Source organism: Bradyrhizobium liaoningense, assembly GCF_018130785.1.
In the GTDB taxonomy this organism is placed as follows: Bacteria; Pseudomonadota; Alphaproteobacteria; order Rhizobiales; family Xanthobacteraceae; genus Bradyrhizobium; species Bradyrhizobium liaoningense_A.
On record NZ_JAFCJT010000013.1, the window covers coordinates 112,412 to 170,082 of the forward strand.

General features: G+C 61.8%; 47 protein-coding genes and 1 tRNA gene (1 of these 48 cut by a window edge). 29 read left to right on the forward strand and 19 right to left on the reverse strand.

The window, feature by feature from the left end; all coding sequences use genetic code 11:
* Positions 1 to 1,117, forward strand: partial view of a ribosome-associated ATPase/putative transporter RbbA gene (rbbA, locus tag JQ627_RS24395; RefSeq protein ID WP_212486690.1) — the final stretch only. It extends 1,670 nt beyond the left edge of the window; only the last 1,117 of its 2,787 coding nucleotides appear in the window; the start codon falls outside the window, past its left edge; the stop codon is at positions 1,115 to 1,117.
* A 2-nt stretch (positions 1,118 to 1,119) separates the two neighbouring features.
* Complete coding sequence (locus JQ627_RS24400; protein WP_212486641.1) at positions 1,120 to 2,232, forward strand: ABC transporter permease; 1,113 nt, start codon at positions 1,120 to 1,122, stop codon at positions 2,230 to 2,232.
* Positions 2,233 to 2,291: 59 nt separating this feature from the next.
* On the opposite strand, the gene JQ627_RS24405 is transcribed toward JQ627_RS24400, so the two are convergent.
* The 3 genes from JQ627_RS24405 to rplU all read right to left on the reverse strand — a co-directional run bounded on the left by JQ627_RS24405 (position 2,292) and on the right by rplU (position 3,785).
* A complete protein-coding gene (locus tag JQ627_RS24405; RefSeq protein ID WP_212486642.1) occupies positions 2,292 to 2,885 on the reverse strand; it encodes a GNAT family N-acetyltransferase in 594 nt (197 codons plus the stop codon).
* Between the two features lie 143 nt (positions 2,886 to 3,028).
* The gene (gene rpmA / locus JQ627_RS24410; protein ID WP_011083253.1) at positions 3,029 to 3,298 is read right to left on the reverse strand and encodes a 50S ribosomal protein L27; all 270 of its coding nucleotides are present in this window, start codon (positions 3,296 to 3,298) and stop codon (positions 3,029 to 3,031) included.
* A gap of 97 nt (positions 3,299 to 3,395) precedes the next feature.
* Positions 3,396 to 3,785, reverse strand: a complete 390-nt coding sequence (gene rplU, locus JQ627_RS24415; protein WP_212486643.1) for a 50S ribosomal protein L21 — start codon at positions 3,783 to 3,785, stop codon at positions 3,396 to 3,398.
* Positions 3,786 to 4,115: 330 nt separating this feature from the next.
* On the opposite strand from rplU, the gene JQ627_RS24420 reads away from it, so the two are divergent.
* Positions 4,116 to 5,246 carry an ROK family protein gene (locus JQ627_RS24420; protein WP_212486644.1) on the forward strand — a complete coding sequence of 377 codons (1,131 nt, stop codon included), beginning with the start codon at positions 4,116 to 4,118 and terminating at the stop codon, positions 5,244 to 5,246.
* 169 nt (positions 5,247 to 5,415) lie between these two features.
* Here JQ627_RS24420 and JQ627_RS24425 read toward each other — a convergent pair whose 3' ends face one another.
* Positions 5,416 to 6,279: an alpha/beta fold hydrolase gene (locus JQ627_RS24425; RefSeq protein ID WP_212486645.1), complete on the reverse strand. Its 864-nt coding sequence runs from the start codon at positions 6,277 to 6,279 to the stop codon at positions 5,416 to 5,418.
* A 135-nt stretch (positions 6,280 to 6,414) separates the two neighbouring features.
* Here JQ627_RS24425 and JQ627_RS24430 point away from each other — a divergent pair.
* Positions 6,415 to 6,504 (forward strand) — tRNA-Ser (locus JQ627_RS24430).
* 230 nt (positions 6,505 to 6,734) lie between these two features.
* Here JQ627_RS24430 and JQ627_RS24435 read toward each other — a convergent pair.
* The 3 genes from JQ627_RS24435 to JQ627_RS39140 form a co-directional block, all read right to left on the reverse strand.
* Entirely contained in the window at positions 6,735 to 7,136 is a 402-nt protein-coding gene (locus tag JQ627_RS24435; protein ID WP_212486646.1) for a host attachment protein, read from the reverse strand.
* A 657-nt stretch (positions 7,137 to 7,793) separates the two neighbouring features.
* A complete protein-coding gene (locus JQ627_RS24440; RefSeq protein ID WP_212304947.1) occupies positions 7,794 to 8,207 on the reverse strand; it encodes a cupin domain-containing protein in 414 nt (137 codons plus the stop codon).
* A gap of 236 nt (positions 8,208 to 8,443) precedes the next feature.
* Positions 8,444 to 8,536, reverse strand: coding sequence for a hypothetical protein (locus tag JQ627_RS39140; protein ID WP_312015806.1), 93 nt, complete (start codon positions 8,534 to 8,536; stop codon positions 8,444 to 8,446).
* Between the two features lie 162 nt (positions 8,537 to 8,698).
* On the opposite strand from JQ627_RS39140, the gene JQ627_RS24450 reads away from it, so the two are divergent.
* From JQ627_RS24450 to JQ627_RS24480, 7 genes are all read left to right on the forward strand, one after another.
* A complete protein-coding gene (locus JQ627_RS24450; protein ID WP_249143324.1) occupies positions 8,699 to 9,733 on the forward strand; it encodes an ATP-binding protein in 1,035 nt (344 codons plus the stop codon).
* A 125-nt stretch (positions 9,734 to 9,858) separates the two neighbouring features.
* Positions 9,859 to 10,545 carry an antibiotic biosynthesis monooxygenase gene (locus JQ627_RS24455; protein WP_212486647.1) on the forward strand — a complete coding sequence of 229 codons (687 nt, stop codon included), beginning with the start codon at positions 9,859 to 9,861 and terminating at the stop codon, positions 10,543 to 10,545.
* Positions 10,546 to 10,959: 414 nt separating this feature from the next.
* Entirely contained in the window at positions 10,960 to 11,895 is a 936-nt protein-coding gene (locus JQ627_RS24460) for a LysR family transcriptional regulator (protein WP_212486648.1), read from the forward strand.
* A 5-nt stretch (positions 11,896 to 11,900) separates the two neighbouring features.
* Positions 11,901 to 12,629: a peroxiredoxin-like family protein gene (locus tag JQ627_RS24465; RefSeq protein WP_249143335.1), complete on the forward strand. Its 729-nt coding sequence runs from the start codon at positions 11,901 to 11,903 to the stop codon at positions 12,627 to 12,629.
* Positions 12,630 to 12,860: 231 nt separating this feature from the next.
* Positions 12,861 to 13,433, forward strand: a complete 573-nt coding sequence (locus tag JQ627_RS24470; protein WP_212486650.1) for a cytochrome P460 family protein — start codon at positions 12,861 to 12,863, stop codon at positions 13,431 to 13,433.
* A 100-nt stretch (positions 13,434 to 13,533) separates the two neighbouring features.
* Positions 13,534 to 14,136: a DUF1993 family protein gene (locus tag JQ627_RS24475; protein WP_212486651.1), complete on the forward strand. Its 603-nt coding sequence runs from the start codon at positions 13,534 to 13,536 to the stop codon at positions 14,134 to 14,136.
* A 248-nt stretch (positions 14,137 to 14,384) separates the two neighbouring features.
* The gene (locus JQ627_RS24480) at positions 14,385 to 15,722 is read left to right on the forward strand and encodes an MFS transporter (protein ID WP_212486652.1); all 1,338 of its coding nucleotides are present in this window, start codon (positions 14,385 to 14,387) and stop codon (positions 15,720 to 15,722) included.
* Positions 15,723 to 15,806: 84 nt separating this feature from the next.
* On the opposite strand, the gene JQ627_RS24485 is transcribed toward JQ627_RS24480, so the two are convergent.
* Entirely contained in the window at positions 15,807 to 17,171 is a 1,365-nt protein-coding gene (locus JQ627_RS24485; RefSeq protein WP_212486653.1) for an MFS transporter, read from the reverse strand.
* A 564-nt stretch (positions 17,172 to 17,735) separates the two neighbouring features.
* Here JQ627_RS24485 and JQ627_RS24490 point away from each other — a divergent pair.
* The 5 genes from JQ627_RS24490 to JQ627_RS24510 all read left to right on the forward strand — a co-directional run bounded on the left by JQ627_RS24490 (position 17,736) and on the right by JQ627_RS24510 (position 22,338).
* Complete coding sequence (locus JQ627_RS24490; RefSeq protein ID WP_212486654.1) at positions 17,736 to 18,653, forward strand: NADP-dependent oxidoreductase; 918 nt, start codon at positions 17,736 to 17,738, stop codon at positions 18,651 to 18,653.
* Between the two features lie 188 nt (positions 18,654 to 18,841).
* Positions 18,842 to 20,278 carry an MFS transporter gene (locus JQ627_RS24495; RefSeq protein ID WP_212486655.1) on the forward strand — a complete coding sequence of 479 codons (1,437 nt, stop codon included), beginning with the start codon at positions 18,842 to 18,844 and terminating at the stop codon, positions 20,276 to 20,278.
* 76 nt (positions 20,279 to 20,354) lie between these two features.
* Positions 20,355 to 20,768, forward strand: coding sequence for a cupin domain-containing protein (locus tag JQ627_RS24500; protein WP_212486656.1), 414 nt, complete (start codon positions 20,355 to 20,357; stop codon positions 20,766 to 20,768).
* A 93-nt stretch (positions 20,769 to 20,861) separates the two neighbouring features.
* The gene (egtD, locus tag JQ627_RS24505; protein ID WP_212486657.1) at positions 20,862 to 21,812 is read left to right on the forward strand and encodes an L-histidine N(alpha)-methyltransferase; all 951 of its coding nucleotides are present in this window, start codon (positions 20,862 to 20,864) and stop codon (positions 21,810 to 21,812) included.
* Between the two features lie 67 nt (positions 21,813 to 21,879).
* Entirely contained in the window at positions 21,880 to 22,338 is a 459-nt protein-coding gene (locus JQ627_RS24510; protein ID WP_212486658.1) for a DUF3788 domain-containing protein, read from the forward strand.
* A gap of 265 nt (positions 22,339 to 22,603) precedes the next feature.
* Here JQ627_RS24510 and JQ627_RS24515 read toward each other — a convergent pair whose 3' ends face one another.
* From JQ627_RS24515 to JQ627_RS24530, 4 genes are all read right to left on the reverse strand, one after another.
* The gene (locus tag JQ627_RS24515; RefSeq protein ID WP_212486659.1) at positions 22,604 to 23,149 is read right to left on the reverse strand and encodes a carboxymuconolactone decarboxylase family protein; all 546 of its coding nucleotides are present in this window, start codon (positions 23,147 to 23,149) and stop codon (positions 22,604 to 22,606) included.
* Between the two features lie 35 nt (positions 23,150 to 23,184).
* Positions 23,185 to 23,820, reverse strand: coding sequence for a nitroreductase family protein (locus JQ627_RS24520; protein ID WP_249143326.1), 636 nt, complete (start codon positions 23,818 to 23,820; stop codon positions 23,185 to 23,187).
* An 81-nt stretch (positions 23,821 to 23,901) separates the two neighbouring features.
* Positions 23,902 to 24,819, reverse strand: coding sequence for an NADP-dependent oxidoreductase (locus JQ627_RS24525; protein ID WP_212486660.1), 918 nt, complete (start codon positions 24,817 to 24,819; stop codon positions 23,902 to 23,904).
* A 263-nt stretch (positions 24,820 to 25,082) separates the two neighbouring features.
* Complete coding sequence (locus JQ627_RS24530; protein ID WP_212486661.1) at positions 25,083 to 25,574, reverse strand: OsmC family protein; 492 nt, start codon at positions 25,572 to 25,574, stop codon at positions 25,083 to 25,085.
* Between the two features lie 466 nt (positions 25,575 to 26,040).
* Here JQ627_RS24530 and JQ627_RS24535 point away from each other — a divergent pair, with 466 nt between their 5' ends.
* The 4 genes from JQ627_RS24535 to JQ627_RS24550 all read left to right on the forward strand — a co-directional run bounded on the left by JQ627_RS24535 (position 26,041) and on the right by JQ627_RS24550 (position 38,256).
* Positions 26,041 to 26,574 carry a peroxiredoxin-like family protein gene (locus tag JQ627_RS24535; RefSeq protein ID WP_212486662.1) on the forward strand — a complete coding sequence of 178 codons (534 nt, stop codon included), beginning with the start codon at positions 26,041 to 26,043 and terminating at the stop codon, positions 26,572 to 26,574.
* Positions 26,575 to 27,022: 448 nt separating this feature from the next.
* On the forward strand, positions 27,023 to 28,246 hold the full coding sequence (locus tag JQ627_RS24540) for an efflux RND transporter periplasmic adaptor subunit (protein WP_409363814.1): 1,224 nt from the start codon (positions 27,023 to 27,025) through the stop codon (positions 28,244 to 28,246).
* On the forward strand, positions 28,243 to 31,422 hold the full coding sequence (locus JQ627_RS24545) for an efflux RND transporter permease subunit (RefSeq protein WP_212486664.1): 3,180 nt from the start codon (positions 28,243 to 28,245) through the stop codon (positions 31,420 to 31,422). The genes JQ627_RS24540 and JQ627_RS24545 overlap by 4 nt, the downstream gene beginning before the upstream one ends.
* 945 nt (positions 31,423 to 32,367) lie before the next feature.
* The gene (locus JQ627_RS24550; protein ID WP_212486665.1) at positions 32,368 to 38,256 is read left to right on the forward strand and encodes an AAA family ATPase; all 5,889 of its coding nucleotides are present in this window, start codon (positions 32,368 to 32,370) and stop codon (positions 38,254 to 38,256) included.
* Here the strand turns inward: JQ627_RS24550 and JQ627_RS24555 are convergent.
* Positions 38,251 to 38,658 carry a response regulator gene (locus JQ627_RS24555; protein ID WP_312015807.1) on the reverse strand — a complete coding sequence of 136 codons (408 nt, stop codon included), beginning with the start codon at positions 38,656 to 38,658 and terminating at the stop codon, positions 38,251 to 38,253. The two genes, JQ627_RS24550 and JQ627_RS24555, sit on opposite strands and share 6 nt — an antisense overlap.
* Before the next feature lie 204 nt (positions 38,659 to 38,862).
* Between JQ627_RS24555 and JQ627_RS24560 the strand changes: the two genes are divergently transcribed.
* From JQ627_RS24560 to JQ627_RS24570, 3 genes are all read left to right on the forward strand, one after another.
* The gene (locus JQ627_RS24560) at positions 38,863 to 39,498 is read left to right on the forward strand and encodes a response regulator transcription factor (protein WP_212486667.1); all 636 of its coding nucleotides are present in this window, start codon (positions 38,863 to 38,865) and stop codon (positions 39,496 to 39,498) included.
* Between the two features lie 311 nt (positions 39,499 to 39,809).
* Positions 39,810 to 40,838: a LysR family transcriptional regulator gene (locus JQ627_RS24565; RefSeq protein ID WP_249143328.1), complete on the forward strand. Its 1,029-nt coding sequence runs from the start codon at positions 39,810 to 39,812 to the stop codon at positions 40,836 to 40,838.
* A 231-nt stretch (positions 40,839 to 41,069) separates the two neighbouring features.
* The gene (locus JQ627_RS24570) at positions 41,070 to 42,656 is read left to right on the forward strand and encodes a GMC family oxidoreductase (protein ID WP_212486668.1); all 1,587 of its coding nucleotides are present in this window, start codon (positions 41,070 to 41,072) and stop codon (positions 42,654 to 42,656) included.
* 237 nt (positions 42,657 to 42,893) lie between these two features.
* Here the strand turns inward: JQ627_RS24570 and JQ627_RS24575 are convergent, their stop codons facing one another.
* The 3 genes from JQ627_RS24575 to JQ627_RS24585 form a co-directional block, all read right to left on the reverse strand.
* A complete protein-coding gene (locus tag JQ627_RS24575) occupies positions 42,894 to 43,904 on the reverse strand; it encodes a helix-turn-helix domain-containing protein (RefSeq protein ID WP_212486669.1) in 1,011 nt (336 codons plus the stop codon).
* A 215-nt stretch (positions 43,905 to 44,119) separates the two neighbouring features.
* Entirely contained in the window at positions 44,120 to 46,327 is a 2,208-nt protein-coding gene (locus tag JQ627_RS24580) for a xanthine dehydrogenase family protein molybdopterin-binding subunit (RefSeq protein WP_212486670.1), read from the reverse strand.
* 4 nt (positions 46,328 to 46,331) lie between these two features.
* A complete protein-coding gene (locus JQ627_RS24585; protein WP_212486671.1) occupies positions 46,332 to 46,787 on the reverse strand; it encodes a (2Fe-2S)-binding protein in 456 nt (151 codons plus the stop codon).
* 400 nt (positions 46,788 to 47,187) lie between these two features.
* Between JQ627_RS24585 and trpC the strand changes: the two genes are divergently transcribed.
* Positions 47,188 to 48,036: an indole-3-glycerol phosphate synthase TrpC gene (trpC, locus tag JQ627_RS24590; RefSeq protein WP_212486672.1), complete on the forward strand. Its 849-nt coding sequence runs from the start codon at positions 47,188 to 47,190 to the stop codon at positions 48,034 to 48,036.
* Between the two features lie 89 nt (positions 48,037 to 48,125).
* Here trpC and JQ627_RS24595 read toward each other — a convergent pair whose 3' ends face one another.
* A complete protein-coding gene (locus JQ627_RS24595) occupies positions 48,126 to 49,034 on the reverse strand; it encodes a LysR family transcriptional regulator (protein WP_212486673.1) in 909 nt (302 codons plus the stop codon).
* Between the two features lie 116 nt (positions 49,035 to 49,150).
* Here JQ627_RS24595 and JQ627_RS24600 point away from each other — a divergent pair, with 116 nt between their 5' ends.
* The 4 genes from JQ627_RS24600 (at position 49,151) to JQ627_RS24615 (ending at position 53,898) form a co-directional block, all read left to right on the forward strand.
* Entirely contained in the window at positions 49,151 to 50,791 is a 1,641-nt protein-coding gene (locus JQ627_RS24600) for an FAD-dependent oxidoreductase (protein WP_249143329.1), read from the forward strand.
* 77 nt (positions 50,792 to 50,868) lie between these two features.
* On the forward strand, positions 50,869 to 51,849 hold the full coding sequence (locus JQ627_RS24605) for a tripartite tricarboxylate transporter substrate binding protein (protein WP_212486675.1): 981 nt from the start codon (positions 50,869 to 50,871) through the stop codon (positions 51,847 to 51,849).
* 166 nt (positions 51,850 to 52,015) lie between these two features.
* Positions 52,016 to 53,287 (forward strand): DUF2157 domain-containing protein, encoded by a 1,272-nt coding sequence (locus JQ627_RS24610; protein ID WP_212486676.1) that lies wholly within the window; start codon positions 52,016 to 52,018, stop codon positions 53,285 to 53,287.
* A complete protein-coding gene (locus JQ627_RS24615) occupies positions 53,284 to 53,898 on the forward strand; it encodes a GDYXXLXY domain-containing protein (RefSeq protein WP_212486677.1) in 615 nt (204 codons plus the stop codon). Before JQ627_RS24610 ends, JQ627_RS24615 begins: the two co-directional genes overlap by 4 nt.
* Here the strand turns inward: JQ627_RS24615 and JQ627_RS24620 are convergent.
* Positions 53,895 to 55,271 (reverse strand): PLP-dependent aminotransferase family protein, encoded by a 1,377-nt coding sequence (locus JQ627_RS24620; protein ID WP_409363815.1) that lies wholly within the window; start codon positions 55,269 to 55,271, stop codon positions 53,895 to 53,897. The two genes, JQ627_RS24615 and JQ627_RS24620, sit on opposite strands and share 4 nt — an antisense overlap.
* A 161-nt stretch (positions 55,272 to 55,432) precedes the next feature.
* Between JQ627_RS24620 and JQ627_RS24625 the strand changes: the two genes are divergently transcribed.
* Positions 55,433 to 56,293, forward strand: coding sequence for a DMT family transporter (locus JQ627_RS24625; protein ID WP_212486679.1), 861 nt, complete (start codon positions 55,433 to 55,435; stop codon positions 56,291 to 56,293).
* A gap of 9 nt (positions 56,294 to 56,302) precedes the next feature.
* On the opposite strand, the gene JQ627_RS24630 is transcribed toward JQ627_RS24625, so the two are convergent.
* The gene (locus JQ627_RS24630) at positions 56,303 to 57,517 is read right to left on the reverse strand and encodes an EAL domain-containing protein (RefSeq protein ID WP_212486680.1); all 1,215 of its coding nucleotides are present in this window, start codon (positions 57,515 to 57,517) and stop codon (positions 56,303 to 56,305) included.
* Between the last annotated feature and the right edge of the window lie 154 nt (positions 57,518 to 57,671).

Below are 57,671 nucleotides of genomic sequence, written 5' to 3' on the forward strand. Positions count from 1 at the left end.
GCGGCGGATGTTCGCCTATACGCAGCGCGAGGCGCTGGAACTCCAACGCGATCCGATCCGCGCGACGCTTGCCATCGTCGGCAGCCTGATCCTGATGTTCGTGATGGGCTATGGCATCAATACCGACGTCGAGAATTTGGCCTTTGCAGTCCTCGATCACGACGAAACTACGATCAGCCGGGACTACGCGCTGCAGATTTCCGGTTCGCGCTACTTCACCGAACACGCCCCCATCACGAGCTATGATGACCTCGACCGTCGTATGCGCAGCGGTGAGCTCAGCCTCGCGATCGAGCTTCCGCCGGGCTTCGGTCGCGATGTCGCGCGCGGTTCCAATGTTCAGATCGGCGCATGGATCGACGGGTCTAATCCTTCTCGCGCCGAGACCGTCCGCGGCTACGTCCAGGCCATGCACACGACCTGGCTGGTGCAGCGGGCGCGCGAACTCTCCGGTGCCGGCGAGGCAACCGGGGCGTTTCAGATCGAGGTCCGGTTTCTCTACAATCCCGACGTCAAGAGCATCGTTGCGATGGCTCCGGCCGTGATCCCGATCCTGCTTCTGATGATTCCGGCGATCCTGGCAGCCTTGAGTGTCGTGCGCGAAAAGGAACTCGGATCGATCATCAATTTCTATGTCACCCCGGTCACGCGGCTCGAATTTCTGCTCGGCAAGCAGATCCCGTACGTTGCGCTCGCCATGCTGAATTTCTTCCTGCTGACGGCCTTCGCCGTGTTCGTCTTCCGTGTTCCATTCACCGGGAGTTTCCCCGCCTTCACGGCCGGCGCCTGCCTTTACGTGATCATCTCGACGGCGATGGGCCTATTGATCTCTTCGTTCCTGAACAGCCAGATCGCCGCGATCTTCGCGACCGCGTTGCTCACGATGATTCCTGCGACGCAATATTCCGGGCTGGTGGATTCCGTATCGTCGTTGCAAGGTGCAGGAGCCGTTGTCGGCCGTATCTATCCGACCGCCCACTTCATCACCATTACGCGCGGGACGTTCTCGAAGGGGCTTGGGTTCGACGATCTTTCGGCGCCGTTCCTCGCCTTGATCGTGACGGTTCCCGTACTGCTGGGCCTTGGAACACTTTTGTTGCGCAAACAGGCAAACTAGCCATGCGTGTCTCCAACATCGTCCAACTCGGCGTGAAGGAATTGCGAGGCCTGTCGCGCGATCCCGCGATGCTGATACTGATCATCTATGCCTTCACGGTTTCGATCTATACGTCGTCCCGGGCACAACCAGAGACGCTGAATCGGGCCGCGCTTGCAATCGTCGATGAGGACAACTCGCCGGTCTCCACGCGGATCATCACGGCGTTCAATCCGCCCTATTTCTCGATCCCCAAGATGGTTTCCCAGGCAGATGTGATGGCGCGGCTGGATGCCGGCCTCGACATCTTCGCGCTAAACATTCCGCCTAACTTCCAGCGTGATCTGCTCGCTGGAAGGTCGCCGACAATCCAGCTCAACGTGGATGCGACGCGCATGTCCCAGGCCTTCACCGGGAGTGGCTACGTTCAATCCATCACCACCGGCGAGGTGAGCGAATTTCTGTCTCGTTACCGATCGGGCGCGGCGGCGCCGATCGATCTTGCCCTGCGGGCGCGGTTCAATCCGGAGCTCAACAAGAGCTGGTTCAGCTCCATCAACAACATCATCTCCTCAGTCACGATGCTATCGATCATCCTGACCGGAGCGGCGCTCATCCGCGAACGCGAACACGGCACGATCGAGCATCTGCTGGTCATGCCGGTCACGCCGGTTGAGATCATGGCGAGCAAGATCTGGTCGATGGGACTGGTCGTTCTGGTCGCCTCGGCTGTTGCCCTCATCCTCGTCGTGCAGGGCCTGCTGGCGGTCAAGATCGCGGGCTCGATTCCGCTGTTTCTGTTTGGAGCGGCGCTCTATCTGTTTGCGATGACGAGCCTTGGTGTTTTTCTCGCCACGGTCGGCGGCTCGATGCCCCAGTTCGGTCTGCTGATGATGCTTATATTGTTGCCGCTTCAAATGCTGTCGGGGGCATCAACCCCTCGCGAGAGCATGCCGGAAATCATCCAGAACATCATGCTGGCCGCACCGAATACCCACTTCGTCATTCTTGCGCAGGCGATATTGTTTCGCGGCGCAGGCCTCGGAGTGATCTGGCCTCAGCTGGCGGCGTTGATTGCGATAGGAATGATCCTGTTCGGCTTCTCGCTTTGGCGGTTCAGAAAATTTGTCCGATAGCCGTGTCGTCCCGACAGGCGGGCCGGGACGACGTTGGAGACTGTGGCAGACACTCCTGCCTACCTCATCCTTCTCGCACTGCTCCAGCTCTTCAGCGACGACCACACGCCGCGTGACAGGCGGAAGCAGTCCACCGGCGTGGACGAGCCCAGCGCGAGGAAGCGATGCAGCTGGACGCCGCTCCACTGGAAGCCGCACTTCTCCAGCACGTTGCGCGAGGCCGGATTGGTGACGCGCGCGCCCGCATAGAGATGATCGTCCTCGAACTCCTCGAAGAAGAAGTCGATCGCGCCGCGCGCGGCCTCGGTGGCAAAGCCCTGGCCCCAATGCTCGACGCCGAGCCAGTAGCCGAGCTCGGCATTGTCGGGCGTGGAGCAGTCGATGCCGACCATGCCGACCGGCCCGGCGTCGTGCTCGATCAGGAACACGGTCTCGCTGCCGAGCGCGGCGGTGGCGCGGACGAATTCGACGGCGTCGTCCTGCGAATAGGGATGTGGAAGGCGGCGGGTGTTCTCCGCGACACGGCGGTCGTTGGCGAGCCGGGCGATGGTCCTGACGTCGGCGAGTGTGGGCCGCCGCAAGGTCAGACGCTCGGTGGCGACGACGCTCGGTCTCGCCTCCCGCAAGGTCGCGCTCGAGAAATCCTGCAACATGTCCGGCTCCGTCAAAGTCACTAAGTGAAAAGTGAGCAAGTCAAACGAAAGGGGAGGCCGGTTTCCCCGCCTCCCCTGGAGCCGTCTTGTGGACTCCGCCGGTTCGGTCAGGGACCCGGCGGACTCCAAATTTGGTCCACCGTCTATTCAGCCGCCTCAGCGATCGGGAGTACCGATACAAATGTGCGGCCGTTGGCTTTGGCTTGGAACGTGACGCGACCCTCGATCTTGGCGAACAGAGTGTGGTCGGTGCCCATGCCGACATTAAGGCCGGGATGCCAGGTGGTGCCGCGCTGACGCGCAATGATGTTGCCGGGAATCACGACTTCGCCGCCGAACGCCTTGATGCCGAGGCGCTTGCCCTTCGAATCGCGACCGTTGCGCGATGAACCGCCTGCTTTTTTATGAGCCATGGCTCGTCTCCAAAATCCTGCGTATTTCTAGATCAATTCCTTGACGGAATCATTTCACAATTTCTCACGCATCAATTCGTGATTGCGCGTGATCAAATTATGCGGCGGCTTCCTCGGTGGTCTTTTCCTTGGCGACCTTTTCCTTCTTCGGACGCGGGCCCTTGGTGGGCTTGGCGCCGTCCGTCAGGATTTCCGAGATGCGCAGAACCGTGATCTCGTCGCGATAGCCGCGCTTGCGGCGCGAATTCTTGCGGCGGCGCTTCTTGAACGCGATGACCTTCGGCCCTCGCTTGTGGTCGAGCACCTCGACCGCAACGGAGGCACCGGCCACCGTCGGAACGCCCAGGACCGGCGTGTCGCCGCCGACCACCAGGACTTCATTCAGCTGTATGATCGAGCCGACTTCGCCTTCGATCTTGCCTACTTCGAGAACATCATCCGGCACGACGCGGTATTGCTTGCCGCCGGTTTTGATGACTGCGAACATCGTTTTTTCTCCGTGTTCAAATCCCGGCCTCGCGACGAGAATCGTCCGGGCCGGCTTTTTGTCAGTCGCTATGGGTTTATGCGAGTTTTGTGCGGGCGGGAGTTATCCCTTTGAAAACCCACACAAAAACAAGCGGCGCGAGAAACGCCCCGCGCCGGTTGCGGGACTTATAGCCGCCGGACGCCGCAAGTCAAGGAAAACCACCGAAAATGGCCCGGATTTGAAGGATTTCGCCTCCTTCCCGGCCCTTCGCCAAATCTGCCTTCGGCTTGCAACTTACGGGTTCCCGCGCCGTTGTCCCGCGAACTGGCACACGGGCAAGGGCTTTCCATGGCAACGGACGAGTTGGTCAAGACGACGGGCATCGCGCACCACGGCGCGGAACGGCTGCCCTCGGTGGACGTCGACAGTTTCAACATCGAGATGAAGGACGAGGACGGCTTCCTCGGCGACCGCGCCAGCAAGGGTGCGTTTCGCGAGATTCTCGAGCGCTGGCGCAAGCCCTTGCGCAAGACCGGGGAGGATCCGTTCGGCAAGGAGCCCTCGGAAAACATCAGCAAGAAGACGCTGGACACCATCCTGGTCGGGGACGACACCGAGGCCTCCGCGGTTGTGCACAGCGCGATCGAGGAGTTCGCCCAGGAGCTCGCCTATGTCACGCGACGTTTCCTGAAGTCCAAGGCCTGGGCCAAGACCGAGCGTATCGTGGTCGGCGGCGGCTTCCGCGATTCCCGGCTTGGCGAGCTCGCGATCGCGCGCACCGAGATCATCCTCAAGGCCGAGGACTTCAAGATCGACCTGGTGCCGATCCGCCATCATCCTGATGAAGCCGGCCTGCTCGGCACGCTGCATCTGGCGCCGTCATGGATCTTCGAGGCCCATGACAGCATCCTCGCCGTCGACATCGGCGGCACCAACATCCGTTGCGGCCTGGTGGAGACCGGCTGGAAGAAGGCCAAGGATCTCTCGAAGGCCAAGGTCGTGAAATCCGAGCTGTGGCGTCATGCCGATGACGAGCCGACCCGCGAGGGTGCGGTGAAGCGGCTCATCAAGATGCTGAAGGGGCTGATCACCGAGGCCGGGAACGAGGGCTTCAAGCTCGCGCCGTTCATCGGCATCGCCTGTCCCGGCGTGATCAAGGAGGACGGCTCGATCGAGAAGGGCGCACAGAATCTGCCGGGCAATTGGGAGAGCAGCAAGTTCAACCTGCCGGCGAGCCTGATCGAGGGCATCCCCGTCATCGGCGAGCACGACACCGCGATCCTGATGCACAATGACGGCGTGGTTCAGGGCCTCTCCGAGGTGCCGTTCATGCAGGACGTCCATCGCTGGGGCGTGCTCACCATCGGCACCGGGCTCGGCAATGCTCGCTTCACCAACCGCCGCAAGGAGAACGGCAACGGAAAAGACCGGGATTCCACGGAGAACGGCAAGAAGAAGGGCAAGGCGGACAAGGAGTAACCTTGACTGGTTAGGTTAAGGGACGGATTGCGTTGCGGCGCACGGGACACTCGCTACGGTCGAATCGTCGCCTCACCCTGGCCGGCGAAGCCGCCCTTCCCAGCCAGTATTTCAATGAGCGGCACGGGACCGCCAGTGTTTACCGCGTCTGGCGGTCCCACCCCTGTCTTCAGCTCCAGCCAATCCGCTGAAAGAACGCCGCGATCTCCGCGGCCGCGCGATCCGGATCTTCCCGATGCGGGAAGTGTCCGACATCAGGAAACATCGCGAGATCGAGATCGCCAAACGTCTCGCCCAGCCGGTCGGTCCAGGCATAGGGAAACAGCGGGTCGTGCTCGGCCCAGCGCACGCAGGTCGGCACATGGATCGGCGGAAGCGACGGCGCCTCGCCCTTCATCATCGCGACACGCCCGGCATGCGAGGCGCGATAATGCGCAAAGCCGCCGGCGAGGTTACCCTCTCTGAAGAAATTGTCGGCGAAGACGTCGAGGACGTCGTCGAAGGCGTTCTTCCGATGTGCCCAGCCCTTCAGGAAGTGGCTGATATAGAGGCGGCAGCTTTCCCGGCTTGCCCCGACGAGCCGCTCGGCCATCTCCATCTGGTGGAAGGACTGATACCAGATGTGGTTGAGCCTATCGGGCGCCGCCATGCGCGGCCCGATGCCGGGATAGACGAAGTCGAAGAAGAACAGCCCGGCCACCCGCTCGGGCGCCTTCCGGGCCAGCGGCTGCATCACTGCGCCGCCAACATCATGGCCGACCACCGCGAATCGCTTGATGCCGAGCCCGTCCATCAGCGCCAGCATGTCCGCCGCATGGCCGTCCGGCCCAAAGGGCCCAATCGGCTTGTCGCTGTCGCCGAAGCCGCGCAGATCGGGCGCGATCAGCATGAAACGGTCCGAAAGCCTTGATATCACCGGCTCCCAGGTCAGCCAGAATTCCGGCCAACCATGCAGCAAAAGCAGCGGTTTTCCCGCTCCGGTGCGGACCAGGTGGAAATCGGCGCCATTGGCCTTGATCGTCAGGTGCTCCACGGCAGTTCCTCCCGGCGTCGGGGTAGGGGCTGAAAGAGGCAGCGGATTTTCCCCTTTCGCGCCTTGTCTGGCCCGCCATCCTCGCCTATTAACGCCCCCAACCACAGGGGCGCTGCTCCTACCATGGCGCCTTCAGGAGAGGTGGCAGAGTGGTTGAATGCACCGCACTCGAAATGCGGCATAGGTGCAAGCCTATCGGGGGTTCGAATCCCTCCCTCTCCGCCATAATAAAACGACGTCGAGAAAGCCCCGTAAAATCAGGTCTTACTGCACGCCAGAAGCCTCTGGTGTAGCCCTTGGATGTAGCCCCCTAGGACGGTCCCAACCTGCCACGGCGGCGTCATAGTTTCATTGCCGCCGGACGACAGTCTTCTTACCCGGGACCACCCGCATCGGCATGGAGGTCGGGTAACCGTCACGAAGGCCAAGTCCGCTCTACATTCGGCGGAGGCACCTCAGGCATCGGCGATCAGTGAGGCGATGTCCTCAAGCGAACGCCGGCTGAAGTCCTTCGCAAACTCGCCTACGATCTTGCCTCTCAAGTCGTGGTTAAAGTGCTTGCGCAATTCCCCCAAGGTCCTGGGGTCGGAGACGACAACCAAGTGTTCTATCGTCCCGTCCAGGCTGAGCTTGTTCAGGAACGCGGCTGTTGCTGCCGCAAAGTCGTTTTCGAGCCGCTTCCCGTCGGGACTGGCGGAGCCGGTACGATGCCGCGTACGAGAGTTCGCGTGGGCCGGCACGGGCGGAGTCGCCGTAATCTCAACCAAGTGCACCCCGGGTTTCACCCCGGTATTGTGGAACAGGCGGATCGTCTCAGCGTCAGCGACAGCGACTGTCGCACCGGTAGGTAGAATCATCGAAAGACCTCCCGTTCACGATCCCGCATTGACACAACGGGCCATGACACTTGTATCCCGGCGTTCTGCTGCGCCTCTCAAGCTCCCGGCACGAAACTCCCCGGAGCACGGCAGTCCGACGACCGCCGAAAGGAAACGACGCGGCGAACACGGCGCTCATAGCGGTCGAGAAGTCGATGCGCTCGGAAGTGCTTGCCCTGCCGAGCGGCGAATGGCCGAAGATTGAGTCTTAGGCGGTCGAAATAAAAATCACCTCTAGCTATGGAGTTGATAGCCGATCGTTATTGGGCTGACTAAAGGACGCTTCGCGGGGCGGCGGAAGTGCGGCGCTTCCCTCCGCAAGCACTCGAGGCGGTCGCGGGGAGCCTCGTCTTCGCCGGAGTTCTTTCGAGGGCAGGTGGACGCTTCGGCCCGGATGTCTGGGCAACCGCCACGGCGTTGGAAGCGTGTGCACCCTTTGCGATGTCAGGACGATCGGCGCAATTTTCCGCGGCACGTGCCCGGCGTCGTCTCAACGCGACCCGCGGGACGTCAAAAACCCCCACCGCAACCGCGCCACGCACGCGGTAGCGATGGAGATCATGTGCGGCCTGACCAAGAGGAACTCTACGACCAGCAGCCTTCTCTCAGGTCCGGCGCGCGCCGCGGTCGCCGCTTCTAGGGGAACGTCAGTCCGAAGGCCGCCGGGTCGGGCTTCTCGCCTTTCCGCGGGACAAAGAAGCGCTCCAGACCACCCGGAACGAAGCTGAGTAGCAGGGTCGCCTGATCGCCGACCACCTCGATCGTATGCGGCACTCCGCGGGGAAGAGCTGCATAGGCGCCTGGCCCTACCTCGACACGGGAATCGCCAACTCGCGCGATCAAATTGCCCTGCACGACATAGAGCAACTCGTCTTCTCGTGTGTGGGTGTGTAGGGGCGGTTCCTCCCCGGCACGCACCGTCCAAAGCACAGTGCCATATTCGCCGCCGGACTGGCTGCTCTCCACCTTCATCTCAACGCTCGAGCCTCCGCTCGACGTCACCGTCTCGCCGCCGCGCGGCGCCGTGAGAACCGGCTTTTGCACTGACATTTGTAGCCTCCTGATTATACGCCGGGTGAGCCCGGTACCAGGTGAACATCGAATTTCGAGCGGCGAATGGGAAATGACGTCACGCCATGAAGTTAATAGCTGCGTGTTATGGTGGCCGTTTGCTTTCCTTATCGGACCTGCGTGCACTCGACGTCGACTGCGCCAGCAACTTGGTCAGTATTCTGACGGCCTCCGTCGGCTTCAGGTTCTCGCTCCCACGCAGTTGTTCGAACTTCTCATGCAGCAAATTGGGCTTCGCCTACGTTGGTCCGGTAATCGCTCTTCGCGGCCTCGCGATCGATATCTTGCTGCTTGTTCTGGCTCATCATGATGATCGGCGCTGCGTAGGCCGAATAAAGTCCGCCGCGTGCCGATAACGGTCAGCTATCGACTCCATGGCAAGAGGTGATTTTCCATCTTGCGGTGCCGGACCCAATCTTCAAGCCATCGTCGACCGTACGTTGGACGATTGCGGGCCAGGAGTTCACCCGATGCAGAACAAGTCTTCATCCGACATTTCCTTTCCCGGTGAGGTCGAGAGCCTTCTGCCAGAAGATGTGGTCGTGCTCGCGGATCGGGCCGGAGTCGCGTTCGGGCTACAGCGCCCACTCGGCGTGAGCGCGCGAGATGTCGGGGATCACGGAAGCGGTGTCATCACGTCCAGGTGCGTGGAGATTCCGCTTGTCGGGAGCGACGGCAAGATCTCCGGGGTCCTGTTTCGGGCCACTCCTTGCTCCAGCACGCGCGGCGTGGCCTTCGACCGCGGTCCAGAAGTAGCGAGATCGACCGGCGACGTGGCGCAGTTCGTCGTCCACGACATAATCAACCTTCTCGCAGTGATCGGCGGCGGCTTGCGGCTGCTCGAGTGCAAGAGCGACGCCTCGTATCGAAGGGCGATCGTTGGCAAAATGCAGGAGGCGATTACGCGAGGCGTGTCGCTCAGTCGCCAGCTTCTCGATACTGCGCGCCCATGCCGCAACCCGATCGACGGCTTTGTCGCGGGCGATCGCCTCGCAGCGATCACGGGCACCCTTCACTGGGCGCTGCGTCCGGACATCACCATCCGCATAGAGATTGCCCCTGATTTATGGACGTTTAATGCCGACCCGGAAGGGCTGTACTTTGCGCTATTGAACCTCTGCCGAAACGCCGACGATGCCATGCCGGCCGGCGGCACGATCACTGTCTCGGCGCGGAATGTCGAGCTGTCCGCCGACGCGGACCGGCGATTCGTCGAGATTGTCGTCGCCGACGAGGGGGAGGGCATGCCCGAGGAAATCATGTCGCAGGCGTTCCTTCCGTACTTCACAACGAAGGTGGCCGGAGGCGGCAACGGCATCGGACTCTCTCAGGTTCGACGCTTCGCTGAAGAACGAGGTGGCGCGATCGATATCGAGAGCGAGCGAGGTGTCGGCACGCTGGTGCGTCTCTTTCTCCCGCGTGTCGACGATGCGGCGGTCCCGAGCAGCCTTATCGGTGCTCGGATCACGTGCACGTTTTCATCCAAACCTCCCCGCGATCAGTGACTGCCGCGGTGTGACAAAGGAGCCGGATACGCGCAAAAGCAGGAACGCGCCAGCTGGGGCTTTCCATCCGGCGAACCAAGTGGCTTCCGTGAATACGGCGCGCTACTTCAGAAGTGGATACGAGCATGTTTTCTGTGATTTTCGAAGCTCTCCTCAATAAGAATAGTCGGGACGACTACCTCGACGCCGCCAACATGTTGCGCCCCGAGCTGGAGCTGGTCGAAGGCTTCGTCGATAACATCCGCTACCAGAGTCTGACCCGCGAGGGCTGGATTCTTTCGTTGTCGAACTGGCGGGACGAGAAATCGCTCGTTCGTTGGCGCACCCACATGCGCCACCACGAGGTCCAGCAGAAGGGCCGCGACGAAATATTCGCAGACTACCACCTCCGTGTCGGTCAGATCGCTACCGACAACCAGGTGCCCGCGGGTTACGTCCTGACGGAACAGAGGCTCGACGAGACCGAAGTCGGGGAAGGGACGACGGTCACGCTGATCAACGCGACGCGTCCTGCCGACTGGAAGCAGACCAACAACCCGTACGACTGCGCTGAGTGGCTCGGCCTGAACCCCTGGGCCGCCGACTTCACGTCCTGGGACATCTTCGAAGCGATGCTCACGCCTGGCGATTTGATTCTGCTCATGTCCTGGAGGGACGCCGCCGCAGCGCAGGCCTACGAGGACGCTTCGGCGCCGAATGAAAAGGCAAGGATACGGAGAGTTCGGATCGTGCGCGACTACGGGAAATACGACCGTCGCGAGGCGCCTCAATACTTCGCAGATGCCAGGGGTGGGGAGACCCTCCATACCTGATGCCGCTCCGTCAGGAAGGGCCGTGCTGCCACGAACTCTGGGTCTGCACTACGACCCAGTCGAGCGCTTGGCCGGGCTTCGTGCGAGGCTGGCGTATTGGCGGTCGACGTACCGTCGCTGAGACGTCCTCCACTTCCTATGCATAATTGATCTTGGCGCTGACGGTCATGTCTTGCGGCGGCTGCGTGAGGCGCCGGAGTCCGTCCGGCGCTTTGCATGCCTCGCATGCGCTGCGCCGGCTCTCAGAAATTCCTGAAAGCGTGTCCGTGCGTCCAAATCAATGGGCCGAGCCGTTCCAACGGATGCACACAAGTTGCATCTACCTCCCATGATCGGCGGCGTGCCTGTCACGCCGCCGATTGCAAAGGTTCGTCAGCATCGACGGCCGCACCTTGACGGAGAACATAACAACCCATGGAGCTTCATCAGGTTCGCTACTTCCTCGCCGTCGCCTCCACGCTTAACTTCACCCGTGCGGCCGAACAGTGCAATGTCACGCAGCCGGCCTTGACCAAGGGGGTACAGAAACTCGAGCAGGAACTCGGCGGCCAGTTGATCTACCGCGAACGCCAGCTCACCCAGCTCACCGATCTTGGAAAGGAGGTCCTTCCAATGCTGGAGCGCACGCTGGCTTCGGCGGAGGCGGTGCGCCGTCGCGCCCAAGAGTTCCAGCGCAAGGACGTCGCGCCGCTGAAGATCGGCCTTGCCCCATCGATCTCGGCGTCGCTCGTCCTTGATCCGATTGCAGAGATCGCGAAGTTCGTCCCTGGACTTCACGTCGAGCTACGCGAAGGCGCAGCGAAAAAGCTCGTCGACCTCTTGCTTGAGGGTGAGATCAATGTCGCAATGGTCGGCGACGTACAGGACGTGCCCGCCCGCATCGACGATTGGTCGCTGTTCGAGGAGCGTTATGTCGCAGTTCTCGCGCCGACACACAAACTCGCAAATCGTCCCTCGATCGGCATCGACGACCTTCGTGAAACCATCTTGTTGGAACGAGCCGACTGCGACGTCGCCCCTAAGATCCAGCAATCGTATTTTCCTGAGAAGCCGCCCCAACTCGGTCACTGCAGCGGTCACGACCTGCACCTGCAACACATGGCTGCTGCCGGCTTTGGCGTGATTCTCGCGCCTGAACACATGCCGCGCCTTCCGACGCTCAAGACCATCCCGCTCGAAGGCGACCGGGTCTCACGGGAGGTGCGCCTTCTGGCCGTGCAAGGGCGCCGCTACTCGCCGGCGCTCGACGCATTCGTCAAGGTAGCACGGCTTCGCGACTGGTCGATCGAAGCCCCTGACCGTGGCGTACCGCGCGAAGAGGTTCCGGTGGTGTCGAGGGGACCGGCATGACCGTGATGCGCACGCCGACAGCCGACCGCTTCCAGCCAATCGATCTTCAGCCTGAAGACTCTCCGCTGATGCCAGATCAGACCGACAAGACACTTGCCCGGATTCGCACCGAGCTCTTGACGACGTTCAGCGCCGCAGATTGGGAGTCATACAATCACCTCGTGCGCTGGCTCCGAGACACCGACGTGGCATCGCACGCGTTGAAGGTCGGAGACGACGCGCCGAACTTCCTCTTGCCGGATGCTGACGGTCGTCTCCACGCCTTCGAGCAATTGCGCCGGAAAGGACCCCTCGTTCTGAGCTTCTTCCGAGGAGGCTGGTGTCCGTTCTGCACCGCTGAGCTCCGCGCCCTCCAGGCCGCAAAGGATGAGTTCGAGAACGTCGGCGCGACCCTCGCAGTCGTGACACCCGAGACAAAGGATTTTCCGCGGCAGCTCAAGCAGAACCTGGGCTTGGACCTGAAGGTACTCTCCGACGTCGACTACGGCGTTGCCATGTCGTATGGCGTGCTGTTCCGGGTGCCCGACGAGACCAAGGCGCACTATTCCAGGCTCGGGTTCGATTTCGGCGCCCGGCATGGGTCACCGGAGTGGATGTTGCCAATTCCCGCGACCTACGTGATCGATGCGGAAGGACGTATCCGCAGTGCATTCGTCGAGCCGGATTTCACGATACGCGAGGAGCCGACGCAAATCCTGGCCTCGCTGCGTCAAGTCGCATCAACGTCTCGGTGAGAGCGGTAGAAGGTGGAGACCGACATCCGATATCCGTCAATGGGTGGGTTGAAGCGCTCTTGCACGACGATATCTGCCGCCTATCGAATACATGTCCAAAGGGAATTTCCAATTTCGGCGGCCGTGTCCGATCGTTGGGATCGGCTAGACCGGTCGTGCACGCGCAGTCGGCTCCACAGCAATTGAAACACTGATTGCAGCCGTTGCGCCGGAGCAGCAAAGGAGATCCCCATGAAATTATCGAGGACCGTCGGCATGGCGGTCGCCGTCTCACTGGTCACCGGTGCCGTGGCCGCGCTCGCGCAGAGCGGAGCGACTCCGGCCGGTCCGACCGCAAACGTGGTCGACGGTAGCGGGCACCTGCGCGTCCCCGCAGACTATCGAACCCTCTACCAGGCGCTCGGCACCTGGGCGATTGCCGCTGACAGCGGCCAGGGATCGAAAGAAATCCACGCCGTCTACGCATCCCCAGGGGCCATCGACGCCTACCGGAAGACAGGGCGCTTCCCGGACGGCGCGGTTCTGGTGAAGGAGGTCTTCGCAACCTCGACGAACGAGATGACTACCGGCACGGTAAGCCATGCCGATATGCTCAAGGGCTGGTTCGTCATGGTGAAAGACGCCAAAGGAACACACCCCGGCAACCCGTTGTGGGGCGACGGATGGGGGTGGTCGTGGTTCGACGCGGACAAGCCGCTCAAGACCACTTCGACGGACTATCGTTCCGATTGCCAGGGGTGCCACGTGCCGGCCCAGGACACGGACTGGATCTATGTAAATGGATACCCCGTCCTGCGTCACTAGCCGACCGTAACCGTCGTGGTCTGCTCTCGCCGCAATTTAGCGGAAGTAGTGCCAAAGCCAGCGGACCGGAGCCGCAAGTCGCAGGATTGAAGAGCCTATTGTGACCATTCGCTTCGACCTCTCGGGGCCGGTCGACGTTCACAGTGCGAACGAGCCTATGGAGTTCGGTGTGTCCTTCTCGATCTACGAGATCACGGTCCCTGTCATGGTGCACGGACTGAATGTGATGGACGACTATCTCGACCACGCTCAAGCGCTCGAGAGGACCAAAGGGGTCGAGCCTGGCAGGATCCTCCGCGAGCGACTCGTGCCCGACATGCTGACTTTTGGAGAACAGTTCTCCGTTAACTGCAACAAGGTCGACGCGCATATGGCGAAGCTGATGCAGCGCGATGTACCGGCTCCTCGCAATACCTCCATGATGTATCCGGCATTGAAGCGACGGATTCTCGAGACACGCAGCTTCCTGCAAAACGTGCAGCCGGACGAGATTTCCGGAGCGCGGTCCCATACATACGAGTTGACGCCGCCTATCGTGCGTGGGTGGTTCGGCGGCGACGACTACATCCGGCACCTGGTGCTCCCGGACTTCTTCTTCCACATCTCGATTGCGCACGCGATCCTTCGGCACCTTGGCGCGAAGATCGGGAAGCGCGACTACCTCGGCAACCTCAGTCAGCAGAGCGGCGGCGACTACTCATAAGTTGCGGGCGCGGTGTGCGGCGTGAGCCGAGCTTTTCAAGCTCTTTGTTGTCAGGGCCGAAATCTCTGGTGCGTTGCACCTGAGCTCACGAGAGAACTAATGCCGAAGATAATAGCAGTCACTGCTGTCCAGTCATGGTCAACACAACCCAACTGTTCGCTCAAGATCAGGTGTCGATCTACGGAATCTGTTACTGAACATACGCGCAAAGTCGGCTGCCCGGAGCTCGCGCGGGAAATTTCATCCTGATGGGTACAGTCGAATGTTTGACGGCAGCTCAGCGCCGCTGGGTCATGATCTGTATCTTGATTGGGCTTGGTCTAAGTTCCCTCGGAAGCGCGATCGTGAACATCGCCTTGCCAAACATCTCGCGTTCATTCGCAAGTAGCGACGCCGCGGCCGTTTGGGTCGTGAACGCATATCAGCTTTCGGCGACGGTGTGCTTGCTGCCCATTGCAAGTCTGGTCGGTTCACTCGGTCTAAAACGCGTTTATGCCACAGGCTTGGTCATTTTTGTCCTCGCGTCGTTCGGTTGCGCTTTCGCGCCAACATTGCCGATGCTGGTGAGCGCGCGCTTGATCCAGGGTGCCGGAGCGGCCGGAGTCTCCGTGGCCGGTATGGCATTTGTACGCGTGGTTTATCCCCATCACTTGGTCAGCAAGGGCTTTGCGTTGGTCGCACTGGCGGTGGCGATACCCGGAGCATTGGGCCCCACCATCGCGGCGGCCATACTATCCGTAGCAAAATGGCCCTGGCTATTTCTGGTGAATGTGCCGTTCGGGCTTGCCGTACCTCTGTTTATCGCCGCTGCACCACCAGATGTTCGGTCTGCGAGTTCTTTCGATCTAACCGGGATCGCTCTCAACGCGCTGGCGTTCGGGCTCTTCGTCGTTGGCGTCGGAACGCTTGGTACTGGCGATGGGCCCATTGCGACGGGAGAGATCGTGGCGGGTCTTTTCTTCCTTGGCCTCTTTGTTCGACAGCAGCTTCAGCACCCTGTGCCGATGTTGCCATTCGATCTTTTTCGTATACCTCTGTTCACTCTGTCGGTGTGGACATCTATCTGCTCCTATGCGGCACAGATCCTGGCTTACGTCTCGTTGCCGTTTTTACTTGAGACGGGCATGCATCTTTCGGCCGTGCAAACAGGCTTTCTTGTTACGCCCTGGCCGTTAATGACCGCCGTCACGGCTCCAATCGCCGGCCGCTTGGCGATCCGCCACCCAGCCTCGGGGATCTGCAGTGTTGGTTTGGCGTTGTTGGCGATCGGTTTGCTCCTGATGATCTTCTTGCCGACCGCTCCGGAAAAGTGGGATGTCGCTTGGCGACTGGCTCTTTGCGGTATTGGCTTTGGTCTTTTCCAGACCCCGAACAATACGGCGATGATGACGGCTGGACCCTTAGGGCGCAGCGGGGCCGCAAGTGGGATGAATGCCGCAGCCCGCTACATCGGATGGTCACTGGGTTCCGCGTTGGTGTCGCTGATCTTTGGCTTGGGCGGAGACCATGGCGCGGTCTCTTGTTTGGTCGCTGGAACGGCCTTCGCTCTGATGGGGGTCGCTACCAGCAGCGCTCGCCGATTCTGATAGCGTTCGCGCGCGGCTGATCCCGTGAAGTCTTGTGTGACTGCCGAGCTTAGGAAACAGCGGATCGGTTGAATTCCATACCTTCTAGGTGTCTACCGAGCCGCCCGCTTTCTCCGCGGCCCGTGTCAAGGTCATCGCGGCTGTAAGGGCGCCCCCGGTCGAGGTTGCAGCTGCTACGGCGAGACCGATTTCGTATCCGGACGCGAAAGACGCAATGCCGGCCGCCAATGCCACCCCGGCAAGCTGTGCAATCCGGCTCGCCGCATTGTTGATGCCGGAGGCGAGCCCTTCGTCGGCCTGGTCCACACTCGACATGACCGACGCAGTGAGCGGTGCCACAAGCACAGCGAAGGACAGGCCCAGCAGGCCCATGGGTCCGATCACACCGAGCATTAGGGCCTCTTCCCGGCCGAGCGCCATCCAGACATAGGCGAGCGCCGCGCCCATCGGTCCCACGATGAGCATAGCTTGCGCGCCGATCCTGTCCGCCAATCTGCCGAAGACATTCGACAACAGTCCCACGCCGAGCGTGAAGGGCAGGAATGCCAGCCCGGCATCTGTCGGCGACAGAGCGCGGCGATCGACGAGGTCAAAGGGTAGCAGAAAGAACATGATTGAAACCCCCGCATAAACCATCAGGGTGACGACGTTCAGCCCGAGGAAGGCGCGATTCTCCACCAGGCGAGGCGGCGTCATCGGGTGTTCGCTTCTGCGCTCCCAGAGCGCGTAGACGGCGAGCCCGACAATGCCAAGCCCAGCGACGGTCGCGAGCACGATGCCCGACCGCGCCGGAATGCCTGAGGCCGCTTGAGCTTCGGTAGAGCCGATCTGACTGAGCGCCCAGGTGAGCGCCCCGATCGCCGAAGCGAGGATCGCGGCGCCGACCAGGTCGAACCTGCGGTGGATACGGCCATCTCTCGGCGCAAAAACCAGCAAAACTCCCACTGAGACGAACGCGAGTGGTGGGTTGATCCAGAATACTGATGGCCAGCCAAAGGTCTCGGTCAGCCAGCCGCCCAGGACAGGACCTCCGGCCGTGGTGAGGGCCGATGCCGCGGCCCATAGGCCGATTGCCCGGTTTCGCTCTGCGCGCGGATACGTGGCGCCGATCAGAGCGAGACTGGCAGGGGTGACGATCGCTGCGGCCGCTCCCTGCGCGACACGGGCAGCGATCAGCCAGGCCGACGAAGGCGCCAGCGCGCAAGCTACGGACGCCAGACCGAACAGGACGCAACCGAGCGCGAGCATGCGCGCCTTGCCGTAGACATCCGCGAGCGCGCCGCCGATCAATGTCAACGAGGCGAGCGCCAGCATATATCCGTTGAGAACCCATTGAATCGAGGCGAGGTCCGCTCCTAAATCGGCGCGTAATCTCGGTAACACAACCGGCAACGCTGTCGCATCGATGAACGCCATCGAGGACGCAAGAACACAGGCCGCGAGGACCATGCGCCGGCGCCGAGGCGACGCTTCCCGACCGAGCTCGCGCGGACAGGGTTCTGCATCGATAATGCCACGGCTGCACCGCTCTACAAACGACTGCGTCTCGTTGCGACAAGCTCGCCGTCTCTGGTTCGCAGGGTTGGTCATTCGAAATCTCATTTCGGTGAAGGCGCTTCCGACGGCCATCTCACATGGTGGCGATCGGACTCCGGTGAGGGAAATCATCTCTCGCGATGGAATCGATAGACCATCGTTATTGTCTTGCCGAGGGCATGCAGTCGTGGCCCGCGCAGCTTGCCTCGAATGACGAATGGCCGAGAGGACATCGCAGCGTCATTCCCCGCTGCAATGGAAACCATGAACGCCGGCTATTGGAAATTGTTGCTCCGCGTTGCGATCAATAAACACCACTGGCAGATTTCGTCGAGTGCTCGACAAATGAACTCGTGAAAGCGCCGTTCCGTCTTCTCGTTCGGAAGCTGTCTATCGTCGCCGGCAAGCGATGTCGAACGGGCTCTTATCGTTGGAACATATCCGGCGAGAGAGCGGAAAACTGAGGAGGCAACTCGCATGAAGGCAATCGCTGTAGTGGACCAGGCCGCGGGAACGGCCGGGATGAGGCTCGTGGAGCGACCCGATCCGCGGCCGGCGATAAACGACGTTGTCGTTGAAGTTCATGCCTCAGGCTTTACTTGGGATGAGCTGACCTGGCCTCCGACGTGGACCGATCGCCTCGATCGTGACCGGACACCGTCGATCCCCGGGCATGAGCTGGCTGGAGTCGTCACCGCTCTCGGCTATGGCACCACGGGACTGTCGGTGGGACAGCGGGTGTTCGGTCTCGCCGACTGGTATCGCGACGGCACCTTGGCGGAGTATGTGGCGGTCGAGGCGCGGAACCTTGCGCCGCTGCCGGGCGACGTCGACTTCACGGTTGGCGCGAGCCTGCCGATGCCGGGTCTCACCGCGTGGCAGGGGCTGTTCGTGCATGGCCACCTTCAGGCAGGGCAGAGCGTCCTTGCGCACGGCGCGGCCGGCGTGGTCGGGTCGATGGTGACCCAGCTCGCACGTGAGGCCGGGGCCTATGTCATCGGCACCGGACGTGCCGCCGACCGTCAGGCGGTGCTCGACTTCGGTGCGAACGAGTTCGTCGACCTCGAGAACGATGCTCTAAAGGACGTCCGTGGCGTCGATCTGGTCTTCGATATCTTTGGCGGCGATATCGCGAAGCGGTCCGCAGGCCTGATTAGAGCGGGAGGAGCGCTGGTGACCATCGCCGGACCGACCGAGGCGCGTCCCTCCGACGGCTTGGCGATCGACTTCGTTGTCGAGTCCGATCGCGCCCAACTGGGCGAGATCGTCCAGCGGGTGCGGGACGGGCGATTGCGGACGAACATCGGCACTGTCGCGACCCTCGACGACGCCATCGCTGCCTTCAATCGGACCGAACGACGCAAGGGGAAGGCAATCATTCGCGTTCGCCCGTGAGGATGCGGAGCGGCGAACGATTCCACGCAGATTTTGCGACGTGCGGATCGTCGGCTTTGACGCTCTCTTGAGGTTGAATTGATGTTGCGAGAGGTGATCCGCGAACGGACGCGGCGATTCGGCTTCTGGTCGCCGGCCGATGAACCCCGCGCGCCGCGAAGCGCGCGATCTGAGACCACGGTTGAGTCGTGAGCAGCGCGTCCCTTATCTTGACCGATTGCGGCCTGGCGCTTGCCGAACCCAAGGCCGCCGGCGCGCAGGGCAGCACCAAGGTTCTCGCCGCGTCGAGTCTGGGCGGCTGCCTCGTGTTCGTCAACAGCGCCGTCATCGCGGTCGCGCTCGCGGCCATTGGCCGAGACATGCGCCTGTCGCCGCTTGCACTGCAGTGGGTATTGAACGCCGAGCTCCTGCCGCTGGCGGCAATGACGTTGGTCGCTGGTGCCCTGGGTGACCGTTTCGGACAGAAGCGCATGTTCCTCGCAGGGATCGCTGTCTACGGCCTGGGCGCGGCCGCGATGGTTGTCGCGCCGAGTTTTACGCCGCTCATCGGCGGTCGCTTTCTGCAAGGCTTGGGAGAAGCCATGATCCTGCCCAATGGCCTTTCCGTGCTCGGGCGCGCCTTTCCCGCCGACGAGAAAGCCCGTGCGATCGGCATATGGTCAGCCGCCGCAGCGGTCGCCAGTGGCGTCGCCCCCGCGATCGCGGGCGCGATCATCGATCACGGATCCTGGCGGACGACCTTTCTGATGCTCCTGCCCGTCGTTGCGAGCGCGCTGGCCCTCGGCACCGCGTGGATCCCCAAGGACTCCGCGACCAGCCACGTCCGGATCGACGTCGATGGCGCGGTCCTTTCGACAGTCGGGCTCGGCTCGTTGGGCGCGGGGCTGACCAGCCTGACCAACGGGTCCGGCCCAAGCCGCTGGGTGCTCATCGCTCTGATCGTCGGTCTGGGCGCCTTGGCCGCCCTTGTCGTGACGCAACGGCGACTAGGCGACGACGCCATGCTGCCTCCGTCGCTCTTCGCCTTGCGGTCGGTCGTCGGCGCAAACCTGTTCACGGCGCTCCTCTACGGTTCGTTCACGGTCATGCTAACCTTGATTCCGTTCGTGATGATCCGGGGCGCGCACCTGCCGACGCTGGTGGCGGGCCTAGCCTTCATTCCTCTGCAAGTGCTGATTGCGGTCGTCTCGCCGCTCGCTGGTATGCTCTGTCGCCGGTTTGGCCGACGCTTGCCATTGTTCGCCGGCAGCGCCGTCGTCGCCTTGGGCTGCATCGTGTCGCTCCGTATCGGTCCGAACGCGACCTATTGGGTGGATATCTTCCCCAGCATCCTGTTGCTGGCGCTAGGCATGAGCCTGGCGATCGCGCCGTTGACGACCCTTGTTCTCACCTCCGTCACGCCTGATCGCGCCGGAGCCGTGTCCGGCGTCAACAGCGCGGTCTCACGCGTGGGGTCGCTCTTCGCCATCGCGCTGCTCGGAGGTGTGCTGCAGCAAGGCGGTCCTCAGCTGTTCGAGGGATTCCACATGGCGATGGTTGCCGCCGCCGCCACCTGCGTTCTCGCTACGCTCGCGGTGTTCATCATCGAGCCGGGACCACATGTCGACTTCGTTCCGCGCGACTGACTAGTTCGGTGTCGGCAATCAGAAGGCCGGCAAGGCCGATAGGAAAGAATACTGGCCTGCAAGAAGGAGAAAGCTCATGAAGATCCGGACCATTGTCGCTGCCACCTGCGTCGTATTCTCGATGGTCGGTCCCATCCGCGCCCGTGATCGCGAAGCGGAGACCGTCGCAAAGAAGCTCGAGGCGGCCATTCCCAATGTCCCTGGCAAGTCGCTGGTCGCCCTTGAGGTCAATTACGCGCCAGGCGCGGCATCTCCGTCCCATACCCATGCGAAGTCGGCTTTCATCTATGCGTACGTCATCTCGGGCGCAATCGAGTCGAAGGTGAACGACGGTGAGAAGCGCATCTATCGGGCAGGCGAGGGTTGGTCGGAACCGCCGGGTGCAACCCATTCGATCAGCCGCAACGCGAGCAAGACAAAGCCGGCAAAGCTGCTCGCGGTCTTCGTCCTCGACACCAACGACAACCCGCTGACGATACCCGTCAAATAATACTCTCACTGAGCCAGGTACGAAACCACAGTCATGATATCGGCCGCGGGTTGTTCTCGGCCGGTATCCGCTGTGCCACTGAAAGCGGAGAATATGCTTCACGCAATTGACGGCGACGTTGTCGAAAATGCTTTTGCCCGGGACGTCGTCCGCGGCTTATCCGCTGCTGTGAAGACGCTGCCGAGCCGTTGGTTATACAACGAGCGCGGGTCTGAGCTTTTCGAAGAGATAACGAGGCAGGATGAGTATTATCTGACGCGAGCTGAAACGTCGATCTTGCGAGAGCGGCAGCGTGACATCGCCGACTTTGTAGAGTCTGGCACGATTCTCGTCGAGTACGGGGCGGGAGCCGGCGTTAAGACGGAGCTCCTGCTGGCGAGCCTCCGTGCCCCGCGCGGCTACGTGCCGATCGACGTCGCCGACACCTTCCTTGCAGAAACGTCTAGGAGGATCGCTTCACGCTTCCCGTCGCTCTGGGTCCGCCCCGTTGAGCACAATTTCCTGGACCTGTTCGAGATTCCGTTTGGCGGCTCTGGTGACGGCAGGACAGGATTTTTTCCTGGCTCGACGATGGGAAATCTGAACTCGAGCGAGGCAAAGACCTTGCTTATGCAGATGAGGCGGCACCTCGGCGGCAACGGACGCGCCATCATCGGTGTCGATCTCCTGAAAAACGTGGATACGCTTCTGCGTGCTTACGACGACAGCGCGGGTGTGACGGCTGCTTTCAACCTCAACATCCTCGAGCGCATCAACGCCGAACTGGGCGGCGACTTCTGCTTGGAGAAGTTCAAGCACGTGGCGCGCTGGAACGAGATCGAGAAAGCAGTAGAGATGCATCTGGTCAGTTTGTGCGATCAGCGCGTGACCTTCTATGGGTGGACGTTCGATTTCAGAACGTCGGAATCCATCCACACCGAGAGTTCCCGAAAATATACCGCGGAGAGCTTCGAGCGGCTTGCCCGATCCGGCGGATGGAAGGTTGCCGAGCTTTGGCAGGATGCGGACGGGCTGTTCGGCATGTTCGGACTCATTCGCTGCTGAACAGCCGATGATGCGGACCATAAGGTCCTTCGAAACCCAATCGAGTTGCGGCGTAAAGGAAAGCGGCATGGAGCAGTCCCCCCAAATAGGCGACAGGATCACGGACAAATCAGGATCGCCCGATGACAGCACTGTCCGCGACTGGATCGGGCCGAAGGCATTCGGGCATTGGGCTGAGTTGCGGAAATGGATCGAGGCCAACTACCCCGGTGTCTTCGAGCCGGAGTGGCTCTTTCGCGGCAAGAAGCGCGGCTGGTCCTTGCGTTACAAGAAGTCCAGGGCATTCTGCACGTTCCTACCGGAATACAGGCTATTTTCGGTCGAGGTGGTCTTGGGGACGGCAGAGCGGGAGAAATTTGAGGCGCGGCGCTACGGGTGGCGCCCGCAGCTGATCAAGCTCTACGATGAAGCCCGAACATACCCCGACGGAAAATGGCTGAAAGTTGCTATCTCATCTGCAGTCGATCGGCATGACGTGACGGAGCTTTTAACTCTGAAGCGTCCTCCTCCACGATCGCCAGATTGAGACGCGCCGCGCCTCGGTGCCGAACAACAGCGAATTGGAGACGTTGGTCTCGCCTGCCGGCGGGCGAGGCGCGTTTGAGCGCTTTTCAAGGATGGTATTGGCGCCGCTTTCCGCGACGCCGTAACCACTCGTCGCTGCCCGTAGCCTTCGTGCCGGCCAAAGGCCCGAACGCACTCGGAGGAATCTTTCCCCGATGCATCCGAGCCTTGCGTCGTCTTCACACTATAGAGGATCCTCGGAGATCGCCGATGCGACCGGATAGAGTTCAGATCGAACCAGCCGGCGCAACGGCGGGAAAGTCCTTCGCGGGATCAACCACGTTGTTGAAGAAGTTCGTCAAAGAGTACATGGCCACCAATGCGACTATCTCGATGACGTTTGCATCCGTGTAACCAGCATCGCGGACAGCTTTCAGATCGACGTCACTAACTTTGCCACGGGTCTCGATGACTTTGCGCGCAAACTGAATGGCGGCGTCCCGCTTCGGGTCGCTGGCATGGCCCTTCCGAGCGAGAGTGATTTCATTGGCGGGCAGCTTGGCCATATGATTGGCCGTAAAGCTGTGAACCGTCAGGCAGTAGTCGCAGCCATTCACTTCGGAGACAGCGAGGCCGATGCTGTCGCGTGTCTTCACATCTAGCGCCTTGCTCAAGGAGCCGAGCAGGGCGGCCCATGAGTTGAAAGCGATCGGGCTTGTGGCGAACGTCGCCATCATATTTGGGGTGAACCCAATGTTCTTGGCGAACATATCCAGGGTCGGCTTCGAATCGGCCGGCACTTGTTCCGGCTTTAGCGCTGCAATTCTTGGCATCATAAGCTTTCGCAATTCGCTGGGTTCACAGATAATCAAACGAGATCCAACACATCAGCCACCGGACGGCGCGGCTTTTGCGGCCAGTTTCCCGGGCGCACGGCGCCTACCGACAACAACATGACCGGTACTTCGTCCTCGGTCAGTCCAAAATCTCGGTGCACTGCTTCGGCATCGAAACCGATCATCGGCGTCGAACCTAGGCCTAGCGAGCGGGCCGCATAGATCATCGCGGCCGCTCCGAAGGCGCCGGTGCGCACTGCTTCGTCGCGCTGGCGCTGCGGATAGTCCTTATAGAGATCGCGTGCGGGAATTTCCCAATCCGGTATCAATTTCGCCGGCATGATACCCGCCTCGACCACCGGCGCCAGCCGGTCCGGAATTACACTGGAATCAGCCAACTGGCCGCAGATGATAAAGGTAACAGCGGCCTCAGTGATCGCCGGCTGCTTCCAGGCGATCGGACTCAACCGAGCCTTGGCTTCAGGTGTGCGTACCGCGATGAAGCGCCAGTTCTGCAAATGAAAGGATGTCGGCGCAGTCGTGCCGATTCGCACCAGCTCGCGGATTTGGTCATCGCTCAAAGTGGCGGCTGGGTCATAGTATTTGGCGGAGCTGCGGCTCAGGATGCATTCGATGACGGCGTTGGTCATGGCGATTCTGTTGGTCATGGTGATTCCCGTGCGTTAGGGGACGACTTGAGATAGCGAGTGCTTTCGCTCTCTTTGCCGCGTGCATCGAATGTGGGTCGTTCACGAACGAACGCGGATGATCGTCTTGCCGCCGATGCGCTTTGTCGGTTTGAAGGCGGCGACGGCATCTTCGAGCGTCGTTACGTGGCCGATGTTCGTGCGCAGTCGCCCGTCCCGAACCCGCCGGACGATCTCACCCAGTTGGGCACGATCGGACTCGACGACGAAGTCGACCGCCAGGCCATCGGCGGGCCGCCCCTCGGCCGGCCCGACGATGGACACCAGCGTTCCTCCGGATCGAACCAGGCGCGCGGAGCGCTTCCCGATGTCGCCGCCAATGAGATCGAACACCAGATCGACTGGTCCGACGTCTTTTAGAGCGTCGTTCTCCAGGTCGACGAACTCATTCGCGCCGAAGTCGAGCGCCTTCTGACGGTCGGAGGCGCGTCCGGTGCCGATAACATAGGCGCCGGCCTCACGCGCGAGTTGCGTCACCATCGACCCGACAGCGCCGGCCGCTCCGTGCGCGAGGACGCGCTGCCCCGCCTGAAGGCGGCCGTGCACGAACAATCCCTGCCACGCGGTCAGCCCCGAGACCGGCAGGCTCGCGCCCACCGCGAAGTCAACGTCGCCCGGCAGCGGCGCGAGGTTGCGTGCCTCGATCGCCACATACTCGGCCAGTGTGCCATCGCGATACCAGTCCGCGAGGCCGAACACCCGCTGTCCCACCGACAGGCCCGTCGTGCCATATCCGAGAGCGGTGACCACTCCGGCGAACTCGTGCCCGGGAATCGACGGTGTTCGGTCACGATCGAGGCGATCGGTCCACGTCGAAGGCCACGACAGCTCGGTTCCAACGAATCCTGACGCATAAACCTGAACGACGACGTCGTTTATTGCCGGCCGCGGTTCGGGTCGCTCCACCAGCTTCATCCCGGCCGTTCCCGCAGCTTGGTCCGCCACGACGATTGCCCTCATCGCCAATCTCCTCGTGTGTGGTATGTCGCCATCTTCCGGTTTGCCTCGCGGGCGAACAAAAATACGATCGCGAAATTCGACGGTCCAATGACCTGTGGCTATGGAATCGATGCCATCGACGCGAAAGATCAAGGCGCGTCAGCAGCGAACGTCGGAACGAATGCCCCGCGAGGGAAGAGTTCCGGGCACTGAGGACGCAAGAAAGAGCTGCAATGCGGGTTTGAGCGATGCGCCGGTACGGTGATCGACGGCACGGGAGACGCTCAATCCGGAGTGATATTCGGGATCGGGAGTTGAGCCAGATCATCCTCGTAGCTGGCCTGAGTGCTTGGGCTGTGGCCGGTAGCAGGAGCGTCCAGGCGCGTGTTGATGGCGGCGCCGATGCCGAGAATCTTGCCAACGGGACAGAGGTTTGCGGCGTCCAGCAGGAGAGCGCGCTGATGAGCATCGAGTTCTCCCTCCAGCACGAGGGTGCGTGCGAACGAATCTCGTTCGCCCTGAGCGCCATGGCGGAAGCTGACGCTCACTTCCAGCCGCTCCAGCGGGAGTCTCTGGCGTCGAGCCTGAAAACGAATGCTCATAGCGGTGCATGCGGCGAGGGACGCGCTAAGGAGGTCGTAAGGATTGGGACCAGAAGAAATGTGGCCGACGCCATCCGGGCCGCCGACATTAAACTGGGAGCCGCCGACACTGCATACCAGTGCGCCATGATTGGTGGGATCGCTTGCGACAACAACTTCGCGGATATTGGTCATGACTCAGTCCCGATTGTTCGAATGATCGACCACCGGCTCTCGACGAGCGTGAACGCAAGCAGGCAACGCAGGACAAGTCTTGCAGATAGCGCGAGGTCTCAGCGCGGCGTCCGCTCCGGCCGGCGCGTTCAACAACTAAATCCGGCGACCATTCGGGTAAAGCTATCATGTCCATAACCGCCGGGAATGCTTCGGGAGTCGGTGCCGAAGCTCCGCGACGAGGAAATCCGTGAACCCGCGCGCCGGGCTTGACGATCTTTCGCTCGCGACAGCGCATTGACTTCCATCGAGCCAAGTCTCGGTCGAAGAAACAGCGCGCGGGAATGGAAATCATAACGGTCGGACATTTCTCAGTTCAAGGTCGGCGACATAGTTTCACCCTGCCGGGGCCGGAGTGGGGGGCTTGTGGGCGATTAGTGGGTGCCGGAATTCCCGACGTACTTGGGAAAACACTGCGGAGAAGAGAATGCTGCTGCCTCGTCGATCGGTTCCCGAACTGCGCGTGCCGACCCTTGCTCATGGCGACTTTGATCTTGCCGCCGACGCGCCGAATCTGTTTACGCTGATATGCTTCTACCGCGGACTCCATTGCCCGGTCTGCCTCAAGTATCTGCGCGAGCTGGAATCGCTCATACCCGAGTATGAGCGTCGCGGTACAAAGGTCATCGCTATCAGCTCCGACGTTCGCGAGCGCGCTCAGGAAATGGCAAACAAGGTCGGCGCCAGCTTGCGATTCGGATATTCGCTGCCGCTGGCGGTTGCTCGCAAGTGGGGTCTCTATATTTCGTCGTCGCGTGGAAAGACATCGATCAACATCGAGGAGCCGTCACTGTTTTCGGAGCCCGGCGTATTCCTCATCCGACCGGATGGTACTTTGTACTACGGCGCGGTTCAAACAATGCCGTTCGCACGTCCGCTGTTCTCGGAATTGCTTCAGGCGATCGATTTCGCTATCGCCAGGGATTATCCGGCGCGTGGCGAGTATGACGGCCCTCTCTGAGCGGCCGTCGGCTTAGCTACCGGCACAGCCGTGAACATGGAAGCCGCTGCGCGGGAGTCACTGTGTGATTCTCCGTTCGGTCCGGTGTTTCGGGTTTGTTTGATCTTGCCGGCTCTGACCGAGCGCGACTCGGAATTCTCCGCAGAATAGGACGTCGCGGTTTCGAGTGCTATGCGGCCTGCGGCATTCCTCGCTACGGCATCGAGCTCGCGCGGCGAGCGGCAATAACGACCGTTTATCGAGTCCATGGCGAGAGGTGATTTCCGTCGCCGGAATTGCAAGGCCATTCTCCAAAGCATCGTCGAGCCTGACCCTGCGGTTCTGCTATCAAAGCGCGGATCACGATGAAAGCTCGAGAGAGCGCAGTGGGTCGATATGCGAGGTAACGACGTAATCTAGATCGTCGCGCTGGGTTCTTGGAGAGACGGAAGTGAGTATGACTGATAGAATGGTGCGTCCGGCTCCGGCACCTCAGCTCGATCGCGGTTCGTTTTATCGCTTTCCACGATGCTGCGTCGCACCGATCGGTCTGCTGTTCGCGCTGGCGCTCGCCGGTTGCGACAAGAAGGCACAATCGCAGGAGGCCGCGCCTGCGCCGCCGCTGGTGACAGTCGCTCAACCGGTCAAGCGCACGGTCACGGACTGGGACGAGTTCACCGGCCGCTTTGAGGCGATGCAGGAGGTTCAGGTCCGTGCCCGTGTCGGTGGCTTCGTCAACAGCGTCGAATTCACAGACGGTGCGATCGTTCATGCCGGCGATCTGCTCTACATCATCGATCCGCGCCCGTTCGAGGCGGTCGCCTCACAAGCGCAGGGCCAACTCGACGACGCGCGGGCCAAGGCAGAGCTTGCCAAGCGTGAACTCGACCGTGGGCTGAACCTGGTCCAGACCAGCGCCGTTTCGGTGCAGGTCGTCGATCAGCGCCGTCAGGCCTTGCAGGCGGCCTATGCGGCCGAGACGCAGGCCGAGGGAGCGCTGAAGGCCGCGCAGCTCAATGTCGAATTCACCCACGTGTTGGCGCCGATCACCGGCCGCGTCAGCCGACATCTTGTGACCCCCGGCAACCTCGTGCAGGGCGCCGATAGCGGCGCGACGTTGCTCACCTCGATCGTGTCGCTCGATCCGATTTACATCTATTTCGACGTCGACGAGGCGACCTATCTGCGCAACAGCAAGCTGTGGTTCGAAGGCAAGCGGCCAAGTTCGCGCGACACGGCAAACCCCGTGCAAGTGACGCTGACCGGCGAGACGAAGCCGTCGCATGAGGGGAGGATGGACTTCCTCGACAATCGACTGGACATCTCGACCGCGACGCTGCGCAGCCGTGCCGTGATCTCCAACACGGATCTTTCGATCCTGCCCGGGCAGTTCGGCCGCGTCAGAATCATCGGATCCGCGCCTTACGAGGCGCTGCTGATTCCGGACGCTGCTATCGCGACCGATCAATCGCGCAAGATCGTTTTCGTGGTGAAGCGCGACAATACGGTGGAAGCAAGGTCGGTGGTGCTCGGGCCGCTCGACGACGGCCTCCGCGTGATTCGCGAGGGACTAGCGCAGGAGGACCACGTCATCGTCGACGGGCTGCAGCGCGCCCGCGTTGGCGCCAAAGTGACGCCGAAGATGACGCAGGCGCCTGCTCCCGACAAGAGCCCGGCGGGTGCCAAGCCATGAATCTCGGAAGGCTTTCCATCAACCAGCCGATCTTGGCGATGGTATTGTCGATCGTGCTCGTGATCGTCGGCACGATCGCTTACCAGACGCTGCCGGTCTCGGAATATCCGCAAGCGGTGCCACCGACCGTTACCGTCACCACGCAATACCCCGGCGCGTCAGCACAGACCGTGTCCGACACGGTGGCGGCCCCGATCGAGCAGGAGATCAATGGCGTCGAGGACATGCTGTATCTCTACAGCCAGGCGACCTCGAACGGCCAGCTCACCATCACCGTCACGTTCAAGCTTGGCACCGATCTCGACAAGGCCCAGGTGCTGGTTCAGAACCGCGTCGCGATTGCGCAGCCGCGGCTTCCCGAGGAGGTCCAGCGCAACGGCGTCGTAACCCGCAAGAACTCGCCGGACATCTTGATGGCCGTATTCGTGCTGTCGCCCGACGATTCGTTCGATCAGCTCTATATCTCCAACTATACGCTGTTGCAGGTGCGCGATCAGCTTTTGCGGCTCGACGGTGTCGGTGACATCCAGATGTTCGGGGCGCGCGACTACTCGATGCGATTGTGGCTCGATCCCGATCGAATCGCTAATGTCGGTCTGACCTCGAACGAGGTGCTCGCGGCGATCCGTGCCCAGAACCTGCAGATCACCGGCGGACAGCTCGCGGAGCCTCCGATCGCCGATCGCGCGCTCCAGCCCAATCTCACATTCACCGGACGTCTCAAGGACATCAATCAATTTGAGGACATCGTGGTGAAGGCAGGTTCCGACGGCCGTACCATGCGGCTGCGCGACGTCGCCCGCGTCGAGCTCGGCGCACTGTCCTACGCCACCAGCAGCCGCATATTGCGCAAGTCGGCCGTCGCAATGGTGGTGACACAACGGCCTGGGTCGAATGCGCTCGCCACGGCGAAGGCGATCTCCAGCACCATGGCACAGTTGAAGGAGAGTTTTCCGAAAGGGCTCGACTATAATATCGGCTACAATCCTACCGAATTCATCGCACAGTCCGTCCATGAGCTGATTAAGACGGTCTACGAGGCGATGCTGCTCGTGGTCATCGTGGTGCTGGCGTTCTTGCAGGGCTGGCGGCCCGCGATCATCCCCATTATCGCGATTCCGGTCTCGTTGGTCGGCACCTTCGCGGTGATGGCCGCGCTCGGGTTCTCCATCAACAATCTGACGCTGTTTGGCCTCGTACTCGCGGTGGGCATCGTGGTCGATGACGCCATCGTGGTTGTCGAGAATGTCGAGAGACACCTTCATCACGGTCTGAGCCGGCGCGATGCCGCGATTAGGACCATGGAGGAAGTCGGCGGCGCTTTGGTCTCCATCGCACTCGTACTCTGTGCGGTGTTCGTCCCGACGGCGTTCCTGGGCGGCATTTCGGGGCAGTTTTTCCAGCAGTTCGCCGTTACCATCGCGGTCGCGACCGCGATCTCCTGCTTCTGCTCGCTGACGCTCTCGCCGGCGCTGGCCTCGCAGATTCTGGTCCCGTATGAGGGAAGGCGGCCGCCGGCGCGCTGGAACCTTGTGGGACGCGGCTGGGACGCCTTCACGGGCTTGTTCAATCGCGTGTTCGACTGGCTGGCCGACGGCTATGCCGGCGTTGCCGACTTCGTGATACGGCACTCGGTGATGATGATCCTGATCTACGTCGCGCTGATCGGCAGTGCGGGCTGGCTGATCGTGACGACGCCGCAGGGTTTCATTCCCGCGCAGGATCGCGGCTATCTCATCGTCTCGGTGCAATTGCCAGGCGCCGCGTCGTTGGTGCGGACCGCCGCCGTGGTGCGCGAAATCGAGCGGATTGCGCTGGATACGCCGGGTATCATCCGTGTCGGTGCGTTCAGCGGCTTCTCCGGAGCGACGCGTACGCAGGCCGGCAACGCCGCGGCATTGTTCCCAGTGTTCGACGAGCCGGAGGCGCGTCAGAAGAAGGGATTATCGGCCGACGCGATCACGGCGGATCTACGCAAGCGGCTGTCGGCGGTTCAGGGCGCTTTCATCATCGTCATCCCGCCGCCTGCGGTGCCAGGCATTGGCACCGGCGGCGGCTTCGCCATCCGCATCCAGGATCGACAAGGGCGTGGTCCCCAGTTGCTCGCGGCCGCGACCGATGAACTCGTCGGTGCCGCGCGAAAGTCGCCGAATCTAACCTCCGTGTTCTCGCCGTTCACGGCGAATACGCCGCAGTTGTTCGTCGACATCGATCGGGTCAAGGCGCAGAAGCTCGGCGTTCCCATCGCCAACATCACCGACACGATCGAGACCTACTTCGGCTCGACCTACGTCAACGACTTCAACCTGTTCGGCCGCACCTATCACGTCACCGCGCAGGCCGATCTTCCGTTTCGCAAGGAAACATCCGACCTCGCGCGTCTGCGCACCCGGAACGCAACCGGCGACATGGTGATGCTCGGCAGTGTCGTCGACTTTAAGGACATCTCGGGACCCGATCGTGTCGCGCGCTACAATCTCTACTCGGCGTCCGAGGTGCAAGGTGAACCGGCGCCGGGCGTGAGCTCGGCGACAGCACTCAGCACCATCAAGGAGCTCGCAGCCCAGACGCTGCCGAGCGGCTTCTCGTTCGAATGGACCGATCTGTCCTACCAGCAGGTCACGGGTGGCAACGCCGGTCTCTACGTGTTCCCCATCTGCGTTCTGTTTGTCTATCTGGTGCTGGCCGCGCAATATGGCAGCTGGACGTTGCCCTTCGCGGTGATCCTGATCGTGCCGATGTGCCTGTTCGCGGCCACCATCGGTGTGAGGATCATGGGACAGGACGTCAACATCCTGACTCAGATCGGCTTCGTGGTGCTGGTGGGCTTAGCTGCCAAAAACGCGATCCTGATCGTCGAGTTCGCGCGTGACATCGAGCTCGAGGGCAGGTCGCGGCTTGAGGCAGTTATAGAGGCCTGTCGATTGCGCCTGCGGCCAATCCTGATGACTTCGTTCGCCTTCATCCTTGGAGTGCTGCCGCTGGTGGTATCGACCGGTTCGGGCTCGGAGATGCGCCAGGCCGTCGGCGTTGCTGTGTTCTTCGGCATGCTGGGCGTCACGCTATTCGGCTTGATCTTCACCCCGCTCTTCTATGTGGTCGTGCGCAACCTCGCGGAGGGTAAGAACGAAGGTAAGCCGGGTCAATCTGACGTGGCTGCGGCTGCGGCGGAGTGAACCGAGGTCGATTGCAAATGCGCGGTGAACCGAGGGTACTCCCGCGACTGTTCTCTGAAACAAGGTCAAGAATGATGATGCGCAGGGCGGCTCGCGCCGCCGTGGCGGTTGCATCGACGAGTCGATTGTCGGTTACGGGTGTTGGCGGTTGCGGCAAAGCCGTACGTCAGCGACGCGTTGTTGATCGCGAGCCGGGCCGGAGCGCGTCGCGCCAGATGCTCAGGTATACCCGTGAATTATCGCTTGCACCATCAAGCAAAGCCTTGGCTCGCCGCTCGTGGTCGTCGGCAAGTGCTTTGAGTTGAGCAGCAATCACTCGGTCCGTCATGGCTTTAACGGAGCGAAGCAAGGTCCGAGCAGTCCTCAAATATTCCTTGCCTCGTCGTGAGATCTGAAGTGTCATGACGCCCTCGCGCGGTTGTCGATGGCTGATCGAAAGCGACGTGCAACCAGCTCAACTAGTTGTGGGTCACCCCGCCGACGCGCCGTGAAACGATCGACGCACCTCGGACATCTCGGCCTGCGATCGCTCAAACGGAATGCCGGCCTTGGCCGCTGTCGGGGGCGGTGGGCGACTGGTTGCAGATTGAGTTCGGATCAGTTGAAAGAAAAGTCACCACTCGCCATGGTGTCGATAGCCGACCGTTATCGGAGCCGCTCGGGCGCGTGGGGTTCCGTGGTGAGAGAGCGGAACTCGTCCTAAGAGGAGTTCGATCGAGCGGAACTCCGGGCCCTTTGCGAAATGGCTTCGATCCTCGATCGCGCGATCTCCGCAATGATAGCTTCAAAGGCGAATTTCACGGCAATGCTGCTCGCTATCTCGGCGAGGAGGATCCGGAGAGCTGTGTCTTGCCTGGCTGGGGAGCTGCTGGCATTTCCCTGACAATCGAGTACGATTTCGCAGGCTTGGAGAAAGGCCGCTCGCGCGACGCCTGAGTCTGACAGATGGTGCAGCAGTCGCTGAACGTCACGTACCCGGAAGGTTGCTCCCAGGTGTTATGGGAGGATGGCGATCGCGCGTTCAGCCGCGGCTGGCGATTGGACGAGAAAGGCAACCGGCTCGCGGTATTGCGTGTTACGTCCGCCGCGGGCCACCCGTCCCGGTCAACACCCGATCCTCTTACTCACGAATACGATCTGAAAGATGAGCTCGACGGGGCTTGGGCGGTGCGTCCGCTCGCTCTCATGCGCGACGCGGGTCGGATCGTGCTGGTGCTCGATGATCCGGGCGGCGAGCCGCTCGACCGTTTGCTCCGTGGTCCGATGGAGATAGGACGCTTCCTGCGCTTAGCCATCGCTGTTGCCTCGGCCTTAGGCAAGCTTCACGAGCGCGGGCTCATTCACAAAGACATCAAGCCAGCTAATATTATGGTGGACTGCGCAGATGGACACGTGCGGCTCACCGGCTTTGGAATCGCATCGCGTCTCTCCCGCGAGCGGCAAGCGCCCGAGCCGCCCGAGACCATCGGCGGTACACTCGCCTACATGGCGCCCGAACAAACCGGGCGGATGAACCGCTCGATCGACGCCCGCAGCGATCTCTACTCCCTCGGGGTCACGCTGTATCGGATGCTCACGGGCGTGCTGCCTTTCACGGCAACCGATCCGATGGAATGGGTGCATTGCCATATCGCGAGACGACCGGCATCGCCCAGCGAACGATTGAGAAGCCTCCCGGCCTCGGTCTCCGCGATTATCATGAAGCTTCTCGCCAAGACCGCTGAGGAGCGTTACCAGACAGCTGCAGGTGCCGAGAGCGATCTACGGCGTTGCCTTGCTGAATGGGAAACCCGAGGCGATATCTATGAATTTCCGCCCGGGGAACATGACACTCCCGACCGACTGCTGATCCCCGAGAAACTGTATAGTCGGACAGCCGAGATCGATACCCTGCTTGCCTCCTTCGACCGCATCGTTGCCGGAGGCAGGCCGGAGTTGGTGCTCGTTTCCGGATACTCCGGCATCGGCAAGTCCGCGGTTGTCCATGAATTTCATAAACGACTTGTTCCGACGCGCGGTCTTTTTGCATCGGGCAAGTTTGATCAATACAAGCGGGACATTCCGTACGCTACCCTTGCACAGGCCTTTCAGAGCCTGATCCGCCCTCTCTTGAGCAAGACCGAAGTGGAGCTGCGGCAATGGCGGGAGGCGCTGCTCGCGGCGCTCGAGCCGAACGCTCGGCTCATTGTTGATCTGGTTCCGGAATTGAAGCACATCATCGGCGAACAGCCACCGGTACCCGAGTTGCCGCCGCTGGATGCGCAGGGCCGCTTTCAGCTGGTGTTCTGGCGATTTATCGGGGTGTTTGCGCGTCCCGAACATCCCCTCGCCCTGTTCCTCGATGATCTCCAATGGATTGATGCGGCAACGCTCGATTTGCTTGAGGATTTGTTGATCCGGCCGGACGAGCGAAACCTGCTGTTAATCGGCGCTTACCGCGACAACGAGGTCGATCCCATTCACCCGCTGATGCGCAAGTTTGAGGCGATGCGCAAGGCTGGGGCGATATTGCATGATATCGTGTTGCCTCCCCTAAACTGCGAAGAGCTGGCACAAATAATCGCGGATTCCATTCACAGCGAACCAGAGAGAATTATGCCGCTGGCACAGCTGATCCACGAGAAGACGGCCGGCAATCCACTTTTCGCTATTCAGTTCATTTCCGCGCTCGCCGACGAAGCATTGCTTACTTTCGATTACGGCGAGGCGCAGTGGAGCTGGGACCTGAATCGCATACACGCCAAAGGTTACACCGACAACGTGGTGGATCTTATGGTCGGGAAGCTAAACCGTCTGTCCGCCGAAACGAGAAACACATTGCAGAGGCTCGCCTGCCTGGGCAACGACGTGGACTTCGGCACGTTGCAGATCATTTGCCGGAATTCCGAGGAGGAGATGCATGGCCAGCTTTGGGAGGCGGTGCGAGCAGGGCTGATCTTTCGTTCGCAAGTTTCATACAAATTTCTCCACGACCGCGTCCAAGAGGCGGCCTACTCCTTGATCCCTGAGGATTTGCGTGCCGAAGCCCATTTACGAATAGGAATGCTGCTCGCGGCGCAGACCACTCCAGAAAAGCTGGAGGAGACGATCTTCGAAATCGCAAATCAGCTCAACCGCGGCTCGCATCTCATCAACTCAATTGAGGAGCTTGAGCGGGTCGCCGAGCTAAATCTCATTGCAGGTAGACGGGCAAAGACCTCGACGGCGTACGCCTCGGCGCTGAACTATCTGGTCTGCGGTGTGGCCCTGCTGCCGGGGAACCCTTGGGAGCGCCAGCACGACTTAATCTTCGAACTGGAGTTGCATCGGGCCGAATGTGAGTTCCTCACTGGCGCATTGGCAGAAGCCGAGCATCGCCTGGCCGAGCTGTCGGCCCGTGCCGCAACGCCGATCGAACGAGCCCGCGTCACGTGCCTGCAGGTGGATCTTTACACGACCCTGGATCGGGGCAGCCGCGCGATCGCAGTCGGTCTCGACTATCTCCGCCACCTGGGCATCGACTGGTCGCCGCACCCGACGCAAGATGAGGCTCGACGCGAGTATGAGCGGATCTGGTCCCAACTCGGCTCCCGCACGATAGAAAGCCTCATTGATCTGCCTTTGATGAGCAATCCGGCATCGCTCGCGACCCTCGATGTCCTGACGAAGCTCGGGCCGCCTGCCCACTATACGGATGTGAACGTGCGTTCGATGGTCATCTGTCGAGCAGTCAATCTCAGCCTCGAGGGCGGCAATTGTGACGGCTCGTGCTACGCCTATACGGTGCTTGGCAGAATCGCTGGACCGGAATTCGGCGACTACGAGGCGGGCATTCGATTCGGCCGTCTCGGCTATGAACTGGTCGAACGGCGCGGGCTAAAACGCTTCCAGGCCAGGACCTATTTGAACTATGGCTATCTACTCATGTTCTGGACGATGCATGTCCAGGAAGGGCGTGATCTGCTGCGGCGCGCGTTTGAGACTGCAAACCAGATCGGTGACCTCACTTTTGCGGCGTATTACTACACCCACTTGAACACGTATCTTATCGCGGCCGGCGATCCGCTCGATAACGTGCAAGTCGAGGTCGAGCATGGTCTCGCGTTCGCGCGCAGCATGCGGTTCGGCTTTGCGATTGACTCTATCGCAGGCCAGCTCGGGCTGGTTCGGACACTCCGCGGCTTGACGCCGATTTTCGGTCGCTTTGACGATGGGCAGTTTGACGAACTCCTGCTGGAATCCCGCTTCCGCGGGAACCCGGATCTGGCGTTGGCCGAGGGCTCGTATTGGACCCGCAAGCTTCAGGCACGCTTCTTTGCCGGCGACTATGCGGGCGCCCTCGAGGCCTCATCGAGGGCGCAACAGCTGCAGCCGACATCGGCGTCTTTCTTCGAATGCGCGGAATATCACTTTTATAGCGCGCTCTCCAGAGCAGCATCCTGCGAGTCCGCGGCGGCGGGCCAATGGCAGGAGCATGTCAGTGCACTGGCGGCGCACCACCGACAGCTCGAGGTCTGGGCGGCGGCTTGCCCGGACAACTTCGAAGACCGCGCCGCCCTTGTCGGGGCTGAAGTTGCCCGCATCGAAGGCCGAACGCTTGATGCCGAGCATCTTTACGAGCGCGCTATCCACTCGGCACACACGCACGGCTTGGTCCACAATGAGGCGCTCGCCAACGAGATCGCCGCACGCTTCTACTCCGCACGTGGGTTCGAGAAGATCGCGCGGGCTTATCTGCGGGACGCGAGGTGCGCATACATCCTCTGGGGAGCCGGCGGAAAGGTGCGCCAACTCGACGAGTTGTATCCGTACCTCAGAGAGGAAAAGCCGGTTGTCGGTGCCACGAGCACAATTGGCGCATCCCTCGAACAACTTGATCTAGCTACCGTTATCAAAATCTCGCAAGCCGTATCGGGCGAGATCGTATTGGAAAAGCTGCTCGACACGTTGATGCGCACGGCGATTGAGCACGCGGGTGCCGTGCGAGGTCTGTTGATCCTTGCGGCAGGTGATGGGTATCGGATCGAGGCGGAAGTCACGACCAGCAACAATGCGGTGACCGTCGGCCAGCGACCGGCAAGTGTAACCGCTGCAGATCTGCCGGAGTCCATCCTCCACTACGTGATCCGGACGAAAGAGAGTGTTCTTCTCCACGACGCTTGCACTGCCGCAAACCCGTTTTCCGCCGATGAATACATTCATCAGCGTCATGCCCGTTCTATTCTCTGCCTGCCGTTGCTCAAACAGGGCAGGCTGGCCGGCGCGCTCTACCTCGAAAACAACCTGACGGCCCACGTCTTCACGCCTGACCGCGTCACAGTGTTGAATGTGCTTGCATCGCAGGCGGCGATCTCGCTCGAAAATTCGAGGCTTTATCGCGACATCGAAGATCGTGAAGGCAAGATTCGGCGTCTGGTCGACGCCAACATCATCGGGATCATCATTGCCGATCGCGAAGGTCGAATTCTAGAGGCGAATGACGCGTTTCTGCGCATCCTAGGATATGACCGTGAGGACATAGTCTCGGGACGCGTGCGCTGGACGGAGTTGTCCGCGCCCGAATGGCGCGAGCGCGACGTATTGACTCTGGCTACACTCAACTCGACCGGAACAGTTCAGCCTTTCGAGAAAGAGTATATCCGGAAAGACGGCAGCCGCGTTCCTGTGCTTATCGGCGCCGCCCTGTTCAAGGAAGGAGGCGACGAGGGCCTCGCATTCGTGCTCGATTTGACGGAGCGCAAACGTATCGAGGAGGCGCTTAGCCAAGCACAGAGACTCAGTCGCACCGGCAATTGGATCTACGACGCGACCACTATGCGTTACCTTTATTGGTCGGATGAGAGTTACCGGATCTGGGGATTTGATCCGCAGCAGGGCCTTCCAAGTCGGCAGAGTATGTGGCAGCGCATTCACCCAGAGGACCGCGATCGTGTATGGACAACGGTTCAGGACGCCGTGCGTGAAACGACAGATATGATTGCCGAGTTCAGACTCCTCCTGCCTGATGGAAAAATCAAATGGGTCGAGGGAACTAGCTATCACGTGTTTTCGCCCCGGGGCACTCTGGCCGAGGTTATCTCCACAACCGTCGATGTGACGGAACGAAGACGGGCGCAGGACGAACGTGAAAAGCTGCGTCAGCTTGAGTTGGACTTCGCGCACATGAATCGCGTGAGCATGATGGGAGAACTGGCGGCTTCGCTGTCTCACGAAATTCTGCATCCGATCGCTACTGCTCGTAACAACGCCCGCGCGGGGATGCGATTTCTGGAGATGAGACCGCTAAACCTGAACGAGATCAGGGAAGCGCTCGCCTGCGTTGTGAGGGATGCGGACCGCGCCAAAGATATCGTCGGACGGATGCGCGATCACATCAAGAAGGCACCGCTGCGAAAGGAGCGCTTCGATCTCAATTCAGCCGTCAATGAGGTGATTGTACTGGCGCAGAGCGTCATTCACAGGAACAGCGTTTCGGTCCACACCCAACTCGCCGATGGACTGCCCCTGGTCATGGGGGACTGCGTTCAGCTGCAGCAGGTTTTGCTGAACTTGATCCTGAACGCAGCGGAAGCGATGGGCTTGGTCGAGGAAGGGCCGAGAGAGCTATTGGTCAGTACCGAGGGGGATCAGACTGGCACCGTTGTAGCCGTACGGGATTCGGGGCGGGGCATTGATCCAGAGCATCTCGATTTGGTCTTCGACGCCTTTTACACCACGAAGTCTGGTGGGATAGGGATGGGCTTGTCGATATGCCGTTCCATCATTCAAGCGCATGGAGGCAAGTTGTGGGTAGAAGCTAACGAACCTCGCGGCGCTTTATTTCAGTTTACGCTGCCGGCGGACAACGGCTCATGAATTGTCTTCAGTCGGCGTACCCGGCCGTAGAGCCGAACGCACACATTGCTCGAGAATGCCGTCGTCTACTGGCTTGCTAAGGTAGCAAACGACCCCGTCCTTCAGAGCCCGATCCCTGACGGCCGCATCGGGGTAGGCCGTGACGAGGATTGTCGGGATTGCATATCCTGCATCGACTAAATGCCTGTGCAACTCGACTCCGGTCATTCCGGGCATGTTAACGTCGGTGACCAGGCATGCGGTTTCAGGCAGAGCATGCGATGCTAGGAATTCTGCCGCCGAGGCAAACGCTTCGACGGTATAGCCCAGCAACGTTACCAGTTTTCGCATTGACTCTCGATGGGGCTGATCGTCGTCGACGATGGATATCAGTGTACGGTGCAACATTGCGCTACCAGGCATCTCCGCCGGTCGGCGAAGCAGCGCCTCGCGCTGCAAGCAACCTAGTGTCACGGACATTCCTCAATAAGGCAATGTCGGCGTTCCTAAGCGATGGTTTAGGCGTACGGCCATCGCCTTAAGCAGAATATTCTGTTCATCTGAGCAGATCGTGCGTAGGGTGTGCCCGAAACGGCAAAATGGTCTTCCCAACGCGGGATACCGGGAATGGTCGAGGCGAATCCCAGTGTCTTGGTTATCGATGACGATCCCGAGTTTCGCGATTCGGTGGCGCGGCTGTTGCGGACAGTCGGCTTACATACTCGACAATTTTCGTCCGTTCCGGAGTTTCTCAAGGCCGATCCACCAGACGGTCCTACTTGTCTGGTGCTCGATGTAAGAATGCCTGGGCGAAGTGGTCTCGACCTTCAGAGCGAACTTGTCGCCGCAAACAGGCAAGTGCCGATCATCTTCATCACGGCGTACGCCGATGTGCCGATGACTGTGCAGGCAATGAAGGGCGGTGCGATAGAATTCCTTACGAAGCCATTCCGTGATCAGGACCTGCTCGACGCCATAGATGCCGGACTCACTCGCGATCGCGCCCGACGCGAGAGCGACCGCCTCGCAATCGCTCTCAGGCGACGTCTCGACACACTCAGTCCCCGCGAGAGTGAGGTCATGCTCCATGTCGTGGCGGGCCGCCTGAACAAGCAGATCGCCAACGATATCGGCATTGCCGAGTCCACGGTGAAAGTGCATCGCACCAACCTGATGCGGAAGATGAAGGCGCGTTCGGTTCCGGAGCTCACCAGGATGGCGGATCGGCTCGACATAAGACTAGAGCAGTCCCGGAATTCCTGAGATCGCGTCCCCCGCATGTTGCTGCGTCGCTGATTTCCTTCTTTGGAGCTCCTAACCGCTCCTTGGATTCGAGGGCGCGCGGTTTGCACCGCCGCCCCTAAGCGATCGCTTAGGATGGCCAGCGAAAAGCGAGCCTCATCATACCTCCGACCAATCGACCGCAGCTCCGCAAGCCATCAACGTTTGGTCGTCGAACAGACACCGAGGTCGTGTTCTCACTCTTGCAACGACCGCGAGCGTCCGGATCCGGGCAGGGCGATGCGAGGCTCATCGGTAGAAACAGCCGCACCTTGACGGAGAACAGACAGCCCATGGAGCTTCATCAGGTTCGCTACTTCCTCGCCGTCGCGTCGACGCTCAACTTCACCCGGGCGGCCGAACATTGCAATGTCACGCAGCCTGCTTTGACCAAGGGAGTGCAGAAGCTCGAGCAGGAGCTCGGCGGCCAGCTGATCTACCGCGAACGCCAGCTCACGCAGCTCACGGATCTTGGAAAGGAAGTCCTTCCGATGCTGGAACGCACATTGGTGTCGGCCGAGGCCGTGCGTCGCAGGGCTCAAGAGTTCCAACGCAAGGAAATTGCGCCGCTGACGATCGGCCTTGCCCCATCCATCTCGGCATCGCTCGTCCTCGATTCAATCGCGGAGATCGCAAAGCTCGTCCCGGGACTTCATGTCGAGCTGCGCGAGGACGCGTCGCAGAAGCTCATCGACCTCTTGCTTGAGGGCGAGATCAACGCCGCAATGGTCGGCGACGTGCAGGACGTGCCCGCCCGCATCGACGACTGGTCGCTGTTCGAGGAGCGTTATGTCGCAGTTCTCGCGCCGACACACCGGCTCGCAGATCGCACCTCGATCGGTATCGATGACCTCCGCGAGACAATCTTGCTGGAACGCGTCGGATGCGACGTCACGCCGAAGATCCAACGGTCATATTTTCCCGAAGAGCCGCTCCATCTCGGCCATTGCAGCGGTCACGATTTGCACTTGCAGCACATGGCCGCCGCTGGCTTTGGCGTGATACTCGCGCCGGAGCACATGCCACGCCTTCCGACGCTCAAGGCCATCCCGCTCGAAGGCGACCCGGTCTTACGGGAGGTGCGGTTACTGGCTGTGCAGGGACGCTGCTACTCACCTGCGCTGGACGCCTTCGTCAAGTACGCTCGCCTTCGCGACTGGTCGGTCGTTCTTCGCACGGCGGGTCGAGCCCGGGAAAGCAGTGGAGTCCGTGCGGCTATTGGCGCCTCTCGCCCGAGTAGCCCTGGGGCGCCACAGACGAAGCGAAGCGCGACGACGCGGCAGGTGACAACGCGCGTGGCGGAGTGGCAGGGGCCGGCGTGATGCGCAGACCGTCTTCGTTTGGTTGAGCGTGAGAGCACGTTGTGGAGCGCTGAGAACCGAAGCGTCCGGTCATAACGATCATCTATCAACTCGATGGCAAGAGGTCATTTCCCTTGTCGGCATTGCAACGTCACTCTCCAAAGGCATAGTCCGATCAATCTTGGAGTCAGGCGCCGCATCAGCAGCTGGTGTTGATTGAGCGATCCGAATGGTACGAAAGAAAAGATTCTAATGTCCCACGAAGCCTACGATTTTGTCATTGTTGGCGCGGGCGCGGCCGGCTGCGTTGTCGCGAGTTATCTCGCTGTACACACCGATGCGTCGATCGCGCTGATCGAAGCGGGTGACAAGGATGGCGATCCGTTCATCCACATTCCAGCAGGCTTTGCGAAGATTCTGGCCCACGACCGGCATGTCTGGAAGTACGAGACGGTCCCCCAGCACGGGACCAGGCGAGCGTATCGCTCAGGCAAGGTACTCGGCGGCGGCTCCTCGATCAATGCGATGTGCTACGTTCGTGGTCAGATTCGTGATTTCGCTGCGTGGCAGGATGCCGTCGGCGACACCGGTAAATGGTCGTATGAAGATCTGCTTCCCGTCTTTATGGCGCAGGAGAACAACGACACCTTCCACGACGAATATCACGGCATCGATGGTGGCCTGGCGGTTCAGTTGCCCAAAGGCATCAATAAGCTGAACCAATATTGTCTCAAGGCGTTCCAGGAATATGGAATTCCCTATAATCCCGACTATAACGGCAAGACCCAGATCGGCGTCTCGCCGGTGCAGTCGACCGTCGGAGATCAGCGCCGTTGCAGCGCGGTCGACGCTTATCTGCGCCCACACCTCGCCGCGGGGCGCGTGACACTTCTCACCGGCAGGACCGTCGCTCGCATCCTCGTCGAGAACAAGCGGGCTGTCGGCGTCGAGTTCTTGGACAAGAGCCTGAAGAGCATCAGGGCCAACGAAGTTGTTCTGTCGGCCGGCGCCGTCCATAGCCCGACGATCCTCATGCATTCGGGCATCGGGCCGGCCGCGCAGCTGAGCCAACACGGCATCGCCGTGAACGTCGATTCTCCGGAGGTAGGCGAAAATCTACAGGATCACCCGATGGTACCGGTCCGTGTCTATGTGAAGGGTGATCTCGGCTATCAGGCTGCGGCGCAAGGTCTCGGCAGCGTGAAGGCGGGGTTGCGCTATCTCGTCACGAAAGACGGCCCAGCGTCGGGTAATGGGATCGAGACGGTGACACACTGGAATCCATCCGATTTCGCCGCAGAACCTACGATCCAATGCTATCACGCCCCTATTGTCTTGAACGAGCAACTCGGTCCGGCGGGCGATCGTTCGGGCATTACTTTCGAACTCGTGGTGCTTCAGCCCAAAAGCCGCGGCTGGGTGCGGTTGGCCGACAGTGATCCGGCGTCAATGCCCCTCATCCATCCTAACTTCATTGGTGAGGAGGGAGACCTGAAGGCCGCGGTGGAATCGGTGCGCGCGATTCGCAAGGTCATGGCCCAGGAATCATTGGCCTCGGTCATAGAGGAAGAAATGGATCCCGGCCCGGGCATCAACTCGGACGCCGAGATCGGTGAATGGGTGAAGCGTGTCGTGACGACAATGTGGCACCCGGTCGGAACTTGTCGGATGGGCCGAGATGCGCGAGCGGTGGTTGACGCGAGGCTCAGGGTTCGCGGCGTCGATGGCCTCCGCGTAATCGATGCCTCGATCATGCCGAACATCACCAGCGGCAATACTAACGCTCCGACCCAGGCGCTTGCGCGCTACGCCGCGAGGATGCTGGTCGAGGATCTCTAACGCACCTAAAGGAAGATCTGGCGCGAGAGAGGCTGATCTCGCCCACGTCTGCTTGGGCTCTGCGCGATCGGGTTCCCCGCGGTCGACATCTTTCTGGTCGATACCATGTCGTCGCTACAGTTCGCGGCCGCCTCACGTTGTGGGGCGGATCGTTACACCGGCTCATCGTGCAGCCGGCGGCATACGTAGCATCCATCATAAAGTGCATGGCGGCTGTGATCGGATCGCGCCTTATACTCAGATATCTGCTTTGCTCTTCCTGGCCGTCCGCCGATAGTCGCTCGGATCTTGATTGTACGCTTTCCGAAAGGCTCGCACAAAACTTGAACGGCTTTCGTAACCCGCATTCAGAGCAACGACGTCGATCGGCATCGAGGTTGTCGTCAAATCGATCGCAGCCTGGCGCATTCTCAAGTCTCGCAGGATGGCTATCGGGGATTGCCCAAAGATGTCCGAAAAACGCGCCATGAAGGCCGAACGGCTCAATCCTGCGCCGTGTGCCAAGCTTTGAACAGAATGGGCGGCTCCCGGCCGTGCCACCATATCCGCAAATGCACGAGTGATTTGCCTATCGGAAAGTATCGAGAATCGTTCGGTCCACCGCTGGGATGACTTGAGTGAACGCCGCACCAGCGAGACGACGATCTGTTTGAGCAGAGACGCCGTCATGGCTCCGACGCCGACCTCCTGCTGTAGCAGTTCGTCCATGGCCTCGCGAAGCTTGAGATCGATCCTGTCCGCCGGCTCGAATTGCTCGATCACCGGTTCGCGCAGTTCTCCGAACAGCCTCACGGATTGACCAAACGATGCGTTAAAAAAGCCGCATACCTGGACGATTTCGGGGTGCCCGTCCGGCACTGCGACGCGGAGGATGCCGTCTCGACGAGTCCAGCAGTCTCTCGAAATGAGCTGCGGCAGACCGCTTCCACCATCAACCTCGATCATGAGCGGAGTGTTGGGCGGCACAATGATGAGCAAGTGAGGACTCAACGGTATCGTGGGTTCACCGTTGATTGATATGCGTCCCGTGCCGCTTAGGTTGTAGTGGATTCCAGGCACGTCAATCGTCCCGAATTCAACTCGATGGCCGCGCGGCACCAAAATCTCAGTCAGTGCGATGACATCGATGTCGAGCGCTTGCATCAAATTGTTGAGGTCTGTTGTAGACAATTTGACAGTGGCCCCTGTCCGCCGTGCACCGTTCTGCTCGACGAGAGTCTGCTTTTGATTCGCTTTCGAAGTGGGCATGATCGTAGTGGTTCTTTAGTGCCAGTTACCGGCACATATAGTGTTCCCGAAGCCCATTCTCTTGCGGTCAACGGGGCATCGTCATGCTACTTGTACGACGGTACCTTGTCTCTTGATATTAGATCACATTGGGCCTGCGGAAAATGTCAATACGCTTGTAGCCATTGTGCTTCGGGTCCTTTGCTCGGCTACGCGCGCGGGAAAACAGGTCAGGACTAGGACGACGACTTCAACGAATTCGAATCAATCGGAAGGCTACGCACACGCTTCCCGGTCGCGGCGAAGATCGCGTTGGTCACAGCGGCACTGACAATCGCTGTCGGAGCTTCACCAACGCCACCCGGAGGTTCCGCGCTCTTGATCAAGTGTGTCTCCACCACCGGTACCTCGTCGATACGCATCGGCAGATAGGTGTCGAAATTGCTCTGTTCCACCCGTCCATCCCTGAAGGTGATCGATCCGTGGAGCGCAGCGGTCAGGCCGAAGAGCGTTCCACCTTGAACCTGTGCTTCAATCGTATCTGGATTGACGTGCATGCCGCAGTCGATCGCACAGACAATCCGCTTTACTTTGACGGAGCCATCGGCCGCCACTTCGACCTCGGCGACCTGCGACGTGTAGCTTCCGTATGCGAATTGTACCGAAATTCCGCGGCCGTGCCGCGCGGGAAGGGGTGATCCCCAGCCCGCTTTTTCCGCCGCGAGCGACAGAACAGCGAGCGCTCGCGGATTGTGGCCAAGCAATCCCTTGCGATAGGCGACGGGATCCCGCTTCGCTGCATCAGCGAGCTCATCCATGAAGCTTTCGACCACAAAAACATTATGAGTCGGTCCGACGCCGCGCCACCAGGACGTCCGGACACCGGGGTGCTCGACCCGGACAAAGTCGACGTGAATGTTGGGCAGTGCATAGGGCGGTTCGGCCGCGGCTTCGACGGCATCGGGGTCCAATCCGTCCTTGACGTAGGGGGGATAGTAGCGCGCCATGACTGACGACCCGGCGATCCGGTGTGTCCAGGCAACTGGCCTGCCGGTCGCGTCAAGTCCGGCCGACAGCCGATCGAGATAGTAGGGCCGATACATATCGTGCTGGATGTCTTCCTCTCGACTCCAGATCACCTTCACCGGGCCGTCGACGTGCTTGGCGATTTTGACGGCGAGAATCGTGCCGTCGGCCTCAAGCCTTCGGCCGAAGCCACCGCCAATCAGATGATTGTGAATTTTGACAGCGTCTTTTGGCAGGCCGGTGAGCTCGGCTACCTGCGACTGTGTGATCGTAGGCGCCTGCGTCCCGACCCAGATGTCGCAACGGTCCTTCTGCAGGTGGACCGTGCAGTTCATCGGCTCCATTGCCGCATGGGCCAAAAAAGGCACCTGATAGATGGCGTCAACCCGCTGAGCCGCTGCCGCAAGAGCTTTCCGTGCATCGCCATCGTTACGGGCAACCGCGCCCGGTTTTCTGGATTCCTCCTCCAACTGCTTGACGATATCGGCGTTGCTGACCTTGCCGTTCGGCCCATCATCCCACGTGATGGTGGCGGCCTCGAGCCCCTTCTTCGCTGCCCCCATGTGATCCGCCACTACGGCGACAGCTTCACCGATATTGACCAGTTGCCGAACGCCCTTCACCGCCAGCGCGGCTTTCTCGTCCACCGTTTTCGTGTTGCCACCGAGCACCGGCGAAATAGCAACTGCTGCAATCGTCATGCCCGGCAGTCGCGTATCGATCCCGTAGAGCGCGCGCCCATCGACCTTTATCGATGAATCCACGCGCTTGGCGCGTGTGCCGATCAGGGTGAAATCCTTCGGATCCTTTAATTTGACGTCGGCCGCAGCCGGCACAGGCAATTTCGCCGCGGCCGTCGCAAGTTCGCCGTAGCTCAGATGCTTCAAACCTGAGGCGTCGAAGACGATGCCGTCCTTTGCGCGGCAGGTCGCCGGATCGACACTCCAGCGCTTTGCGGCTGCGGCAATCAGCATATTGCGACCCACCGCTCCTGCTTGACGCAGCGGTGTCCAAAAGGCCCGGACAGAGGCGGAGCCACCAGTATTTTGAATGCCTATGATCGAGTTGGCGTAAAGCGCATGATTTGGCGGGGCGTGCTGGACCCGGATCTGGTCGAGCCTCACTTCCAGCTCTTCAGCGAGAAGCATCGAGAGCGACGTGTAAACTCCCTGTCCCATCTCGACCATCGGCATAACCAGTGTCACCGCGCCGATCGGATCGATGCGGATAAATCCATTCGGCGCGAAAGTCCCCGTGATCTCGTTTTCGACGACCTGCGAAGCAGTTGCCGCGAAGACGGATTCGGTGCCCGTACCCGTCAGCGCAAAGCCAAGCAGCAGACCTGTGCCTTGAAGAAAGGCGCGCCGCGACACAGTTGCTTCATCAGCGATCTGCTCAGTACGAATAAACCCATCCATGATCTCAAACCCCTGCTGCACGCTTGATCGCAGTGCGGATGCGCTGATAGGTGCCGCATCGGCAGACGTTACCCGACATGGCCGCATCGATATCGTCGTCCGTCGGCTTCGGCATGTCCGTTAAGAGCGCGGCCGCAGACATGATCTGGCCGGATTGGCAGTAGCCGCACTGCACTACCTCCAACTCCAGCCACGCTTTTTGCAAGGCCGCGCCCTGCGGTGTGTTGCCAATCGCCTCGATCGTGGTGATCGCGGTATTGCCGACGCTGTCGACCGGCGTCTGGCAAGAGCGGACCGGTTGACCGCCGACATGCACGGTGCACGCACCGCACAGCGCCTGGCCGCAGCCGAACTTGGTCCCGGTCATGCCGAGTACGTCGCGCAGTACCCATAGCAGTGGAACGTCACCATCGACATCGACCTCACGGGGGGTACCGTTAATCTTTAAGGTGAAAGCCATGGGCGCCTCCTAAGGCCGTTGGACGTGAGGGATGAGTTGACGAGCACCCCCGCGCTGGGGGTATTCGAAAGAATCAAGTCACCCGATTCAGCCCACTCCGCCTGATGCAACCGGCGGCGCGCGCTACTCGATAAAATTCGTAGCGACCGCCATTGATCGCAGCGCGAGACGAAATCTTCCAATAGCTGTCATTCATGGTTTCCATAGTGGCGGGGAATAAGACTGAGACCGAGAGCATGCCATCAACGGCGCGAGCGTCATGATCGGACTCTCGCATGAGCGCCGCCACGAACGGTTGATGAAGAGGAAGTGAGCAGGCGTCGATGATCTTTGATTTGAATTGTCCCGCCGGAGCGACGCAGATTGTCGGGCGAGAGTTGAGTCAAACAACGGGTCGATGATGTCAGACATCTTGAAGAAAATCGAAGCCTATAAGCGCGAGGAGATCGCCGCCTCGAAGCGTGTTCACCCCCTCGCGAGCCTCGAGGCGCGCGCCAAGGATGCGGCGCCACCGCGCGGTTTTGTCCGCGCGATCAAGGAAAAGCATGGCGGCGGCGACTATGCGCTGATTGCCGAGATCAAGAAGGCGTCGCCATCGAAGGGCCTCATCCGCGCCGATTTCGATCCGCCCGCCTTGGCGAAGGCCTATGAGTCCGGTGGCGCGGCCTGCCTTTCGGTGCTGACCGATACGCCGTCATTTCGGGGGCATCTCGATTTCATGGCCATGGCGCGTGCGGTGACCAACCTACCGGTGTTGCGCAAGGATTTCATGTTCGACACATATCAGGTCGTTGAAGCCCGCGCTCACGGCGCCGACTGCATCCTGATCATCATGGCCGCGCTCGATGACGACGCCGCCAAAGATATCGAGGACGCTGCGATCGCGCTTCAGATGGATGTGCTGATCGAGATCCACGACCGAGCCGAACTCGACCGCGCGCTGAAACTCCGCTCGCCTATGGTCGGCGTCAATAACCGCAATCTCCGTACCTTCGAGACTACGCTTGCGACCAGCGAGGCACTTGCGCCGCTGATCCCGAAGGACCGGCTGATGGTTGGGGAAAGCGGGATCTTCACGTCGGATGATCTGGCCAGGCTTGAACGTGTGGGCATGTCGACATTCCTTGTCGGCGAGAGCCTGATGCGTCAGCCCGACGTGGCGTCGGCAACCCGCGGACTGCTAGTGCGGGACAAGCCCGCGACCGCGGCGGGAATACCTTCCAGCCGAGCCGCACCGTCCGCTCGATGACGGGATGCCCGCAGGCGCCGGGCCGGGCGGGCCGCCGAGTTTGATGAAGCTGGCCATGTCCGAAATCTGGCGTTTGTCCCACCAAACGATCAAAAGGCCCGCCCCGACCGCTCCGCCAGCATTGTCCGCGCCGTCGTCACGAACGCCTGCGCCGCCGGCGACAGCGTTTGGCCCTGACGCTGCAGCAGCGACACCGGGCGGGTGATGGCGGGTCGCACCAGAGGCCTTGCGATCAGGGTCGGGAATTGATCGGCCGGCAGCATCGTTGCGGGGAGGATGGCGAGGCCGAGGCCTTGGGCCGTCATAGCGAGCGCGGTGTTGATCAGCGTCACTTCATAGGTCGGGGCGAGGTGCTTGCCCTGCGCGCCCAGCGCCTGGTCGATCTGCATGCGGATGCGCGTCTCGCGCCGCATCGCGATCGTCGGGAGCTGCGCCAGCTCGTCCCATGTCAGGGAACGCCGTGCGGCGAAGTCGGCGGTGCGACGGCCGATCGCGCTCAGCCGTCCGCGGGTCAGCGTCTCGATCGTCATCTCCGCAAATTCACCCTCGACGCTGCCGATCGCGAACTCGGCATCGGTTGCGATCAGGCGTGGAACGAGATCGTCGGCGGCGACGTCGCGCATGTCGATGTCGATCTCGGGATGGCCTGCGCGGAACTTCGCGAGAATCTGCGGCAGCAGTGCCGAAGCGGCGCCCGCTGACGCGACGAACGCGACGCGGCCGGCGCGCGCCTGCGCGAGGTCATGCATGCGCCGGGTCAGGCCCAGCGCATCGCTCAACATGCGTTCGGCGGCGTGAAAGGCTTCGTCGGCAGCCAGCGTCGGGTGCACTGAACGCGTGGAGCGATCGAACAGTTTTACGCCGAGCTGCACTTCGAGCTGCTGGATCAGGAGGCTCGTGGCCGATTGCGTGATGCCCAGCTCGCGCGCGGCCCGCGTGATGCTGCGCGTGCGATAGACACCAGTGAAGGCCCGCAATTGTCGCAAGGTGACATTCATAGGTAAAGCTCATGAATTGATGAGTTCTTTCTGGCTTATCGCATAACAGAGCCTGCAATAAAATGCATGCTGCGCGGGCAACGAATCCGCGACGATGCCAGGGGATGGAAACGAGCATGAGGACACAGGTGCTGGTCGTGGGCGCCGGGCCCGTGGGATTGACCGCGGCCATGGATCTGGCCTCGCGCGGGATCGACGTCGTCGTCGCGGAGATCCGCCACGCCGGCGATCCGCCCAGCGTCAAATGCAATCACGTCTCGGCTCGCTCGATGGAAATCTTCCGCCGGCTGGGCGTCGCCGCAAAACTGCGCGACGCAGGCCTGCCCGCGGACTTCCCGAACGATTGCTCCTACCGGACCACGGCGACCGGCATCGAACTCTGTCGTATCGACATTCCCTCCCGCGCGCGCCGCTACAGCGCCACCGGCGGGCCCGACACCTGGTGGCCGACGCCCGAGCCGCCGCACCGGATCAACCAAGTCTACCTCGAGCCGATCCTGTTCGGCCATGCCGCCGCCCAACCGCGCATCACTATTTTGGCGCGCACGGAAATCACTGATATCGAGCAGGACGACCACGGCGTGGTCGCCCTCGCACGCAATCTCGACAGCGGAAATTCGCTCCGCATCGAAGCCGGCTATGTGATCGGGTGCGACGGCAGCCGTTCCCTCGTCCGCAAATCGATCGGTGCCAGCCTGTCCGGGACGCCGGTGATCCAGCGCGTGCAATCGACTTTCATTGAGGCCCCGCAACTCAAGGAATTGATGGGGGCGCACAAGCCGGCCTGGATGGTGCTCTCGCTCAACCCGCGCCGTTCGGGCACCACGGTCGCGATCGACGGCCACGACCGCTGGCTGATTCACAATCATCTCAAGCCCGACGAGCCGGAGTTCGACTCGGTCGACCGCGACTGGGCGATCCGAGCCATCCTCGGCGTCGACGCGCGCTTCGAATACCGGGTTCTCAGCAAGGAGGACTGGGTCGGGCGTCGCCTCGTGGCCGATCGCTTCCGCGACCGCAGGGTCTTCATCTGTGGCGACGCCGCGCACCTCTGGATGCCCTATGCGGGCTACGGCATGAATGCGGGTATCGCGGATGCCGTCGATCTCTGCTGGCAATTGGCGGCGCATCTGAACGGATGGGCGCCGGCTTCGATCCTCGATGCCTATGAGGCGGAGCGTCAGCCCATCACCGAGCAGGTGTCGCGCTTTGCAATGGACCATGCGATGAAGATGATGGCGCAGCGCGGCGGCGTGTCCGCGGAGATCGAGGACGACACGCCGCGCGGCCACGCGGCGCGCGCATCGCTGGCGAGAGCGGCCTATGATCTCAACGTGCAGCAATATTGCTGCGCAGGCCTCAACTTCGGCTACTATTACGATGCCTCGCCGATCATCGCCTATGACGGCGAAACCCCGCCGGTTTACGCGATGGGGAGCTTTACGCCGTCCACCGTGCCGGGCGCCCGCGCGCCGCATCTGTTCCTGCGCGACGGACGATCGCTCTACGATGCCTTCGGAGCGGGCTACACCTTGCTGCGGCTTGACCCGGCGATCGATGTGGAGCGGCTGCTCTCTGCCGCAGAACAGCGCCGCATGCCGCTCGCGCTGGTCGACATCGCGCCGGATGAGGCGAACGGGGCCTATGCCGAGAAGCTCGTGCTGGCGCGACCCGACCAGCACATCGCCTGGCGCGGGCAGTTCGTGCCCGAGAACCCACAAGACTTGCTGGCGCGCATCACCGGCGCTGCGGCGTAACCGAACATCGAGCTGCCCGCCCGATGCGCGGGCAGCCTGGCCGTGCTCACAAGCAAAAACGCACCGAGGAGGAGAACGTGTTTCACGTTGCAAGGCGCCGCATTCTGGCCGCGTTGACGGCCGCGACTTTCGCCGTGCTGCCGCTGGAGGCCGGTGAAGCGGCTTATCCGGAGCAATTGATCAAGATCATCGTGACCTTTCCGCCCGGCGGCAGCGCCGACACCGTCATCCGAGCGCTTGAGCCGCTGGTCACCGCCGAGCTCAAGCAGAGCCTGGTGATCGAGAACCGCGCCGGGGCAGGGGGCAACATCGGCATGGCCGCGGTCGCGCAAGCCAAGCCTGACGGCTATACGCTCGGCGTCGCGCCGGCAGGTAGCCTAACGGTGAATCCGCATCTCAGTCCGTCGATGCCGTTCGATCCCAAGGATCTTGCACCCATCACCCTGCTTGCGGAAATTCCCTTCGTGTTGGTCGCCTCCGCAAACGTGCCGGCGCACACGACGGCGGAGACGATCGAACTCGCCAGGGCTAAGCCGGGCGTGCTGTCGATCGGACATGGCGGCAATTCGACGGCGATGCATTTGACGGCCGCGCTGTTCACGCAGAAGGCCGGAATCAGCATGGAGCTCGTTCCGTATCGCGGGACAGCGCCGGCAGCGGTTGATGTCCTTGCGGGACATGTCCCCTTCGCGGTGCTGGATATCCCCGCATCAAGGCAACTGATCCTCGAAGGCAAGCTCAACGCGATCGGCGTTTCGTCGGCGCGCCGGCTTGCATCCCTGCCCGACGTGCCGACCCTTGCCGAGAGTGGCATTGCGGGCTTCGAATCCGTGGGCTGGTTCGGGCTCGTTGCGCCCTCAGGCTCGCCCGCGGACGTCGTTGCCAGGCTGAACGACGCTTTCGTGAAGGCGCTGAAAGACCCGTCGGTGGTCGAGAAGATCCGGACCCTCGGCGCAGAGCCAGCACCAACGTCGCCGGAGCAGTTCGGCCGCTTCATTCAGAGCGAGAGCACGAAATGGGGCAAGCTCATCGGCGAGGCCGGCATCAAGGCGAACTAGATAACGCATCTTGGTGGGTGCGCAGGCGATCCGCGATCGCAGCCTTACCGGCTGATGCGCAGCATCAACATCCGGCAACCAGAGCGTCGACAGGTTGAACCTGTTCCCGTCGCGGCCCGACCAACAGCATCCCGCCCGCCGGCAGGGAGCCAGGTAATCCACGACGATGTTCGACAAGTCCTACCGGCAGCGCCTCGAAGCTGATCTTTCGCAATGGGAAGCCGACGGCGTGATCGCGCCGGCGGCTGCCGCCTCCATCCGCAGCGCGCTGCCGCCGCTCTCGCCCGGCATCAATATCGCCGTGGTCGTCGCCATCGTCGGCGGCCTCCTGATCGCGGCCGCCTTCCTCGCCTTCGTTGCGGCGCACTGGACCGAGATCGCGCGACTGCTGCGGTTTGCGATCCTGCTTGCCGGCATGGTCGTCGCCGGCGGCCTTGGGGCGTGGTTCGCCGCAACGGGCCGCACAGTTCTCGCCGATCTCTGCGCGAGCATCGGCGCCATCATCTTTGGCGCGGGCATCGCGCTGGTCGGGCAGATGTATCATCTGGGCGACGACTTTGCCGGCGGCATGCTGCTGTGGTCGATCGGCGCGTTTGCCGCCGCAGCGCTGACCGGGTCGCGCGGCGCGCTTGCGGTTGGCCTCGTCGCGGCCTGCATCTGGACCTGCATGCGCAGCTACGATGCGCCTGACATCCTGCACCTTCCTTTCGTCTTGGTCTGGCTGATCGCGGCCGCTCTCGCGTTTGCATGGAATTCCCGTGTCGCGGCCCACCTCGTCGCGATTGCGGTATTGCCGTGGTGGATCGCGACGTCGCTCCGCTTCGACTTCGACGGGGCCCAGCCGTCATTCGTGCTCGCGAACGGCGCGGCCTTGTTGTTCGGTGCCGGGCTCGCGATCGCGGCTGCGCCGTCGCGGAGGGCACTTCGGCTCGGGAGCGTCCTGTCGATCTACGGCGCGTTTTCGCTGGCCGGCGTCGCTTGCCTGGAGGTGACGACGGTCGATGACATCATCCGCTTCCGGACCGGCACGGCGTCAGCCCAGCCGCTGTGGGCGATCCTGTGCGGGGCTGCGGGTGTGATGCTCGCCCTCGCGTCCGCCGGCACCACCAGGCGTGCAGGTGAGATCCTTGCAGCATGTTCAATCGGCCTCGTCCTGCTCGCGGCACCGCTCTGGCCGGCATCCACCGCCGGCGAGCCCTGGTTCGCCTATGCCGCGCTGCTCTGCGCCATGCTGTGCCTCGTCGTCTCCGGCATGCTCGACGACGTCCGTCCGCGCATCGTTGCCGGCTGGCTCGGGATCGCCGGTGTCATTGCAGGCATCACCTGGGCGGTGAAGGGCTCGCTGCTGCGCCGCTCGGCCTTCCTGGCGGTGGCCGGCATCATCGCCGTCGCATTTGCAACCGCGCTCAATCGCGCGCTGCCGAGGACCGGGCGATGAGCGAGCTGGCCGCATCCCTCACAAGGCTCTGGCAGCGCATTCCGAAAGCCGTGCTGTTCGCTGTCGCCGTCCTGGTTCAATGCGCGCTGCTGGTGCTGATGGTCGCCGATCGCATGCAGATCCTGCGCGAAGGCCGTGAGGTGACCCTGCAGACGCAGCCGGTCGATCCCCGCGATCTCCTGCGCGGCGACTATGTCGTGCTCCGCTACGACATCTCGCAACTGTCGGCAGGCACGCTTGCCGGCCAGCCGACTGCCGAGCGCAATCCAATCGTGTTCGTCAAGCTCGCGCCGAATGCCAATGGACTCTACGAGGCGGTCTCGGTGCATGCCGAGCCCGTCACGGTCACGGCCCCCGAAGTGCTGATCCGCGGCCGCGTCTCCTATTACGGCGGATCCTGCGGCCCGGGCCGGCGCGTCTTCTGCGACAAGCTGGCGATCAAATACGGTCTCGAAAGCTATTTCGTGCCCGAAGGCGAGGGCAAGAAGCTGGAGCAAGCCCGCAACCAGCAGAAGCTGCGGGTCGTCGCCGCCGTGCTGCCTTCAGGCCGCGCCACCATCAAGCGGCTGCTGCTCGACGGCGAGCCGGTGTATGAAGAGCCCTTGTACTAGGTGCGGGTCATTCCGGGCGCCGCCTTCAGCGCCCGCCGCAGCACGTCCCACATCCGCGGATCGCTCATGTGCGCCACGTTGAAGCGCATGAAGCTGGTTGCCGTCTGCGACACGCTGAACACGTTGCCCGGCGCCAGCACCACGTCTTCCTCGAGCGCGGCGCGCGCGACCGCGGTGGCATCCTGCCCGTCGGCGAGGCGGCACCAGAGGAAGAAGCCGCCGCGCGGCATCAGCCAGGGCTCGATGCCCAGCGCCTGAAGTTTTCGTGCGGCGTCGCGGCGTGTCCGCGTGAGCTTTTGCCGGAGCTCCTCCATGTGCTTGCGATAGCTGCCGCCGGCCAGCACCTTTGCGATGATCTCGGTCGCCACCGGGCTCGGGCCGCCAAAGCTGGTCGCGACCTGGAGGTCGACGAGATGCTCGATCCAGTCGGCGCGCCCTGCGATGTAGCCACAGCGCACCGAGGCCGATAGCGTCTTGGAGAAGCTGCCGATGCGGATCACGCGGGAGAGGCCATCGAGCGCGGCAAGGCGCGGCGAGCGCTCCGGCTCGAAGTCGCCAAAGATGTCGTCCTCGATGATGGTGAGGTCGTGCGCGGCGGCTGTGGTCAACAGCCGGTGCGCGGTCTGGAGCGAGATCGTCGCGCCGGTCGGATTGTGCAGCGCTGAATTGGTGATGTAGAGCCGCGGCCGTTCATGGCCAAGGATCTGCTCGAAGCGCGCGATGTCCGGGCCCGACGGCGTGTAGGGCACGCTGACGATCCTGGCCTGATGCGCCCGCAGCAGCGCGCGAAAATTGAAGTAGCAGGGGTCGTCGACCAGCACGGTGTCGCCGGGACGTAACAGGAAGCGGCAGATCAGATCGGTCGCCTGCGTGCCCGAACCCGTCAGCATCAGCTGGTTGATCGAGGCCTCGATCTCGTCTTCGGCCAGGCGCGCAAGCAGCAGCCGGCGCAGGGCGGGGGAGCCGCTCGTCGAGCCGTAATTGGTCAGCACGCTCGCGTCGGTGCGGGCAAGCGCGCGGGTGGCGCGGCGCAGGGCCGCCTCCGGCATCCACTCCGGCGGCAGCCAGCCGCAGCCGGGTTTTGGCACGGCCACGTCGGTATCGAGCGATTGTCGCGACACCCAGAACGGATCCACCGCCCGGTCGCGGCGGGGCTCGACCTCGGTCAACGCCAGCGGCGGGGTGACAGCCGGCGAAACATAGAAACCCGAGCCGCGACGGGCGCGGATCAGGCCGTCGGCGGCCAGGCGATCATAGGCTTCGACGACGGTGGACGGCGAAACACCCATTGTCGCGGCAAGGCCGCGGATCGACGGCAGGCGGTCGCCGGGGCTGAGTGCGCGGGCCGCGACCTTGGCGCGGATCGCGCTCATCACGTCGGCGGTCCGCGTCCCGCCCCGTCCCTTCGATTGTGCCTCGCTGTCCAAGGTGTATGACCTTCTATATCCATACAGTTCTGCCGGATTGTACTGGATTGTCGCTGGTCTCGCCACCGGCGACGGCCGATGATCGTGACCCAAACAGCGAGACGGACATGCAATCTGCAGGCAGCGGCTGGGGCAACGGGCTTCTCGGCGTCATCATCTTCAGCGGCTCGTTGCCGGCGACGCGCGTGGCGGTCGGCGGCTTCTCCGCGCTGTTTCTGACCTCCGCCCGCGCGGTGATCGCGGCACTGATCGGTGTGGCCGTGCTCGGCCTGCTCCGTCAGGCGCGGCCGCAGCGGAAGGATCTCGTCTCGCTCACCATCGTCTCCATCGGCGTCGTGGTCGGCTTCCCCCTGCTGACCGCGCTCGCGCTCCAGCACATCACCTCCGCGCATTCGATCGTCTTCATCGGGCTGCTGCCGCTGTCGACGGCAATCTTCGCGGTGCTGCGCGGTGGCGAGCGGCCGCAGCCGCTGTTCTGGCTGTTCGCTGTCCTGGGCAGCGCCACGGTGGCGGGCTTTGCTCTCTCGAATGACGGCTCGGCGTCGCTCACCGGCGACCTCCTGATGGCCGCGGCGATCGTCTTGTGCGGGCTCGGCTATGCCGAAGGCGCCGCACTGTCGCGTCGCCTCGGCGGCTGGCAGGTGATCTCCTGGGCGCTGCTGCTGGCACTGCCGCTGATGGTGCCGGTTGCGGTCTGGACCTGGCCGACGACTTGGAGCGGCGTCGGTGTGCCCGCCTGGATCGGGCTCGTCTACGTCTCCGTCTTCAGCATGTTCGTCGGCTTCATCTTCTGGTACCGCGGACTTGCGGTCGGCGGCATTGCGCGCGTCGGCCAGTTGCAGCAGCTCCAGCCGTTCTTCGGCCTCGCGCTCGCCAGCTTCCTGCTGCACGAGCCGGTCGCATGGAACATGATCGCCGCGACCGCGCTCGTGGTGGTCTGCGTGTTCTTCGCGCGGCGATTTGCCTGAGGCTGCATCTCACGCCTGCCCCATCACCGTCCGCGTCAGCGTGCTCCGCGCAAACTTCTTCAGCGGCATCGGCTTGCCGAACAGAAAGCCCTGCACGAGGTCGAAGCCGAGCTCGTTGGCGGCGACGAGGTCGGCGCGGCTCTCGACGCCTTCGGCCACAGTGCGCGCGCCGTAGCCGTGCGCGAGCTCGACGATGTGGCGGCATACCATGCGCTTGAGGCGATCGCTGCCGCTGCCGGTGACGAAGTGCCGGTCGGCTTTCAGCTTGATGAAGGGAATTTTGTCCAGATCCATCAGTGAGGGCCAGTTGGCGCCGAGATTGTCGATCGACAGGCCGATATTGTGCAGGCGCACCTCGCGGGCGACCTCGACGAGGAATCCGAGATCGCGGATCGCCTCCTCGCTGTCGATCTCGATCGTCAGCCCGCCGAAGGCCGGATGTGTCGGCATGCGGCGGCAGAGATCGCGCACCGCATGCGGCTCCTTCAGATATGACGTCGGCAGGTTGATCGAGAGATCGACCGGGCTCTGCTGCTCGAGCAGATAGTGCCAGTCCTGCAAGGCGCGCTCGATCACGAACTCCGAGAGGTCACGCAAATGCGGATCGCGCTCTTCGGGGATGAAGTAGGCCGGCGGCACCACGCCCCAGGTTGGATGCCGCATCCGCACCAGCGCCTCGGCGCCGCTGCGGATCAGCGTGCGCGCGTCGATCTTGGGCTGGTACCAGAGCTCGAGCCAGCCGGCATGAAGGGCCTCGCCGACATGCACGGCCGGGCTCGGCGCTGGCTCCTCCGGCAGCAGCATCGCGACGCGCTCGCGCAGCGTTTCCGCCGCAAAGGGCGTGGTCAGTGGCGGCAGCATCGCGAGGCCATATTCCTCGCCGACCTGCTGCACGGCCCTGACGATGATCGACTCGCGGGCGCCGACGGCGAGAACCTTGCCGTCGAAGGCCTCGCGCACCAGCTTCTCCAGGAATCTGCCGGGCTCGATGCCGTCGGCGGCGATGCCGAGAAGGATCAGGTCGGGCAAGTCGCTCGTCAGCACGGTCTGCAGCTCGTCCGCACTGGCGCATTCGCTGGTGACGAAACCGAGATCCTCCAGCACCTCGGCGAGGAATGCGCGCAGATGGCGCTTGCCGTCGGCGACGCATGCGCGCGGCATCATTTTTCGCCGTCCGAAGGTTTTGGGCCTCCGCTCGGCGAACCCAACAATTTCATCGTTCATCGCAAACCACTCCCGTTCCGCGACCGGTGTTAGCGATGGGAGCAGTTTCAAATATGGAGAGCTTCAGCCGATTGTTGAATTATCTGGGTAACGTTAAAGCCCGCATCATGTCTAAAATTGTTCGGATCTCGTTGAAGAAGTTTTTACGTCTGCA

Coding starts and splice junctions, on each gene's coding strand:
- JQ627_RS24580 (WP_212486670.1), bottom strand. CDS start 46,327: ATGGATGGGTTTATTCGTACTGAGCAGATCGCTGATGAAGCAACTGTG.
- JQ627_RS24450 (WP_249143324.1), top strand. CDS start 8,699: ATGCAGAACAAGTCTTCATCCGACATTTCCTTTCCCGGTGAGGTCGAG.
- JQ627_RS24615 (WP_212486677.1), top strand. CDS start 53,284: ATGAGCGAGCTGGCCGCATCCCTCACAAGGCTCTGGCAGCGCATTCCG.
- egtD (WP_212486657.1), top strand. CDS start 20,862: ATGCTTCACGCAATTGACGGCGACGTTGTCGAAAATGCTTTTGCCCGG.
- rpmA (WP_011083253.1), bottom strand. CDS start 3,298: ATGGCTCATAAAAAAGCAGGCGGTTCATCGCGCAACGGTCGCGATTCG.
- JQ627_RS24525 (WP_212486660.1), bottom strand. CDS start 24,819: ATGAGGGCAATCGTCGTGGCGGACCAAGCTGCGGGAACGGCCGGGATG.
- JQ627_RS24600 (WP_249143329.1), top strand. CDS start 49,151: ATGAGGACACAGGTGCTGGTCGTGGGCGCCGGGCCCGTGGGATTGACC.
- JQ627_RS24470 (WP_212486650.1), top strand. CDS start 12,861: ATGAAATTATCGAGGACCGTCGGCATGGCGGTCGCCGTCTCACTGGTC.
- JQ627_RS24540 (WP_409363814.1), top strand. CDS start 27,023: ATGGTGCGTCCGGCTCCGGCACCTCAGCTCGATCGCGGTTCGTTTTAT.
- JQ627_RS24400 (WP_212486641.1), top strand. CDS start 1,120: ATGCGTGTCTCCAACATCGTCCAACTCGGCGTGAAGGAATTGCGAGGC.
- JQ627_RS24595 (WP_212486673.1), bottom strand. CDS start 49,034: ATGAATGTCACCTTGCGACAATTGCGGGCCTTCACTGGTGTCTATCGC.
- JQ627_RS24565 (WP_249143328.1), top strand. CDS start 39,810: ATGGAGCTTCATCAGGTTCGCTACTTCCTCGCCGTCGCGTCGACGCTC.
- JQ627_RS24440 (WP_212304947.1), bottom strand. CDS start 8,207: ATGTCAGTGCAAAAGCCGGTTCTCACGGCGCCGCGCGGCGGCGAGACG.
- JQ627_RS24560 (WP_212486667.1), top strand. CDS start 38,863: ATGGTCGAGGCGAATCCCAGTGTCTTGGTTATCGATGACGATCCCGAG.
- JQ627_RS24570 (WP_212486668.1), top strand. CDS start 41,070: ATGTCCCACGAAGCCTACGATTTTGTCATTGTTGGCGCGGGCGCGGCC.
- trpC (WP_212486672.1), top strand. CDS start 47,188: ATGTCAGACATCTTGAAGAAAATCGAAGCCTATAAGCGCGAGGAGATC.
- JQ627_RS24530 (WP_212486661.1), bottom strand. CDS start 25,574: ATGACCAATATCCGCGAAGTTGTTGTCGCAAGCGATCCCACCAATCAT.
- JQ627_RS24555 (WP_312015807.1), bottom strand. CDS start 38,658: ATGCCTGGTAGCGCAATGTTGCACCGTACACTGATATCCATCGTCGAC.
- JQ627_RS24465 (WP_249143335.1), top strand. CDS start 11,901: ATGCGCACGCCGACAGCCGACCGCTTCCAGCCAATCGATCTTCAGCCT.
- rplU (WP_212486643.1), bottom strand. CDS start 3,785: ATGTTCGCAGTCATCAAAACCGGCGGCAAGCAATACCGCGTCGTGCCG.
- JQ627_RS24480 (WP_212486652.1), top strand. CDS start 14,385: ATGGGTACAGTCGAATGTTTGACGGCAGCTCAGCGCCGCTGGGTCATG.
- JQ627_RS24515 (WP_212486659.1), bottom strand. CDS start 23,149: ATGCCAAGAATTGCAGCGCTAAAGCCGGAACAAGTGCCGGCCGATTCG.
- JQ627_RS24520 (WP_249143326.1), bottom strand. CDS start 23,820: ATGACCAACAGAATCGCCATGACCAACGCCGTCATCGAATGCATCCTG.
- JQ627_RS24610 (WP_212486676.1), top strand. CDS start 52,016: ATGTTCGACAAGTCCTACCGGCAGCGCCTCGAAGCTGATCTTTCGCAA.
- JQ627_RS24630 (WP_212486680.1), bottom strand. CDS start 57,517: ATGAACGATGAAATTGTTGGGTTCGCCGAGCGGAGGCCCAAAACCTTC.
- JQ627_RS24500 (WP_212486656.1), top strand. CDS start 20,355: ATGAAGATCCGGACCATTGTCGCTGCCACCTGCGTCGTATTCTCGATG.
- JQ627_RS24405 (WP_212486642.1), bottom strand. CDS start 2,885: ATGTTGCAGGATTTCTCGAGCGCGACCTTGCGGGAGGCGAGACCGAGC.
- JQ627_RS24435 (WP_212486646.1), bottom strand. CDS start 7,136: ATGATTCTACCTACCGGTGCGACAGTCGCTGTCGCTGACGCTGAGACG.
- JQ627_RS24490 (WP_212486654.1), top strand. CDS start 17,736: ATGAAGGCAATCGCTGTAGTGGACCAGGCCGCGGGAACGGCCGGGATG.
- JQ627_RS24485 (WP_212486653.1), bottom strand. CDS start 17,171: ATGGTCCTCGCGGCCTGTGTTCTTGCGTCCTCGATGGCGTTCATCGAT.
- JQ627_RS24545 (WP_212486664.1), top strand. CDS start 28,243: ATGAATCTCGGAAGGCTTTCCATCAACCAGCCGATCTTGGCGATGGTA.
- JQ627_RS24460 (WP_212486648.1), top strand. CDS start 10,960: ATGGAGCTTCATCAGGTTCGCTACTTCCTCGCCGTCGCCTCCACGCTT.
- JQ627_RS24420 (WP_212486644.1), top strand. CDS start 4,116: ATGGCAACGGACGAGTTGGTCAAGACGACGGGCATCGCGCACCACGGC.
- JQ627_RS24535 (WP_212486662.1), top strand. CDS start 26,041: ATGCTGCTGCCTCGTCGATCGGTTCCCGAACTGCGCGTGCCGACCCTT.
- JQ627_RS24455 (WP_212486647.1), top strand. CDS start 9,859: ATGTTTTCTGTGATTTTCGAAGCTCTCCTCAATAAGAATAGTCGGGAC.
- JQ627_RS39140 (WP_312015806.1), bottom strand. CDS start 8,536: ATGATGAGCCAGAACAAGCAGCAAGATATCGATCGCGAGGCCGCGAAG.
- JQ627_RS24585 (WP_212486671.1), bottom strand. CDS start 46,787: ATGGCTTTCACCTTAAAGATTAACGGTACCCCCCGTGAGGTCGATGTC.
- JQ627_RS24625 (WP_212486679.1), top strand. CDS start 55,433: ATGCAATCTGCAGGCAGCGGCTGGGGCAACGGGCTTCTCGGCGTCATC.
- JQ627_RS24510 (WP_212486658.1), top strand. CDS start 21,880: ATGGAGCAGTCCCCCCAAATAGGCGACAGGATCACGGACAAATCAGGA.
- JQ627_RS24550 (WP_212486665.1), top strand. CDS start 32,368: ATGGTGCAGCAGTCGCTGAACGTCACGTACCCGGAAGGTTGCTCCCAG.
- JQ627_RS24620 (WP_409363815.1), bottom strand. CDS start 55,271: ATGAGCGCGATCCGCGCCAAGGTCGCGGCCCGCGCACTCAGCCCCGGC.
- JQ627_RS24575 (WP_212486669.1), bottom strand. CDS start 43,904: ATGCCCACTTCGAAAGCGAATCAAAAGCAGACTCTCGTCGAGCAGAAC.